Source organism: Aeromicrobium sp. (assembly GCF_049587115.1).
Lineage (GTDB): Bacteria > Actinomycetota > Actinomycetes > Propionibacteriales > Nocardioidaceae > Aeromicrobium.
In genome coordinates, this window is record NZ_JBAVDI010000079.1 from 1 (window position 1) to 56,504 (window position 56,504).

Annotated in this window: 57 protein-coding genes and 3 tRNA genes (1 of these 60 running past the window's edge); 35 read left to right on the plus strand and 25 right to left on the minus strand. The window is 67.0% G+C overall.

Going from position 1 to position 56,504, the window contains the following annotated elements; genetic code table 11:
• The 4 genes from WB461_RS08050 to WB461_RS08065 all read left to right on the plus strand — a co-directional run.
• Positions 1-1,057, plus strand: a 1,057-nt coding sequence (locus WB461_RS08050; protein ID WP_423852214.1) for a lyase family protein, incomplete at its 5' end; no start/stop codon positions are given.
• Between the two features lie 35 nt (positions 1,058-1,092).
• Positions 1,093-1,467 carry a DUF3592 domain-containing protein gene (locus WB461_RS08055; protein WP_423852215.1) on the plus strand — a complete coding sequence of 125 codons (375 nt, stop codon included), beginning with the start codon at positions 1,093-1,095 and terminating at the stop codon, positions 1,465-1,467.
• A gap of 26 nt (positions 1,468-1,493) precedes the next feature.
• A complete protein-coding gene (locus tag WB461_RS08060; RefSeq protein WP_423852216.1) occupies positions 1,494-2,357 on the plus strand; it encodes a phosphoribosylaminoimidazolesuccinocarboxamide synthase in 864 nt (287 codons plus the stop codon).
• A gap of 77 nt (positions 2,358-2,434) precedes the next feature.
• Positions 2,435-3,991, plus strand: a complete 1,557-nt coding sequence (locus WB461_RS08065) for a long-chain-fatty-acid--CoA ligase (RefSeq protein ID WP_423852217.1) — start codon at positions 2,435-2,437, stop codon at positions 3,989-3,991.
• A 27-nt stretch (positions 3,992-4,018) separates the two neighbouring features.
• Here WB461_RS08065 and WB461_RS08070 read toward each other — a convergent pair whose 3' ends face one another.
• Positions 4,019-5,998 carry a heparinase II/III domain-containing protein gene (locus WB461_RS08070; RefSeq protein ID WP_423852218.1) on the minus strand — a complete coding sequence of 660 codons (1,980 nt, stop codon included), beginning with the start codon at positions 5,996-5,998 and terminating at the stop codon, positions 4,019-4,021.
• Between the two features lie 229 nt (positions 5,999-6,227).
• On the opposite strand from WB461_RS08070, the gene purS reads away from it, so the two are divergent.
• From purS to WB461_RS08110, 8 genes are all read left to right on the plus strand, one after another.
• The gene (purS, locus tag WB461_RS08075) at positions 6,228-6,488 is read left to right on the plus strand and encodes a phosphoribosylformylglycinamidine synthase subunit PurS (RefSeq protein WP_423852219.1); all 261 of its coding nucleotides are present in this window, start codon (positions 6,228-6,230) and stop codon (positions 6,486-6,488) included.
• Positions 6,485-7,156, plus strand: a complete 672-nt coding sequence (gene purQ, locus WB461_RS08080) for a phosphoribosylformylglycinamidine synthase subunit PurQ (protein WP_423852220.1) — start codon at positions 6,485-6,487, stop codon at positions 7,154-7,156. Before purS ends, purQ begins: the two co-directional genes overlap by 4 nt.
• A gap of 112 nt (positions 7,157-7,268) precedes the next feature.
• Entirely contained in the window at positions 7,269-7,487 is a 219-nt protein-coding gene (locus WB461_RS08085) for an SCO4848 family membrane protein (RefSeq protein ID WP_423852221.1), read from the plus strand.
• 14 nt (positions 7,488-7,501) lie between these two features.
• On the plus strand, positions 7,502-7,780 hold the full coding sequence (locus WB461_RS08090; protein WP_423852222.1) for a GNAT family N-acetyltransferase: 279 nt from the start codon (positions 7,502-7,504) through the stop codon (positions 7,778-7,780).
• A 178-nt stretch (positions 7,781-7,958) separates the two neighbouring features.
• Positions 7,959-9,329 carry a DEAD/DEAH box helicase gene (locus tag WB461_RS08095; protein WP_423852223.1) on the plus strand — a complete coding sequence of 457 codons (1,371 nt, stop codon included), beginning with the start codon at positions 7,959-7,961 and terminating at the stop codon, positions 9,327-9,329.
• Between the two features lie 177 nt (positions 9,330-9,506).
• A complete protein-coding gene (locus WB461_RS08100; RefSeq protein ID WP_423852280.1) occupies positions 9,507-10,688 on the plus strand; it encodes an Nramp family divalent metal transporter in 1,182 nt (393 codons plus the stop codon).
• 45 nt (positions 10,689-10,733) lie between these two features.
• Positions 10,734-11,798 (plus strand): alpha/beta fold hydrolase, encoded by a 1,065-nt coding sequence (locus tag WB461_RS08105; protein ID WP_423852224.1) that lies wholly within the window; start codon positions 10,734-10,736, stop codon positions 11,796-11,798.
• Positions 11,799-11,801: 3 nt separating this feature from the next.
• Positions 11,802-12,662, plus strand: coding sequence for an Fpg/Nei family DNA glycosylase (locus WB461_RS08110; RefSeq protein WP_423852225.1), 861 nt, complete (start codon positions 11,802-11,804; stop codon positions 12,660-12,662).
• A gap of 10 nt (positions 12,663-12,672) precedes the next feature.
• On the opposite strand, the gene WB461_RS08115 is transcribed toward WB461_RS08110, so the two are convergent.
• Positions 12,673-13,500 (minus strand): EamA family transporter, encoded by an 828-nt coding sequence (locus WB461_RS08115; protein WP_423852226.1) that lies wholly within the window; start codon positions 13,498-13,500, stop codon positions 12,673-12,675.
• A 70-nt stretch (positions 13,501-13,570) separates the two neighbouring features.
• On the opposite strand from WB461_RS08115, the gene WB461_RS08120 reads away from it, so the two are divergent.
• On the plus strand, positions 13,571-14,203 hold the full coding sequence (locus WB461_RS08120) for a hypothetical protein (protein ID WP_423852227.1): 633 nt from the start codon (positions 13,571-13,573) through the stop codon (positions 14,201-14,203).
• Between the two features lie 30 nt (positions 14,204-14,233).
• Here the strand turns inward: WB461_RS08120 and WB461_RS08125 are convergent, their stop codons facing one another.
• Genes WB461_RS08125 through WB461_RS08135 form a run of 3 tightly spaced genes read right to left on the minus strand, consistent with a single transcriptional unit; the run spans position 14,234 to position 16,283 of the window.
• Positions 14,234-14,845: a TetR family transcriptional regulator gene (locus tag WB461_RS08125; RefSeq protein WP_423852228.1), complete on the minus strand. Its 612-nt coding sequence runs from the start codon at positions 14,843-14,845 to the stop codon at positions 14,234-14,236.
• Positions 14,842-15,570, minus strand: coding sequence for an ABC transporter permease (locus tag WB461_RS08130; protein WP_423852229.1), 729 nt, complete (start codon positions 15,568-15,570; stop codon positions 14,842-14,844). The genes WB461_RS08125 and WB461_RS08130 overlap by 4 nt, the downstream gene beginning before the upstream one ends.
• Positions 15,567-16,283 carry an ABC transporter ATP-binding protein gene (locus tag WB461_RS08135; protein ID WP_423852230.1) on the minus strand — a complete coding sequence of 239 codons (717 nt, stop codon included), beginning with the start codon at positions 16,281-16,283 and terminating at the stop codon, positions 15,567-15,569. Before WB461_RS08135 ends, WB461_RS08130 begins: the two co-directional genes overlap by 4 nt.
• Before the next feature lie 115 nt (positions 16,284-16,398).
• Between WB461_RS08135 and WB461_RS08140 the strand changes: the two genes are divergently transcribed.
• From WB461_RS08140 to WB461_RS08150, 3 genes are all read left to right on the plus strand, one after another.
• Positions 16,399-17,115, plus strand: a complete 717-nt coding sequence (locus WB461_RS08140) for a hypothetical protein (protein ID WP_423852231.1) — start codon at positions 16,399-16,401, stop codon at positions 17,113-17,115.
• 75 nt (positions 17,116-17,190) lie between these two features.
• Entirely contained in the window at positions 17,191-19,449 is a 2,259-nt protein-coding gene (gene purL / locus WB461_RS08145; protein ID WP_423852232.1) for a phosphoribosylformylglycinamidine synthase subunit PurL, read from the plus strand.
• Between the two features lie 9 nt (positions 19,450-19,458).
• On the plus strand, positions 19,459-19,812 hold the full coding sequence (locus tag WB461_RS08150) for a sterol carrier family protein (RefSeq protein ID WP_423852233.1): 354 nt from the start codon (positions 19,459-19,461) through the stop codon (positions 19,810-19,812).
• Here WB461_RS08150 and WB461_RS08155 read toward each other — a convergent pair.
• The 4 genes from WB461_RS08155 to WB461_RS08170 all read right to left on the minus strand — a co-directional run bounded on the left by WB461_RS08155 (position 19,809) and on the right by WB461_RS08170 (position 23,268).
• Positions 19,809-20,561, minus strand: a complete 753-nt coding sequence (locus WB461_RS08155) for a glycerophosphodiester phosphodiesterase (protein ID WP_423852234.1) — start codon at positions 20,559-20,561, stop codon at positions 19,809-19,811. The genes WB461_RS08150 and WB461_RS08155 overlap by 4 nt on opposite strands.
• A gap of 3 nt (positions 20,562-20,564) precedes the next feature.
• Entirely contained in the window at positions 20,565-21,890 is a 1,326-nt protein-coding gene (locus WB461_RS08160; protein ID WP_423852235.1) for a glycoside hydrolase domain-containing protein, read from the minus strand.
• 184 nt (positions 21,891-22,074) lie between these two features.
• Positions 22,075-22,524, minus strand: a complete 450-nt coding sequence (locus WB461_RS08165; RefSeq protein ID WP_423852236.1) for an SRPBCC family protein — start codon at positions 22,522-22,524, stop codon at positions 22,075-22,077.
• 48 nt (positions 22,525-22,572) lie between these two features.
• The gene (locus WB461_RS08170; protein ID WP_423852237.1) at positions 22,573-23,268 is read right to left on the minus strand and encodes a ZIP family metal transporter; all 696 of its coding nucleotides are present in this window, start codon (positions 23,266-23,268) and stop codon (positions 22,573-22,575) included.
• Between the two features lie 84 nt (positions 23,269-23,352).
• Here WB461_RS08170 and purF point away from each other — a divergent pair, with 84 nt between their 5' ends.
• From purF to WB461_RS08185, 3 genes are all read left to right on the plus strand, one after another.
• Positions 23,353-24,846 (plus strand): amidophosphoribosyltransferase, encoded by a 1,494-nt coding sequence (gene purF / locus WB461_RS08175; protein ID WP_423852238.1) that lies wholly within the window; start codon positions 23,353-23,355, stop codon positions 24,844-24,846.
• Entirely contained in the window at positions 24,843-25,898 is a 1,056-nt protein-coding gene (purM, locus tag WB461_RS08180; protein ID WP_423852239.1) for a phosphoribosylformylglycinamidine cyclo-ligase, read from the plus strand. Before purF ends, purM begins: the two co-directional genes overlap by 4 nt.
• A gap of 132 nt (positions 25,899-26,030) precedes the next feature.
• Complete coding sequence (locus tag WB461_RS08185; RefSeq protein ID WP_423852240.1) at positions 26,031-26,201, plus strand: DUF3073 domain-containing protein; 171 nt, start codon at positions 26,031-26,033, stop codon at positions 26,199-26,201.
• Positions 26,202-26,338: 137 nt separating this feature from the next.
• On the opposite strand, the gene WB461_RS08190 is transcribed toward WB461_RS08185, so the two are convergent.
• The 4 genes from WB461_RS08190 to WB461_RS08205 all read right to left on the minus strand — a co-directional run bounded on the left by WB461_RS08190 (position 26,339) and on the right by WB461_RS08205 (position 29,546).
• On the minus strand, positions 26,339-27,433 hold the full coding sequence (locus tag WB461_RS08190; RefSeq protein WP_423852241.1) for a Glu/Leu/Phe/Val dehydrogenase dimerization domain-containing protein: 1,095 nt from the start codon (positions 27,431-27,433) through the stop codon (positions 26,339-26,341).
• 132 nt (positions 27,434-27,565) lie between these two features.
• Positions 27,566-28,087, minus strand: a complete 522-nt coding sequence (locus WB461_RS08195; protein ID WP_423852242.1) for a PGPGW domain-containing protein — start codon at positions 28,085-28,087, stop codon at positions 27,566-27,568.
• Positions 28,088-28,128: 41 nt separating this feature from the next.
• Positions 28,129-28,935, minus strand: coding sequence for an SDR family NAD(P)-dependent oxidoreductase (locus WB461_RS08200; protein ID WP_423852243.1), 807 nt, complete (start codon positions 28,933-28,935; stop codon positions 28,129-28,131).
• Positions 28,932-29,546 (minus strand): TetR/AcrR family transcriptional regulator, encoded by a 615-nt coding sequence (locus tag WB461_RS08205; protein ID WP_423852244.1) that lies wholly within the window; start codon positions 29,544-29,546, stop codon positions 28,932-28,934. Before WB461_RS08205 ends, WB461_RS08200 begins: the two co-directional genes overlap by 4 nt.
• A gap of 73 nt (positions 29,547-29,619) precedes the next feature.
• On the opposite strand from WB461_RS08205, the gene WB461_RS08210 reads away from it, so the two are divergent.
• On the plus strand, positions 29,620-30,519 hold the full coding sequence (locus tag WB461_RS08210) for a sterol desaturase family protein (protein WP_423852245.1): 900 nt from the start codon (positions 29,620-29,622) through the stop codon (positions 30,517-30,519).
• 55 nt (positions 30,520-30,574) lie between these two features.
• Here the strand turns inward: WB461_RS08210 and WB461_RS08215 are convergent.
• The 3 genes from WB461_RS08215 to WB461_RS08225 form a co-directional block, all read right to left on the minus strand.
• Positions 30,575-30,648: transfer RNA gene (locus WB461_RS08215), tRNA-Phe, on the minus strand.
• Between the two features lie 117 nt (positions 30,649-30,765).
• Positions 30,766-30,842, minus strand: a tRNA-Asp gene (locus tag WB461_RS08220).
• A gap of 66 nt (positions 30,843-30,908) precedes the next feature.
• Positions 30,909-31,223, minus strand: a complete 315-nt coding sequence (locus WB461_RS08225; RefSeq protein WP_423852246.1) for a hypothetical protein — start codon at positions 31,221-31,223, stop codon at positions 30,909-30,911.
• A 284-nt stretch (positions 31,224-31,507) separates the two neighbouring features.
• Between WB461_RS08225 and WB461_RS08230 the strand changes: the two genes are divergently transcribed.
• Genes WB461_RS08230 through WB461_RS08245 form a run of 4 tightly spaced genes read left to right on the plus strand, consistent with a single transcriptional unit; the run spans position 31,508 to position 34,582 of the window.
• The gene (locus WB461_RS08230; RefSeq protein WP_423852247.1) at positions 31,508-32,320 is read left to right on the plus strand and encodes an ABC transporter ATP-binding protein; all 813 of its coding nucleotides are present in this window, start codon (positions 31,508-31,510) and stop codon (positions 32,318-32,320) included.
• Complete coding sequence (locus tag WB461_RS08235; protein WP_423852248.1) at positions 32,317-32,973, plus strand: ABC transporter permease; 657 nt, start codon at positions 32,317-32,319, stop codon at positions 32,971-32,973. Before WB461_RS08230 ends, WB461_RS08235 begins: the two co-directional genes overlap by 4 nt.
• Positions 32,970-33,647, plus strand: coding sequence for an ABC transporter permease (locus tag WB461_RS08240; RefSeq protein WP_423852249.1), 678 nt, complete (start codon positions 32,970-32,972; stop codon positions 33,645-33,647). Before WB461_RS08235 ends, WB461_RS08240 begins: the two co-directional genes overlap by 4 nt.
• 23 nt (positions 33,648-33,670) lie before the next feature.
• Positions 33,671-34,582, plus strand: a complete 912-nt coding sequence (locus WB461_RS08245) for an ABC transporter substrate-binding protein (RefSeq protein ID WP_423852250.1) — start codon at positions 33,671-33,673, stop codon at positions 34,580-34,582.
• An 82-nt stretch (positions 34,583-34,664) separates the two neighbouring features.
• On the opposite strand, the gene WB461_RS08250 is transcribed toward WB461_RS08245, so the two are convergent.
• Both WB461_RS08250 and WB461_RS08255 read right to left on the minus strand, forming a co-directional pair.
• Positions 34,665-36,806 (minus strand): MMPL family transporter, encoded by a 2,142-nt coding sequence (locus tag WB461_RS08250; RefSeq protein WP_423852251.1) that lies wholly within the window; start codon positions 36,804-36,806, stop codon positions 34,665-34,667.
• A complete protein-coding gene (locus WB461_RS08255) occupies positions 36,806-37,345 on the minus strand; it encodes a TetR/AcrR family transcriptional regulator (RefSeq protein WP_423852252.1) in 540 nt (179 codons plus the stop codon). Before WB461_RS08255 ends, WB461_RS08250 begins: the two co-directional genes overlap by 1 nt.
• Before the next feature lie 100 nt (positions 37,346-37,445).
• Between WB461_RS08255 and WB461_RS08260 the strand changes: the two genes are divergently transcribed.
• Positions 37,446-38,261: an alpha/beta fold hydrolase gene (locus WB461_RS08260; protein ID WP_423852253.1), complete on the plus strand. Its 816-nt coding sequence runs from the start codon at positions 37,446-37,448 to the stop codon at positions 38,259-38,261.
• On the opposite strand, the gene gluQRS is transcribed toward WB461_RS08260, so the two are convergent.
• Positions 38,248-39,129 (minus strand): tRNA glutamyl-Q(34) synthetase GluQRS, encoded by an 882-nt coding sequence (gene gluQRS, locus WB461_RS08265; protein WP_423852254.1) that lies wholly within the window; start codon positions 39,127-39,129, stop codon positions 38,248-38,250. The two genes, WB461_RS08260 and gluQRS, sit on opposite strands and share 14 nt — an antisense overlap.
• Before the next feature lie 328 nt (positions 39,130-39,457).
• Here gluQRS and WB461_RS08270 point away from each other — a divergent pair, with 328 nt between their 5' ends.
• Positions 39,458-40,768: a hypothetical protein gene (locus WB461_RS08270; RefSeq protein WP_423852255.1), complete on the plus strand. Its 1,311-nt coding sequence runs from the start codon at positions 39,458-39,460 to the stop codon at positions 40,766-40,768.
• Between the two features lie 103 nt (positions 40,769-40,871).
• On the opposite strand, the gene WB461_RS08275 is transcribed toward WB461_RS08270, so the two are convergent.
• From WB461_RS08275 to WB461_RS08285, 3 genes are all read right to left on the minus strand, one after another.
• Positions 40,872-41,621: an ABC transporter permease gene (locus WB461_RS08275; protein WP_423852256.1), complete on the minus strand. Its 750-nt coding sequence runs from the start codon at positions 41,619-41,621 to the stop codon at positions 40,872-40,874.
• Positions 41,622-41,643: 22 nt separating this feature from the next.
• On the minus strand, positions 41,644-42,744 hold the full coding sequence (locus WB461_RS08280; RefSeq protein ID WP_423852257.1) for a glycosyltransferase family 4 protein: 1,101 nt from the start codon (positions 42,742-42,744) through the stop codon (positions 41,644-41,646).
• Between the two features lie 118 nt (positions 42,745-42,862).
• Positions 42,863-42,938 (minus strand) — tRNA-Glu (locus tag WB461_RS08285).
• Positions 42,939-43,005: 67 nt separating this feature from the next.
• Between WB461_RS08285 and WB461_RS08290 the strand changes: the two genes are divergently transcribed.
• The 5 genes from WB461_RS08290 to WB461_RS08310 are packed head-to-tail and all read left to right on the plus strand — an operon-like array spanning position 43,006 to position 47,131.
• Positions 43,006-43,356 (plus strand): metallopeptidase family protein, encoded by a 351-nt coding sequence (locus WB461_RS08290; RefSeq protein ID WP_423852258.1) that lies wholly within the window; start codon positions 43,006-43,008, stop codon positions 43,354-43,356.
• Complete coding sequence (locus tag WB461_RS08295; protein ID WP_423852259.1) at positions 43,349-44,008, plus strand: pirin family protein; 660 nt, start codon at positions 43,349-43,351, stop codon at positions 44,006-44,008. Before WB461_RS08290 ends, WB461_RS08295 begins: the two co-directional genes overlap by 8 nt.
• A gap of 4 nt (positions 44,009-44,012) precedes the next feature.
• Positions 44,013-44,438, plus strand: a complete 426-nt coding sequence (gene aroQ, locus WB461_RS08300; protein ID WP_423852260.1) for a type II 3-dehydroquinate dehydratase — start codon at positions 44,013-44,015, stop codon at positions 44,436-44,438.
• Positions 44,439-44,486: 48 nt separating this feature from the next.
• A complete protein-coding gene (locus WB461_RS08305) occupies positions 44,487-45,845 on the plus strand; it encodes an FAD-binding oxidoreductase (RefSeq protein ID WP_423852261.1) in 1,359 nt (452 codons plus the stop codon).
• Positions 45,842-47,131 (plus strand): class I SAM-dependent methyltransferase, encoded by a 1,290-nt coding sequence (locus WB461_RS08310; RefSeq protein ID WP_423852262.1) that lies wholly within the window; start codon positions 45,842-45,844, stop codon positions 47,129-47,131. The genes WB461_RS08305 and WB461_RS08310 overlap by 4 nt, the downstream gene beginning before the upstream one ends.
• A 24-nt stretch (positions 47,132-47,155) precedes the next feature.
• Here the strand turns inward: WB461_RS08310 and WB461_RS08315 are convergent, their stop codons facing one another.
• A complete protein-coding gene (locus tag WB461_RS08315) occupies positions 47,156-48,415 on the minus strand; it encodes a nucleotide sugar dehydrogenase (protein WP_423852263.1) in 1,260 nt (419 codons plus the stop codon).
• Positions 48,416-48,730: 315 nt separating this feature from the next.
• Here WB461_RS08315 and WB461_RS08320 point away from each other — a divergent pair, with 315 nt between their 5' ends.
• On the plus strand, positions 48,731-50,803 hold the full coding sequence (locus WB461_RS08320; RefSeq protein ID WP_423852264.1) for an acyltransferase family protein: 2,073 nt from the start codon (positions 48,731-48,733) through the stop codon (positions 50,801-50,803).
• Positions 50,804-50,834: 31 nt separating this feature from the next.
• A complete protein-coding gene (wecB, locus tag WB461_RS08325; RefSeq protein ID WP_423852265.1) occupies positions 50,835-51,932 on the plus strand; it encodes a non-hydrolyzing UDP-N-acetylglucosamine 2-epimerase in 1,098 nt (365 codons plus the stop codon).
• A gap of 32 nt (positions 51,933-51,964) precedes the next feature.
• Here the strand turns inward: wecB and WB461_RS08330 are convergent, their stop codons facing one another.
• On the minus strand, positions 51,965-54,088 hold the full coding sequence (locus tag WB461_RS08330) for a glycosyltransferase (RefSeq protein WP_423852266.1): 2,124 nt from the start codon (positions 54,086-54,088) through the stop codon (positions 51,965-51,967).
• A gap of 102 nt (positions 54,089-54,190) precedes the next feature.
• Between WB461_RS08330 and WB461_RS08335 the strand changes: the two genes are divergently transcribed.
• Complete coding sequence (locus WB461_RS08335; RefSeq protein WP_423852267.1) at positions 54,191-55,150, plus strand: hypothetical protein; 960 nt, start codon at positions 54,191-54,193, stop codon at positions 55,148-55,150.
• 39 nt (positions 55,151-55,189) lie between these two features.
• Here the strand turns inward: WB461_RS08335 and WB461_RS08340 are convergent, their stop codons facing one another.
• Positions 55,190-55,975: an exodeoxyribonuclease III gene (locus tag WB461_RS08340; protein ID WP_423852268.1), complete on the minus strand. Its 786-nt coding sequence runs from the start codon at positions 55,973-55,975 to the stop codon at positions 55,190-55,192.
• 63 nt (positions 55,976-56,038) lie between these two features.
• Here WB461_RS08340 and WB461_RS08345 point away from each other — a divergent pair, with 63 nt between their 5' ends.
• Positions 56,039-56,504: the 5' portion of a hypothetical protein gene (locus tag WB461_RS08345; protein WP_423852269.1), read on the plus strand. 158 nt of this gene lie beyond the right edge of the window; the window shows 466 of its 624 coding nt (coding positions 1-466); its start codon is at positions 56,039-56,041; its stop codon lies beyond the right edge, outside the window.

Consider the following 56,504-nt stretch of genomic DNA (forward strand, 5'->3'; position numbering starts at 1 on the left):
CGGCGTGGCCACGCTCGCCCGGCTCGGCCGCCTCGCTGCCGAGCATGCCGAGCTGGTGATGGCCGGTCGCAGCCACAACGTCGCGGCCCAGGCCACGACGCTCGGCAAGCGCTTCGCGACGATCGCCGACGAGCTCTTCGTCGCGATGGACCGCCTCGACGACCTGATCGCCCGCTATCCGCTGCGGGGCATCAAGGGTCCGGTCGGCACGGCCCAGGACCAGCTCGACCTGCTCGGCGGTGACGAGGCCAAGCTCGCCGAGCTCGAGCAGCGCGTCGCGCGACATCTCGGATTCGACAAGGTCCTGACCAGTGTTGGTCAGGTCTACCCGCGATCGCTGGACTACGACGTCGTCACGGCGCTGGTCCAGCTGGCCGCCGCGCCATCGAATCTCGCGACCACGATTCGGCTGATGGCCGGCAACGAGATCGTCACCGAAGGCTTCCGTCCCGGTCAGGTGGGCTCCAGCGCGATGCCGCACAAGATGAACACCCGTTCCTGCGAACGGGTCAACGGCCTCGCCGTGATTCTGCGTGGATACGTCTCGATGATCGGCGAGCTGGCGGGCGACCAGTGGAACGAGGGCGATGTCTCGTGCTCGGTGGTCCGACGCGTCGCCCTGCCAGACGCCTTCTATGCCGCCGACGGACTCTTCGAGACCTTCCTGACGGTGCTCGACGAGTTCGGCACGTTTCCCGCGGTGGTCCAACGCGAGCTCGACCGCTATCTCCCGTTCCTCGCGACGACGAAGGTCCTGATGGCCTCGGTGCGTCACGGCGTCGGCCGCGAGACGGCCTACGAAGCGGTCAAGCAGCACGCCGTCGCAGTGGCTCTGGAGATGCGAGAGAAGGGCGCCGCTGACAACGACCTGTTCGCCCGGTTGGCGGCCGACGAGCGCCTCGGCCTGTCCGAGGCCGACCTCGCCACGCTGGTCGCGTCGCCGATCGACTTCACGGGTGCCGCGGTCAGTCAGGTGCGCGCCGTCGTCGCCCGGGTCGAAGAGCTCCTGGCTGCCAATCCGCAGGCAGCGGCATACTCTCCGGGCTCGATCCTGTGACCTGCCTCGTTGGGCCTGCAACCTAGGCTTGGGATGTGTCGCTCACGCTGATCCCGGTCGCCCTCCTCGTCCTCGGGGCCGTCCTGGTCGGCTGGGGGCTGCGGCGCAGAGCCGCGCTCGGACTGCTGCCCGGCGGGTGGTTGCCCGTGACCGGGACCGTCGTCGATGCGATCGATCGCACCCGAATCGAGTACCGCACCCCGGACGGGCGTCGGCTTCGACTGCAGGCGCCGGTCGGTGCGGCGTACACCGCTGGAGCCGAGGTCGAGATCCTGGTCGACCCGCAGGATCCTTCGCGGGCACGACTCGCCGAGGTCGACGACATCGCCAGCCGGCTCGTGGTCGGGCTCGTGGCGCTCGGCACGGTCCTGCTTGTGATCGGCGCTCTCGCGGCAGTGGCGTTCGCCTGATCGTCTGCCGGCACTACGCTGGGCGCGTGCCACTAGACATTCCCGGAGCCCGCCACCTGCACTCGGGGAAGGTGCGTGACCTCTACGAGGTCGAGGGTGGCAACCTCCTGATGATCGCCTCCGACCGCATCTCGGCGTTCGACTTCGTCCTGACCCCCGGCATCCCCGACAAGGGCGAGATCCTCACTCGCATGTCGCTGTGGTGGTTCGATCAGCTCGCCGACATCGTGCCGAACCACGTCGTGTCGACCTCGGTGCCCGAAGGGGTCCGAGGGCGGGCCCTCATCGTGGAGAGGCTCCAGATGTACCCGGTCGAGTGCGTTGCGCGCGGCTATCTGACCGGCTCAGGTCTGATCGACTATGACGCGAGTGGCGAGATTTGCGGGGTGCCGCTGCCGGCCGGGCTGGTGGACGGCTCCCGGCTACCCGAACCGATCTTCACCCCCGCGACCAAGGCCGAGATGGGCGAGCACGACGAGAATGTCTCGTTCGAGCAGGTCACCGAGACGATCGGCGCCGAGAGTGCCGAGACACTGCGCGACCTGACCCTGCGCATCTATGCCCGTGCCGACGAGGTCGCCCGCTCCCGCGGGATCATCCTGGCTGACACCAAGCTCGAGTTCGGTACCAGACCGGACGGAACGGTGGTGCTGGGCGACGAGGTGCTGACCCCGGATTCATCCCGATTCTGGCCGGCCGACGCCTATCAGGTGGGCCGGGCGCAGCCGTCGTACGACAAGCAGTACGTGCGCAACTGGCTGATCTCGCCCGAGAGCGGCTGGGATCGGTCGAGCAACCGGCAGCCGCCGTCGTTGCCCGCAGAGGTCGTCGACCGCACACGCGAGCGCTACGTCCAGGCGTACGAACAGCTGACCGGCGAGAAGTTCTGACCGTCGCCTTGGCGCGGGGCGGTGTCGGGACGCCCCCGGTATGGTGAGAGGCCCGTCACATACTCCGAGGAGACACCGTGGCCAATCTTGCCGCCATGCTCGAGCAGTCCACCGATGCCCATGCCGAGCGGACGGCGATCGTCTTCGGCGACACGCGTCTGTCGTACGCGCAGGTCAACGGCGCCGCCAACCAGGTCGCAAACCTGCTGGTCTCGCGCGGCATCGAGCCGGGCGACAAGGTGGCGCTGTCGTGTCCGAACCTGCCGTACTTCACGATCATCTACTACGGCATCCTCAAGGCCGGCGCGACGGTCGTACCGCTCAACGTCCTGCTCAAGCCACGCGAGGTGGCGTATCACCTGGCCGATTCCGACGCGAAGGCGTACTTCGCTTTCGAGGGCACGCCTGACCTGCCGATCGGTGATGCCGCCTGGGAGGGCTTCCAGGCGACCGACTCGTGCACCGAGTTCTTCCTGATCAAGCTCGACTCGCAGCAGCCCGAGCCGATGGAGCCGCCGGAGTTCTACGGCCCGCTCGTCGCCCAGCAGCCGCCGACGTTCCAGACGGTCGAACGCGACGACGACGACACTGCCGTGATCCTCTACACCTCCGGCACGACGGGTCAGCCGAAGGGTGCCGAGCTGCGGCATCGCAACATGCGCGACAACGCCCTGGCCGGGACCGACCTGTTCGGCGCCGATGCCGAACGTCCCGACACCTATCTGTGTGTCCTCCCGCTGTTCCACTCGTTCGGTCAGACCGTGATCCAGAACGGCGCGATCGCGTTCGGCGGCACCGTCGTGATGCTGCCCCGCTTCGAGGCCACGGCGGCGCTCGGCTTGATGCTGGCCAATGACGTGACGTTCTTCGCTGGAGTGCCGACGATGTACTGGGGTCTGCTCGGCGCACTCGACGACAGCGTCGACGTCAAGAAGCTCGCTGCCAATCTCCGCGTCGCGGCGGCGGGTGGCTCAGCGCTCCCGGTCGACATCCACCGCCAGTTCAAGGACCGTTTTGGCGTGACGATCCTCGAGGGCTACGGGCTGTCCGAGACCTCCCCCGTGGCCTCGTTCTCCCGGTTCGGCGAGGAGCCTCGAGTGGGGTCCATCGGCGTGCCGATCCCCGGTGTCGAGATGAAGCTCATCAATGAGGACTGGACCGACGTGGCCGATGGCCCCGATGCGGTGGGCGAGATCGCCATCAAGGGCCACAACATCATGAAGGGCTACTACGACCGCCCCGAGGCGACCGCCGAGGCGATCCGTGATGACTGGTTCCGCTCCGGCGATCTGGCGAAGAAGGACGAGGACGGCTTCTACTACATCGTCGACCGGTCCAAGGACATGATCATCCGCGGAGGATTCAACGTCTATCCGCGGGAGATCGAGGAGATCCTCATGGAGCACCCGGCCGTGTCGTTGGTTGCTGTGATCGGTGTGCCACACGAGTCGCACGGGGAGGAGATCAAGGCCGTCGTGGTCAGGAACAAGGATCACGACGATGTCAGCGAGGCCGATCTCATGGCGTGGGGCAAGGAGCAGCTTGCGGCCTACAAGTACCCCCGCATCGTCGAATTCATCGACGAGCTGCCGATGACCAGCACCGGCAAGATCCTCAAGCGCGAGCTCAGCTGAGCTGCACGCTCCTTGGCGAGGCCCCGGTCAGAGCTCCCGGACGCTCACGGTCGAGGAGGTGTAAACCAGCCGGAAGCTCTTCGTGCCGATCTTGACGTCCACGCGCCGCGAGCTGCCACTGAGCCTGGTGCTGATCACCCTGACGTCCCTGCTCGAGACGTTGGAGGGACGGGGGATGACGAGCGCCGTCAGACGTACAGCCTTGCCCACGATCGACGCCTGTGCCGTTGGGGTCTTGATGAACGAGTTGACCCGTTCGCTGCGCCAGCCGAGCAAAGGGTTGGTCTGACCCCTGACGACCGAGAGCCGGGGTGTCGTGCCGACCCAGAGGATCACCGGGTTCGATCCGGTTCCGGAGGTCGCCACACGGTTTTTGCTGATCGACGTTTTGCGATCGGCGGCCAGGTGCCAGCGCTGGACGACGGTGCGGGACTTCGACTGCGTCACGTAGTCGTCGACCAGCAGGAAGTTCGCCTTCTTCGCATGGATCACGGTGCGCTTCCACACCGCACCTCGGAGGGCGGTGGTGCGGACGCTGAACAGGTCGGCGTTGGTGCTCGTATTCGCGACCGAGAGGTAGGTGGTGGCGGCGTCGTCATACGTCGTGGCAGGGATGTCGACGACATTGTGCGAGTCATTCCTGACCACGTAGCTGCGGGGCGCGCCGCCACCTCCGCCATACACGCCGGGCTGCCACAAGATCTGCCTGCCGAGCGCAGAGTAGTTGAGGTTGCCGGCATCCTGCTGACCGTGGACGCGGTATTTGCGCCCAATCCCGAAGCGAATGGCGGCCAGCGACTGCTGGCTCGCGGTCTGTGTGTCGAACCAGCCGGTTCGAGAGAACGCGAAGCCGCCGCTGCGGTAGACGCTGTACGTGCCTGGCTTCCGACAGTCGCTCGTGCCGTCGAGGGGGATCGAGCACACGCCGCCAGTGGTGGCGTACTCAGCGACGGTGCCGGGGAGGCTGCTCGCCTTCGTCCGGGCGGACGTGTCGCCAAAGGCGACGAGATTGCCGTCGGGCTGGGTGGCCTGGGCCAGGATGTCGGCCATCTTGTCGACGCGGCCGAAGATCGGGTCGATGCCCACGCCGCACAGCTCTAGCCTGGTCTTGAGCTCGAGGTACCAGCGCCGGTTGAGATCCTGATACAGCATCGAGCCCTCGTCCGACACGCCCTGCGTGTCGACAGACCGCTCGAGGAGGGTGTTGGACCGCTTGACGGCGGTGTCCTGCATCGTCGCCTGCGGGATCTCGTCGTGGCAGGCAAGCGCCAGCAGTCCCATGTTCTGGTGCAGGGCATGGTTGCCGACCACGCGGTACTGCTTCTCGTCCATGAGGGACGTCGCGTGACTGGCCAGTGCGTCCTTCAGCCACGCGTTGGCTGGATCGTTCTCGTCGATCGCGGTCGTGGCGCAGACGAGGCCGATAGATCGGACACCGACGGACATGTCGTACCACGAGTAGACCGACCGGGGCCTGTTGTAGGGGTTGTTCCTGATCCAGTCGTGGACGATGTCCTCGTAGCGCTGGAGCATCTCGGCATTGTCGGTGGCGAGTCCCACCCGACGGAGCACATCGACCCAGCGGAGCGTCTGGAAGTTGAAGACCCAGTTGTTGTTGGCGAAGGGATTCTCGCGCCAGGTGAGATTCGCGAAGTCCTCCGCTGCGTGGTGGGCGTTGTCGACCGGCAACTTCCATTCGCGGAAGGTCGGGATAGCGACGTAGCCCTCCATGAGCCGATTGGCGACGGCCGAATCGGAGCTGGTGCTGGTGAACTTCGGACCCATGCACTGCTCTTCGGTTCTTCCGGGAGTGGTGAAGGTGGACATCGGCGCTTGCGACTCCGAGGTGTCCAGTGGATCCGCCGCGGGTGGCGCATCGGGTCCGGGTGAGGTGTTGGTCGTGTCGTTCGTGGTCGGGGCTGGTGCGGTCTCGTCCGCCTGGGCCGCCGGGACGACCACGGCCAGCGCGGCAACAGTGGCCATGAGGACCAGGAAGAGTCGACGCATGCGGTTCCTCGCAAGATTGGCTTCGGTGATTCAGGCGAGCGCGAGAACCGCGCGCTGGCCTCACGATAATTGGTGGGCGACGGGAATTGGTTGGTATGGAGACAATCGGTCGCTCTACGTTCCCCGTCGGTGAAAGGGATCCGAAGCTGCGGAGGCCGCACCCCCGGCCGCTGCAGTGACACGGACGGCGCCGGTAGGATCGGGGCCTCACGACACTCAAGGAGCGCCAGTGGCCCGCGTCATCGTCGATGTCATGCCGAAGCCGGAGATTCTCGACCCGCAGGGGAAGGCCGTTCACGGCGCCCTGCCGCGGCTGGGTTTCGACGCCGTCACGGACGTCCGGCAGGGCAAGCGGTTCGAGCTCGAGGTCGACGCCGCCGACGAGGAGACCCTCGCCGAGATCCACCAGCTCGCTGGCACGCTGCTGTCCAATCCGGTGATCGAGGACTACGCGGTGCGGGTCGAGGACGCTGCCGGAGCCGGCGCGTGAAGATCGGCGTCGTCACGTTCCCGGGCTCGCTCGACGACCTGGACGCCCAACGGGCTGTACGCATCGCGGGCGGTGAGCCGGTCGCGCTGTGGCACGGTGATCACGAACTCCAGGGCGTCGACGCAGTCATCCTGCCCGGGGGATTCTCCTACGGCGACTATCTGCGCTGCGGCGCCATCGCCCGCTTTGCGCCGGTCATGACCGAGGTCGTCGCGGCTGCGAAGGGTGGCATGCCCGTACTCGGCATCTGCAATGGCTTCCAGATCCTGTGCGAGTCGCACCTGCTTCCCGGCGCACTGATCCGCAACGATCACCGCACCTTCATCTGCCGTGACCAGAAGCTCAAGGTCGAGAACGCCTCGACCGCGTGGACCGGGGACTTGTCAGTCGGTGACGAGATCGTCGTGCCGCTCAAGAATGGCGAGGGTGGCTTCGTCGCCGATCAGGAGACGCTGGACCGGCTCGAGGGCGAGGGTCGGGTCGTGTTCCGCTACCTCGACGTCAACCCGAACGGATCGCTGCGCGACATTGCCGGCATCACGAACGAGCGCGGAAATGTCGTGGGCCTCATGCCGCACCCCGAGCACGCCGTCGAGGACCTGACCGGACCCGGCACGGACGGCCTGGCGTTGTTCACCTCGGCGCTCGGGATCCTCACCTCCGCCTGATCCCACCTGGCGTGAAGCGTGGGTGCGACATGGATCTTGAAAGCGACCGAGTGCCGCGACCACTGGACGACCTGGTGGTTGGCGGCTGATCGCGCTGCGGGACAATCGGGCCATGGATCTTCCCCTTGCCTGGTCGCTCGTGCTGCTCGTCACCGCGATCTGGAACTTCGTCATCTGGCCGCCGTTCCTCAAGCGGGTCCGCAAGGACGAGCGCTCGCACGACGCAGGAGGAGCGCCGACGACCTTCCTGCGGGTGCACACGATCCTCATCGCGATCTCTCTCGCGCTGGCCATCTCGGTTGGTGTGCTAGGAATCTTGACGCTCGCCTGAGCGTTGACCGGACCATGAGCAAACAGGTCGTGCACAACACCGACGAAAAGCGTTACGAGATCAACGTCGACGGGGCCTTGGCTGGATTCACCGATGCCCTCGAGGACGACGGGATCGTCACATTCCCGCACACCGTGGTCTTCGATGGGTACGAGGGCCAGGGTCTGGCCTCCGTGCTGGTGAGCGAGGCGTTGGACGACGTACGTCAGCGCAACAAGAAGATCGTCCCCGAGTGCAGCTACGTGGCGCAGTTTGTGGACGAGCACCCCGACTACGCGGACCTGGTCGCTTGAGAGCGGCGTCACACAATTCGTCGTCAGCGACGGGCGACTGTTAATATGTGAATACGTGAACGCGCCAGTCCGGCGCTGTTCCGGCCCGACGAAGTAGCGCGAATCCGCGTGAAATGGATATCGGGCATTCTTTCCCGAATCGTCTGTGAGTTCTTTGACCAAGCCTGAAGGCAGCTCTGTGCTGCCCACCTTTTCCACCCTCGACCTCCCCGCCTCGCTGGTATCCGCGTTGGCGCGCCAGGAGATCGTCAACCCCAGTCCGGTCCAGCTTGCGGTGATCCCCGACGCGCTCGCGGGACGCAACGTGCTGGGCCGCGCCCGCACCGGCTCAGGCAAGACCCTGGCCTTCGGCCTGCCGGTACTTGTCGGGCTCGCCGGCCGCACGAGCCGTCCCAAGGCCCCCCGCGGCCTGATCCTGCTCCCGACCCGTGAGCTGGCGACCCAGGTGCGGGCGGCCATGGAGCCGCTCGCGCAGAAGATGGGCCTGCGGCTGACCACGGTCTATGGCGGTGTCCCGATCAACAAGCAGATCAGCACGCTGCGCAACGGTGTCGACATCGTCATCGCAACCCCCGGTCGCCTGACCGACCTGCTCGACCGTCGCTGCATGACGCTCGACGACATCGAGATCACCGTGCTCGACGAGGCCGACCACCTGTGTGACCTCGGCTTCTACAAGCCGATCGACGCGATCCTCAACCGGACCCCCGAGTCGAGCCAGCGGCTGCTGCTGTCGGCGACGCTCGACGGAGACGTCAACAAGCTCGTCAAGCGCCACCTGCCGCAGCACGTGCTGCACGAGGTCGACTCCGCGGACAGTCACGTCGACACGATGGAGCACCACGTGCTCGTCAGCGCGCCGACCGAAAAGTCCAAGGCGGCGTTCGACCTGCTCCGCGCCAACCCCCGCAGCATTGTGTTCACTCGGACCCGTCGCGGCGCGATGCGACTGGCTCGTCAGCTGACGCAGAACGGCATCGAAGCCGTCGACATGCACGGCGACCTGTCCCAGCGTCACCGTGAGCGCAACCTCGAGGCGTTCAGCAGTGGCCGGGCGAGCGTCATCGTTGCCACGGACGTCGCCGCTCGCGGCATCCACGTCGACCGCATCGGTCTTGTCGTCCATTACGACGCGCCCGCCGAGCACAAGGCGTACCAGCACCGCTCGGGACGTACGGCCCGCGCTGGCGAGTCCGGATCGGTCGTCACGATGACGACGCCCGAGGCGCTGCGTGATGTCATGCAGCTGCAGAACAAGGCCGGGGTCACGGCGCGTCACCACGATGCCCGCACCGCTCCGTCGCCCATGACTGCCGAGGCGCTCTCCGGTGCCGGCACCGAGGCTCCGCACGCATCCTCCGTGCGCCAGGGCGCTCGGAGCTCGGGCAACGGTGGCGGCCAGAATCGTGGCGGGGGTCGCCCGCAGGGTGGATTCCGCGGCAACGGTGGCGGTCGTCCGCAGGGCGGCGGCAACAACCGCGGCGGTGGCGGCGGACGTCGCCGCAGCGGTGGCGGCTCGGGTGGGTCCACCCGCGTCTACTCCTCGTAACAGCTGGTTGTACGAACACGGCGCCATCCCAGGTACTCCCGGGGGTGGCGCCGTCCGTCTTGTCCTGGCCTGGGCGGTCAGCTCGAGCCTCGCGCGACCTCGCGGAGCACTCCGGTCGCGAGATACGGAATGCTGGTGGCCATGCTCGTGAAGGGAAGGCTGCCGCGCGTCTCCCTGCTGGGGCCTGCCTTCATCGCTGCCGTGGCGTACGTCGATCCGGGCAATGTCGCGACCAATGTCACGGCAGGCTCCCGATTCGGCTACACGCTCGTGTGGGTCGTCGTGATGGCGAACGCCATGGCGGTCCTGGTGCAGTACCTGTCAGCCAAGCTCGGCATGGTCACGGGCCGCTCACTGGCCGGGCACATGGGCCAACGGCTCTCGACCGGCCCGCGCATCGCCTACTGGCTGCAGGCCGAGGCGATCGCGATCGCGACGGATCTGGCCGAGGTGGTCGGCGGGGCGATCGCGCTCAATCTGCTGTTCGACCTGCCCCTGACGGTCGGCGCCGTCATCACAGCGGCCGTGGCGATGGTCGTGCTGCGGATCGGGGACCTGCGGGGCCAAGCAGCGCTCGAGCGGGTCATCGTTGGCTTCCTCGCGCTCATCGCAGTGGGGTTCATGGCCGGGTTGTTCGTCAATCCGCCCGAGGGCGCTGCTCTGGCTGGGGGGCTCGTGCCGATGTTCGAGGGTGCCGACAGCGTGCTGCTGGCTTCCGGCATCATCGGTGCGACGGTCATGCCACACGTCATCTACCTGCACTCCAGCCTCACTGTCACCCGACTCGGACGCCGGGGTGAAGGACTCAGCGTCCGCGAGCTGCTCACGGCGACCCGGACCGACGTCGCGCTGGCGCTGGTCCTCGCCGGTGTGCTGAACCTGTCCCTGCTCGTCGTGGCGGCAGCCAGCCTCGACGGGCTCCCTGGCACCGACACCCTGCAGGGTGTGCATGCCGTGGTGACCTCCGAGCTCGGTGTCGGGGTCGCTCTGCTGTTCGCGGTCGCGCTGCTCGGCTCGGGCCTGGCATCGACCTCGGTCGGCAGCGCGGCAGGGGCTGAGGTGATGCAGGGTCTCCTCGGTGTTCGGTTGCCGTTGCTGGTGCGCCGCGTCGTGACGTTGATCCCTGCGCTGCTCGTGCTGGCACTCGGCGCCGAGCCCAGCCGGGCGCTGGTTCTCTCGCAGGTCGTGCTGTCCATCGGCATCCCGTTCGCGCTGGTCCCACTTGTCGTGCTCACCGCGCGGCGAGACGTGATGGGGGAGCACGTCAATCTGCGCCGAACCACGGCAGCGGCTTGTCTGGTGGCCGCCATCGTCATCGGGCTCAACGTCTCGTTGCTCTGGTTGACCTTCACAGGTTGATCGGCGAGCGGAAGTCCTCCGCTGGGGGTCTGCCACAATCGAGGAGTGGCCTTCTCGATCCGGGTTCCGCGCGATCTAGGCGCCATTCGAACCAATCTCATTCACAAGGTGCAGCGTCGTCCGATCGCCGACCTGCGGTTCATGCCCCGTGACATCGTCGAGCGCCGCGACTCCTTCACGCTGTACCGCTACTCGGCCGCTTCCGGGGTCCCGACGCAGGGCAGGCCGCTGCTCCTCATCCCTCCGCTGGCCGCTCCGGCCATCGCGTTCGATCTGCGGCGGGGCTGCAGCCTGATCGAGTACTTCGTCGAGCAGGGGCGACCGGTCTATCTGGTCGACTACGGTCCGGTGAGCTTCACGCATCGCGGGCTCGGCATCGAGCACTGGGTTGATTCCGTCCTGCCCGCCGTGGTCGAGATCGCGGCCGAGCACTCGGGTGCCGACTCCGTGCACGCGGCCGGGTGGAGTCTGGGCGGCATCTTCACGATGTTCACCGCCGCTGCTCATCCCGAGCTGCCGCTCGCCTCCGCGACGGCGGTGGCGAGTCCGTTCGACCTGCGCGAGGTGCCGCTGCTGGCCCTGGCGCGGCCGATCGACCGGGTCGGTGGTCGACTGATCGCCCCGGCATATCGCGCGATGGGTGGCGTCCCTGCGCCGCTCACCAGGCTGGGCTTCCAGCTCTCCAGCATCGACAAGTACCTCACCAAGCCGATCTCGATGCTGATGCACGCCGACGACCGCGACTTCCTCGCTCAGCTGGAGTCCGTCGACCGATTCATGTCGAACATGTACGCCTATCCGGGCCGCACGTTCGGCCAGCTCTACCACGTCATGATGCGCAGCAACGAGTTCGCGACAGGCACCATGGAGCTTGCCGGTCGGGCCGTGCGGCTGGCGGACATCGACGTCCCGGTGCTCGTCGTCGCCGGCATGAACGACTCCCTGGCTCCTCACGCAGCGGTCGAGCACCTCCTCGACCTGGTCACGTCGTCCCCGGACGCCCAGCTCGCGCAGGCGCCGGGTGGGCATCTGGGTGTGCTCACGGGACGGGCAGCCCGACGAACCACTTGGCCGGCGATGGAAAACTTCTTCGCCAAGCACGATCATTGAGACATGCCTGAGCTTCCCGAGGTCAACGCTCTCGTCGAGTTCCTCGACCGGGAGATCACCGGCGCCGTCGTCGCGGGCATCGAGCTGGCGTCCTTCGCGGTGTTGAAGACATTCGATCCGCCGGTCGCGGCGCTGTCCGGCCTGTCGATCACCGGGGTGAGCCGGCACGGGAAGTTCATCGACATCGATGTCGACGGCATCCATGTCGTGATCCACCTGGCGAAGGCCGGCTGGCTGCGCTGGTCCGACGACCTGCCCGATACTCGGCTCAAGCTCGGAGCGAGCAACATCGCGGCGCGGATCCGACTGGATCGCGGCGACGGGCCGACGATCGGCTTCGACCTCACCGAGGCCGGGACCCGCAAGGGCCTGGCGATGTATGTCGTGCGCGACCCGGCCGAGGTGCAGGGCGTAGCCGCGCTCGGCCCGGATCCGCTCGGGGCGGGCTTCGAGCTGCGACCACTGCTCGCGCGGCGCATGCAGGTCAAGCGCCTGCTGCGCGATCAGAAGATCGTCGCTGGCGTGGGCAACGCGTACAGCGACGAAATCCTGCACGCCGCGAAATTGTCACCGTTCGCGATCGCCGAGACCCTCACGGACGCCGAGATCGTCCGGCTCGAGGCGTCGGTGCAGGACATTCTGCGAGCGGCGGTCCAGGAGGCCCGAAGCAAGCCGGTCGAGGACCTGAAGGATGACAAGCGCACGCGCATGCAGGTGCACGGTCGAGCCGGCGAGGCCTGCCCCGTGTGCGGCGACGCCGTGCTCGAGGTCGTCTATGCTGATTCCTCGTTGCAGTACTGTCCGACCTGTCAGACCGGCGGCAAACCGTTGAAGGATCGGTCGACCAGCAAGTTCCTCAAGTGACCGCGCAGGGTCAGCCGGCAGCGACGAGCGTGACCGCGAGGGCTGCGAAGGCCAGGCCGACGCCCTGCCACCGGTGGATCTTTTCGCGGAGCAGCACCGCGGCGAGCAGAACGGTGCTGGCCGGGTAGAGCGAGGAGATCACCGCGACGATCGACAGCAGACCGTGGTGGGTTGCGTACAGGAACGCACCCTGCGCCGTCGCACCGAGTGGGCCCATCACGACCGCCCGCCACGCCTGTCGGTTTCGCGGCAGCCAGGCTTGGCGCAGCACCGTGGCAGTCACGACCACGGAGAGGATCGAGGTGGCCTGGGACAGGGCCAACGGGTAGAGCCCGGCATCGCTGCCGACCTGGCCAAGGAACGTGAACAGCAGGCCGAAGCCGATTCCGGCCAGGATGCCGTCGATCACTCCGCCCCGGTGCGCAGGATTGTTGTCGACGACCCGCGAGATCAGCGTGATCGCCGGGAAGGCGCACACGACCCCGATCAGCGCCAGGGTCGACGGTCGGTCGCCGGTGATCAGTCCCACGGCCACCGGGATGAGTGCGGTGCCGATGGCCGACAGGGGCGCGACGACACCCATCCGGGCCGTTGACAATCCGCGGTACAGGAAGGCGGCGCCGAACCCTCCGCCGATCCCGGCGACGGCTCCGTACGCCAGGTCGGTCGAGGACGGGCTGCCCGCGACGGAGACGGCAGCCAGCAGGCTGAACAAGCCCGAAGAGGTCTGCCCGACGACCGCGATCTGCCACGGTGACGAGCGTCGGGCGAAGATGCCGCCGAGAAAGTCCGAAATGCCATATGCCAACGCCGACAGGAGGGAGAGTGCGATGGCCACGAGTGCAGCCTAGGACCGCTGGCTGGCGCTGGAAGCCCTGGGCACCTGCCCGGGTCGCTAGGCTGGATGGATGAAGTTTCGCCAGCGTCGCTCCCTCGGGTCCCAGGCCAATGCCACCGTCGGCAACCTCGCTTCGAGGGTCGACGCCCAGACCGGCGAGGCCGCCCGCCGGGCAGCGGGCGTCATCACCGTGGCAGTGCGCGTCTTGCAGGTGCCGACTTCGCTGCTCGCCTGGGCCCCCGTGCCATTCATCCTGGCGACCATGGCGCTCGGCCTGCTCACCGGCGGGGGCGTCGGAGTGGTGTTCGTGGTCGCCGGGCTCGCCATGGCGGTCGTCAACGGCGCATTCTGGGCCCGTCGTCATCGCATCATCCGCGCGGTCGATGACGCGGACAAGCTCGCGACCGAGCTCGGGATCATGATCAGCCTGAGCGACAGGGTCGATGAGACCCGCGGAGCGCTGAGCCAGATCGCCGGCGGCGGCGGCTGGCGCGTGTTCAGCCGGCTCAAGGGTGTCTGGGGTGGGGTCGCGATGACGGGCCGCTGGATCGACGGAATCGGCGACCTGCCCCGGGCCAAGTACTTCGCCCCGCCCAAGATCGGCACGACCGTGACAGTTGCGTTGGCGGCGTTGTGGCTCGTTCCGATCTCGATCGTCGTCGCGCTGTTCGCCCTGATCGGGACCCTCGCCGGTGCGCTCTGATGCCAAGAATGCGTCGAGCACCGTGCACGATCAGGTCAGCGCGGACGGCCCCGCCCCAGTTCGGTCGATGACAGTCTGCAGCGCGGGCGCATAGCTCCGGACGACGTCGTCGACCGACGCAGCGGACATCGGCTCGAGCTTCACGACGTACCGCATCAGCGCCAGGCCGATCAGCTGACTAGCAATCAGCGTCGAGCGCAGTTCACGGTCGTCGCCCTCGAGGACCTCGGACAGGGAGGTGACCAGGATGTTGCGGGCCAGTTGCAGCATCGGCGCCTGGGCGTCGCCGGACCCCAGGGTGGTCCGGACGAGCCCGCTGAAGACTTCGCGGTGAGGGTCCCACGACTCCAGGAATGTGCGTATCAGGCGCTCCGCCATCCCATCGGGGCCGTCGGCGATGACCAGGGCGATCTTTGCGGCCGGGTTCACCGGCAGCTCCATCGTCGCGACGAGCAGGCCTGACTTGTCCCCGAAGTAGTGACTGATCAGGCTGACGTCGACGCCGGCCTCCCGAGCGATGGATCGTAGGGAGGTGCCGACGAACCCTCGCTCGGCGAACTGCGCCCGGGCGTGATCGAGGATCGCCGTGCGGCGATCGATCTTGTCGGTGGAGGCCGGTCGGCCCCTGCTGCGACCGGTCACGGTGTGCGGCGCCGCAGCGTCAGCGAGGCACCGGCGAGGGCCAGTGTGCAGCAGCCGAGCAGCACGAGCAGGTCGATCTGCAGGCTAGACGTGAAGTCGCCGCTGTTGCCGAGGTCGCGGAACGCGTCGGCGGCATAGCTCAGGGGGAGCAGGTCGGAGAGCCAGCGCAGGACGTCCGGCATGCTGGCGCGCGGAGTGAGCAGCCCGCACAGCAGCAGCTGTGGGATGACCACGAGCGGCATGAACTGAACTGCCTGGAACTCCGTGACCGCGAACGCCGACATCAGCAGGCCGAGGGCCGTGCCGAGCACGGCGTCGGTCACCGCGAACAGAACGATGGCCCACGGCGACTTGACGTCCATCTGGAGCAGCCAGATCGCCACCGCCGAGCTGACCAGAGCCTGTCCGAGGGCGGCGAGTCCGAATGCGAGGGCGTAGCCGCCGATGAGCTCGCCGCGCCGGATCGGCGTGGTCAGCAGGCGTTCGAGCGTTCCGGACGTTCGCTCCCGCACCATCGTCACGGAGGTCACCAGGAACATGATGATGAACGGGAAGATGCCGAGCAGCTGCGGTCCGATCCGGTCGAACACCGTCGGATTGCCGTCGTAGACGTACTTGAACAGCAGCAGGAGGAGGGAGGGAAGGACGAGGATCATGGCGATGCTGCGGGGGTCGTGGCTCAGCTGCTGGAGGACCCGACGCGCAGTCGCGAAGGTGCGCCTCATGCCGCTGCCCCCTCGGCCAGTGAGAGGAAGGCTGCTTCGAGATCGTGGTGACCGGTCTGCGCGCGGAGCCCGTCCGGAGTCGCGTCGGCCAGGATTCGGCCTTCCCGCATCAGCAGCACTCGATCGCATCGGCCGGCTTCGTCCATCACGTGGCTGGAGACCAGCAGAGTCTTGCCATCCTCTGCGAGACCGTCGAACAGCTGCCACAGATCTCGCCGCAGGATGGGATCGAGCCCGACGGTCGGCTCGTCGAGCAGATACACGGCCGGATCGGCGAGCAGTGTCGCCGCTAGCGACACCCGGGTCCGCTGACCTCCGGAGAGGTTGCCGACGAGTGCAGAGATCTTGTCGCCGAGACCCACGTCCGACAGCGTCTGACGGATCGCGGAGTCGGGTGCGCCAGCCAGGGACGCGAAGTAACGGAGGTTCTGGATGACTGTCAGGTCGGGGTAGATCGAGCTGGCCTGCGTCACGTATCCGACTCGGCGGCGGGTCTCGGGCGTGCCGGCGGGTCCGCCCAGCACAGTCACGGTGCCGGATGCAGTGGCCTGGATCCCGACGATTGCGCGAATCAGCGTCGACTTTCCGCAGCCGCTGGGACCGAGGAGACCCGTGACGGTGCCTCGCTGCACCGAGATCGTGAGCTGGGGGATGACAACTGTCCCGCCGCGGACCACACGAAGGTCAGCAACCTTGATGTCTATATTCAACATTTGTTGAATATAGACCGAGAGGCTGCGCCACTCAAGGGGCCGGCCAGACCGGCCGCATGGGGAGTACCTGCCCGGATCGTGACGTGCGTGATGCCGGGGGCCTACGCTTCACGGCATGGACATCCGAGGCCTCGCCCTGCTCCCCGTACGCGTCACGGTCGCAGCAACACAGGCCACGCTGGGCCTCGGCCAGCTCGCCTCACCTCAGGGTCCGATCCTGCGCGAGGGTGGGTACGGGGCACGGCTGGCCCAGATCTTCGGGGAGAACGGGCTGCTGGAGCAGCTCGGCCGGATCCTGGACGACGAGCGTGGACCAATCGGCCTGGCCAACACCCTGGCCGACCTGACCGCCAACGACCGACCGATCGGCAAGGCGCTGGCGCGCGACGGGCTGCTTGACCGGATGGCTGACGAGGACGGGCCCTTCATCCGGCTGCTGGAGGCAGGCGGTCCGCTCGATCGTGCGCTCAGCGAGGACGGGCCGCTCTACCGGTTCCTTGCGCCCGATGGTGCGCTGGATCGGTTGCTGGCGGAGGAGGGTGCACTGGATCGCGTGCTCGCCGAGGGCGGCCTTCTGGAGCAGCTGCTCGCCGAGGGCGGCATCCTCGAAAAGCTGTTGGCGCCGGGGGGAACGCTGGACCAGCTGATCGACCTCGGCACGACGTTCGACGCGATCGTGCCTCGGCTCGAGGCGCTGGGCACCGCCATCCCGAGCCTGCACTCCGCCGTCGACATCCTCAGCGGCGCAGTCGGGCCGCTCGGCGCACTCGCGGGCCGGCTGCCGGGCGGCCGTGGTCGCCCGCCGCTGCTGGAGTCGACCGCCGGAGACTGACCCACCTACCCGGCCGACCGAGGTTGGGGATCCCTGGCGAACCCGGGGGTGGGGGCCGACCGATATGATCCGCCTGTGACTGCAGCCCGCCAGCTCGACACCGTTCACCACGCCACCAGCAGCCCGGATCAGCCTCAACCGTGGGCCGAGCTGGGCCTGCGCGAGGACGAATACCTCAGCATCCGGGAGATCCTCGGTCGTCGCCCAACCGGCGCCGAGCTCGCGATGTACTCCGTGATGTGGAGCGAGCACTGCTCGTACAAGTCGTCCAAGGTGCACCTGAAGAAGTTCGGCGACCTGCCGCAGGAGACTCCGCTGGGCAAGACGCTCGCCGGAATCGGGGAGAACGCCGGCGTGATCGACATCGGCCAGGGCTACGCCGTGACCTTCAAGGTCGAGTCGCACAACCACCCGTCGTACGTCGAGCCCTACCAGGGGGCGGCCACGGGTGTCGGTGGCATCGTGCGCGACATCCTCGCCATGGGTGCCCGCCCTGTTGCGGTGATGGACCCGCTGCGGTTCGGTCCGCTGGATGCCGAGGACACCCGACGGGTCATGCCGGGCATCGTCGCCGGGGTCGGCGGCTACGGCAACATGCTCGGCCTGCCCAACATCGGCGGCGAGGTCGTGTTCGACGAGACCTATCTCGGCAACCCTCTGGTCAATGCCCTGTGCGTCGGGGTGCTCCGCCACGAGGATCTGCACCTTGCCTTCGCCAGCGGCGTCGGGAACAAGGTCGTCCTCTACGGTGCACGGACCGGAGGCGACGGCATCGGCGGAGTCTCGGTGCTGGCATCCGAGACCTTCGACGCGGACGGACCTGCCAAGCGACCCAGCGTGCAGGTCGGCGATCCGTTCATGGAGAAGCTCCTGATCGAGTGCACGCTCGAGCTGTTTCGCGCCGAGGTCGTCAACGGCATCCAGGATCTCGGCGGCGCGGGTCTCTCATGTGCGACCAGCGAGCTCGCCTCGGCTGGGGACGGCGGGATGCACGTCGAGCTCGACACGGTCCCGCTGCGCGACTCGACGCTCTCGCCGGAGGAGATCCTCATGAGCGAGTCGCAGGAACGCATGATGGCCGTGGTCGAGCCACGCCACCTGGACGCGTTCATGGCAATCTGCGCGAAGTGGGACGTCGAGGCTGTCGTCGTCGGTGAGGTCACCGATGGCGACCATCTCGTCATCGACTGGCACGGCGAGACCGTCGTCGACGTTCCGCCCCGCTCGGTCGCTCATGACGGTCCCACCTACCAGCGTCCCTTCGGGCGCCCCGACTGGCAGGACGCGTTGCAGGCCGACAATGCTGAGCTGCTGCCCCGGCCGGCTTCGGGCGACGAGCTGCGGGATCAGCTGGTCGCGGTCGTGACCTCGCCCAACATGGCCGACAAGTCGTGGGTCACCGATCAGTACGACCGCTACGTCCAGGGCAACACGGTGCTCGCCCAGCCCGAGGACGCCGGCGTGATTCGCATCGACGCCGAGACCCACCTCGGTGTCGCGGTCTCGACCGACTGCAACGGCCGGTTCGCCAAGCTGGATCCGTACGTCGGCGCGCAGCTCGCGCTTGCCGAGTCGTACCGCAACGTCGCTGTCACCGGCGCGCTGCCGCTGGCGGTCACCGATTGCCTCAACTTCGGTTCGCCGGAGAATCCGGATGTCATGTGGCAGTTCGAGCGGGCCACCCACGGGCTCAAGGACGCGTGTGCGGTGCTCGGCATCCCCGTCACCGGTGGCAACGTCTCGTTCTACAACCAGACCGGCGAGACCCCGATCCTGCCGACACCCGTCGTCGGCGTGCTGGGCGTGATCGACGACGTTCGTCGGCGGGTCACCCAGGGCTTCTGCGCGGAGGGCAGCCACGTCCTGGTGCTGGGCGAGACCACGGTCGAGCTCTCCGGCTCGACCTGGGCCGATGTCGTGCACGGTCATCTCGGTGGTCACCCGCCGATCGTCGACCTGGCTGCCGAGCAGGCTCTGGCCGAGCTGATGGTCGAGGCCGCTGCGACCGGTGTCGTGGAATCGGCGCACGACCTGTCCGACGGTGGCCTGGCGATGGCCCTGGCCGAGGCGTCCTTCCGCCACGGCATCGGCGTCACAGTCGACCTGGAGGATCCGTTCGTCGAGCTGTTCAGCGAGTCGTCGGCGCGTGCCATGGTCGTCGTGGCGGAGGATCGCCACGAGGAGCTGGTCGCCCTCGCCGACAAGCATGGTGTCGAGCTGGCGTCCGTGGGTCGCACGGGCGGCACGACGATCGAGGTCGCCGGGCAGTTCAGTCTGCCGGTGCAGGAGCTCAAGGCCAGCTGGCGGTCCACGATCCCCGCCGCGCTGGCCTGACCGGCCGCCATGGCACGTCGGCCGACACCGCTGACCCACGAGGAGTTCGTGCAGATCTGCGAGCGGCTGGATGCCGGGGATCCGACGCGAGCTGATCTCAAGGCTGCGACGATGCACCTGGTGGCGCTGCTGGTGTCGAAGGCTCCCGGTGCGAGCGTCGAGGTTCGCATCCCTCCGTTCGCGGCGGTGCAGTGCATTGCCGGCGCACGGCACACGCGGGGGACGCCACCTGCAGTCGTGGAGATGGACGCACCGACGTGGATCGCGCTGGCCCGCGGGCGTCTCGCCTGGGCCGACGCCGTCGTGCGCGCCTCGGGCGAACGCTCCGACCTCTCGCCGCTGCTCCCACTGGACGAGGCCTAGGGCCCCGCTGGACCCTCGGTGGACTCATGGCGAGCGGCAAATGCTCGCTCGGGGTGATTGGTGGTCACCATCCACACGTCTGGGTCGTTCATCCAGCGCTCGAGCTCGGCGGGATGATCGACGGTCCACACCAGCAGCGGAAGGCCATGTCGCCGGGCGTAGGCCTTGAGCGTCAGCCGCGCGACGAGCTTGTGGGCCACCACGAGATTGGCTCCGCTGAGCCTGAGTCGCAGTCGCGGGAAGGCGGACTCGAGCTGAACCCGTTTGCGAACGAACCAGTGCGCAGCGCCCGATCGAGGACTGGACGACAGTCCGACGAGCAGGTCCGGCGCGTGCTCGCGGGACCACCGCCGAAGCTGGCGCACCGACGAGTCCTCGGCGGTCGTGATGATGACGTCGTCGGTACCGAGGACCGAGACGATCTGCTCGACGAGAGAGATCTCGCCACCGGGCACCTTGAGGTCGATGTGTGCCCCAATCCGTCCCCGGACAAGATTCAGCACTGTGTCGAGCGTGACCAGCTCGGCATCGGCGATCTCGTCGAGACGATGCAGGGCGATCGAGCGAGCGTCCCCGTCGCCGGTGAGCTCGGCGTCGTGGAAGATGACCGGTCGACCGTCGGCGGTGAGGCGCACGTCGAACTCGACGAAGTGGCAGCCCATCGCGATCGCCGCCTCGAATGCGGCGAGTGTGTTCTCCGCTGCGTGATCGTCACCCGCGCCACCGCGGTGCGCCGACACGAGGGCCATGGATCAGCCTGCGGTCTTCCCGCGCTGCAGCAGCAACCAGACCGTCGCCTCGGTCGTCGAGTACGACGAGAGGCCCCGGGCTGAACGGTAGGCCTTGACCGCCTTGACGGTGGCGGCGTCGTAGACCCCGGTCAGGCGCGGCGTCAGGCCGGCCCCGATGAGGGCACGCTGCAGTCGCCACACGGGCAGACCGACCGAGCCCTGCTTGAGCACTCGAGGCCGGGTCCCTGCCGACAGCAGCGCGGTCCAGGTCGCCGGCGTCGTTCGACTCGTGGGTGCCCAACCCATGCGGGAGCGGAATGCGTCGACTGCCCGGGCGGTCCCGCTGCCGAACGTTCCGTTGACGCTGCGCTTGAGCCCTTGCTCCTTGAGCAGGCACTGCAGGGCCGAGACCTTCGGACCTCGGCTGCCGATCCGCAGCGTCGGGTAGGAGTCGAAGGACATCGCCACGCCGCACGGGAGACGGTCCGTCACTGGCACTGATCCCCGGCCGACGTCGAGGTAGTCGCGATCCAGATTGATGGTGTGTCCGCCGTAGGTCACGTTGACGCCGTTGTGGTACTGGTGGATTCGCTGGTGATTGGCCCAGCCGTCGTCAGCGAGGTAGGGCCCGCCGTCCGTGTTCGCGACCTTGTTGACCCAGGCGATCCACATCTGGTCCGGCTTGGTGAAGTTCCTGCGACCGCTCCTGCGCGCCGCGTCAATGGCCGCGATCGCTGCCGAACCGCTGGAATAGACACCGGACTTGTAGCCCTTGCCGTGGAGGTACTCGGTCCAGGCATCGGCGAACTCCAGCACGATGTTGTCGCATGCCGAGGTCCGGGCGTACCACTCGATGTCGAGGTAGGAGTAGCTGCCGGCCCCGAATCCGTACTTCTGCAGCGCGGCGACTGTTTCGGCGGCGTCCGCGCGGGCCTGTGCGCGGGCCGTGGACACCGTCGTCGACATCAGCTTCTTCTGCACCCGGCTCCGGGGGTTGTTCTTGAAGCACGGAGCCTGCCGACCGACATGGATCGGCAGGAAGCGCCATCCATGGGACGCATTCTTGGCGACCCAGGCCCGGCTGAGATTGGGCTGGTACTGATCGCCGCAGTAGCGGGAGCTCCCGGACACGTAGATGCCGATGGCCGTGAAGGGAGAGCGGGTGTTCCATGCGTCCATCACGGTCTGGCTCGGCGCGACGCAGGCGTCGAAGCCGTATCCGGTGAAGCTTCCCGGGGCAGCCGGACCGGCGGCAGCAGCGGGGGAGGACAGCAGGAATGTCGCGGCCAGACCAGTCAGGACACCGGTGATCGTGAGCCGCGAGGTGGGGGAAGGCACCAAGCGCATACCGTGAACAGTACGTTCACGCTCGAGTTCTGTCAGCCGAAGTGCATGGCACAGGCGTGACGATCAGGTGGCCGACCTCCCGGTGCTCGAAAAGCTCGAGGGGGAAGGCGGTAGGAGCCCGAGACGAGCGTTGTGCTCCGGTTCAGCGGCGAATGGGGTCACATCGGCATGGGGGTGGGCAGGCTCACGCCTCCAGCGTCGAGGCAATCCGCTCCAGGGTCTTGCGCATGCCGATCTTGGCGGCCGGGGCCATCTTGCTGCGCTTGAGCAGGAACTTCTGCTTGTCCTGCGACACGTCCCACGACTCGCGGACCAAGGTGCCGCCCTCGACGGGCTCGAGCTCGTAGCGCCAGATCCGGCCCCCGATCAGGCCATTCATGCCGGTGGTCTTCCACGCGATCTGGCGATCCTGCTCGAACTCGATGACGGTGTTGGAGGTGCGGTAGCCGACTCCCATGTGCATTGCCATGCCGAATGTCGAGCCCAGGCTGAGTGGACGTGACTCCTGCCGGGTGCCGCGGACGGTGCCCGAGCCGTCGATCTCGGCGTGCCGTCCAGCGTCGGAAATCAACGCGAAGACCGCCTCGGGGGTGGCCTTGATGGTGCGCTCGACGGTGATCGTGTCAGAAGTCATGGGGTCCATCTGATCGGTGCGAGGCCCTCGACGCAAACCGGAGCGACCTCATCCGCCGAGAACGAAGGCCACGAAGAAGCCCAGAGCGGTGGTCAGACCGACCCACCACCCACCATCGGTGTAGGCCTCGGGCATCAACGTGTCGGCCAGCACCGCGATCGTCGCACCGCCTGCGAAGGCCTGCACGGTCGCGACACTGGAAGACCCGATCGAGTCGCCCAGCGCGTGAGCGCCGACGGTCACCAGCACGAGGACCGCACCAGTCGCTGCCCACAGGAGCAGGATTCGGCGAGATCCGCCAGTTGGTCCACCGGCGTCACGCATCGTCGCGGCACTGCCGATCGCCTCGGGGGTGTTGCCGATGGCGATCGCGACCAGCAGCACGATTCCTCCTGACCCGGTGAGCGACACACCCAGCGCGGTGTTCTCGGGTATGCCGTCCAGCAGGGAGCCGAGCATCAGCCCCCAGCCGACTGACGCGGTGCCGAGTCGGGTGTCGAGCAGATGGCTGGCGATGGCGTACGTGCCGGCGCCGGCCATCAGTGCGAGTCCGGCGTGCCAAGCTGCAACGGAGCGAAAAGCGGGCTCGAACAGCTCGGAGGAGGCCGCCGCGATCATGGTTCCGGCACCGAATGCCATCAGCGCTGCCAGCAGCGGCCGCGGAATGTGCCAGCGCAGCCCGAGCCAGGCACCGCCGACGAGCGGCAACGCGGTCGCGAGCCCGTACAGAAGTGCCGTGGTCATACCGGCCACGCTAGGGGCATGTGATGTTGCCCGCGCTTTGACCGTCATTGGGTGAGAGCCCACCGCGGCCTTTACACTGGGAGCGTGCCCCGCGGAGATGGACGCCTGACCCACGATCTCGATCCCCAGGATGCCGGACCCCAAGATGCCTGTGGTGTCTTTGGCGTGTGGGCCCCGGGCGAAGAGGTTGCCAAGCTGACCTACTTCGGCCTGTACGCACTACAGCACCGCGGTCAGGAATCGGCCGGCATCGCGGTCAGCAACGGTCGCCAGATCCTGGTGTACAAGGACATGGGGCTGGTGTCCCAGGTCTTCGACGAGGCGACTCTCGAATCGCTCAAGGGGGAGATCGCGATCGGGCACGCGCGCTACTCCACGACCGGCTCAAGCGTGTGGCACAACGCGCAGCCGACCTTCCGTCCCACCGAGTCGGGATCGGTCGCGCTGGGCCACAACGGCAACCTGACCAACACCGCCGACCTCATCGAGCTGCTCCGCGAGCGTGACCTCGAGTCCGGCACGACCTCGGGCAAGGGCGAGACCGCAACCTCCGACACCTCGGTCATGGCGACACTGCTCGCGTCGTATCCGGACCGCTCGGTCGAGGAGGCCGCACTGGAGGTCCTGCCGCTGCTCCGAGGCGCCTTCTCCCTGGTCTTCATGGACGAGAACACGCTGTACGCCGCACGCGATGCCCAAGGCATCCGGCCGCTGGTGCTGGGCCGGCTCGAGCGGGGCTGGGTCGTCGCGAGTGAGACCGCGGCGCTGGACATCGTCGGCGCATCCTTCATCCGCGAGATCCAACCCGGCGAGTTCATTGCCATCGACGAGGCCGGTCTTCGTACCGAGCGGTTCGCGAAGGCTGAGCCCAAGGGCTGCATCTTCGAGTACGTCTATCTGGCCCGGCCCGACACCACGATCTCGGACCAGCGGGTGTTCTCGGTCCGCGCCGAGATCGGTCGGCGGCTGGCCCGGGAGTTTCCGGTCGAGGCCGATCTGGTCATTCCGGTGCCGGAGTCTGGAACGCCGGCGGCGATCGGCTACGCCGAGGAGAGCGGTATTCCGTTCGGACACGGACTGGTCAAGAACTCGTACGTGGGGCGCACCTTCATCCAGCCGTCGCAGACCCTGCGGCAGCTGGGCATCCGGCTCAAGCTCAACCCGCTGCGCGACGTCATCGCCGGAAAGCGACTCGTGGTCGTCGACGATTCGATCGTGCGGGGCAACACGCAGCGCGCGCTGGTCAGGATGCTCCGCGAGTTCGGGGCCGCGGAGGTGCACGTCCGGATCTCGTCCCCCCCGGTCAAGTGGCCGTGCTTCTACGGCATCGACTTCGCCTCGCGTGCCGAGCTCATCGCAAATGGCATCTCGGTCGACGAGATCCGCAAGTCGATCGGCGCCGACTCGTTGGCGTACGTGACGCTCGACCAGCTCGTCGAGGCGACCAACGTGCCCAAGAACGATTTGTGTCGGGCATGCTTCGACGGCATCTATCCGGTGGCGCTTCCCGAGGACGAGCTGATCGGCAAGCATCTGCTCGAGGCTCAGGACACGCTGCCACTCGAGGTCATCTCATGAGCACCTACGCCAGCGCCGGCGTCTCGATTCAGGAGGGTGACCGCGCGGTCGAGCTGATGAAGCAGTGGGTCGACCAGGCCCGCCGTCCTGAGGTCGTGGGCGGAATCGGCGGCTTCGCCGGTCTTTTCGACGCCTCGGCCCTCAAGTCCTACGACAGGCCGTACCTCGCGACGTCTGCCGACGGTGTCGGCACCAAGGTCCAGATCGCGCAGCGCATGGACAAGCACGACACCATCGGGTTCGATCTGGTCGGCATGCTGGTCGATGATCTGGTGGTGTGCGGTGCCGAGCCGCTGTTCATGACCGACTACATCGCCTGTGGGAAGGTCGTTCCCGAGCGCATCGCCGACATCGTCAAGGGCATCGCGCAAGCGTGCGTCGAAAGTGGGACGGCGCTGCTGGGCGGCGAGACCGCCGAGCATCCGGGACTGCTGGGGCCCGACGAGTACGACATCGCCGGTTCGACGACAGGGGTCGTCGAAGCCGACAAGCTGCTGGGGCCGGAGCTCGTGCGGCCCGGCGACGTCGTCATCGCGATGGCCGCCAGCGGTCTGCACTCCAACGGCTTCTCGCTGGTGCGGCACGTCTTCTTCGAGAAGGCAGGATGGCAGCTCGACCGAGAGGTGCCTGAGTTCGGCCGCTCGCTCGGCGAGGAGCTGCTGACTCCGACCCGCCTCTACACGTTGCCCTGCCTCGCTCTGGCTGCCGGCGTCGAGGTGCACGCGATGTCGCACATCACCGGTGGCGGGCTCGCAGCAAACCTGGCGAGAGTGCTACCGGACTCCGTGTCGGTGCGGGTCGACCGCTCGACCTGGTCCCCTCACCCGGTCTTCGGTCTGGTCGGATCGCTCGGTGACGTGGCGCAGGCAGATCTGGATCTGGCCCTCAACATGGGTGTGGGGATGGTGGCCCTCGTGGCCGCAGACGCGGCCGACGCCGCGGTGCGACTGCTGGCCGAGCACGGAGTCGACGCGTGGATCGCGGGTGAGGTCGCCGACGCCGGTGTGCACGGCGCCGGCGGAACCGTGACCCTGACCAGCGCCCACGCCTGACCCTGATCGTTCTGGAGGGATCGGGCTCTTGCTGTCGCCCACCCAGCGGGGGGTCGATGCACGGAATGTGGTGACCTTGGGTAGGGTTGGCGTCACGACATACTGACTACTTTTCTGCGAGGGGGTCGACCCATGGGGCGCGGCCGTGCGAAAGCCAAACAGACCAAAGTTGCGCGCGACTTGAAGTACCGCACACCTGATACGGACTTCAACACTCTGCAGCGCGAGCTCCACGGTGAGTCGGGCGAACCGATTCCTGTCCAGTATCGCGATCTCGATCGGGATGATCCGGCCGCCAGCTGACGCTGGCTCCCGATGTCAGTGACTCGTCACGCTTCTTCGGCGTGACGAGCGCCCTTGGCGATCTCTCAGTCGGTCAGCAAGAGGCTATGACGGGACCCGACCGCCGATTGGCCGGCCTGGTCCTCGTCACGGCGAGGTCAGCCTGCCGGCAGCCAGATCGAACGGAGTCGCCCGACCTCGCGCATGCGCTGCTCGGCCATCCGGTCGGCCGCGATCGACGGCGGCACGCCTTCCGAGCGAGCCCGCTCGAGGACACCCAGCGTGGTGTCGTAGATGGTGGTGGCGCGCATCTTGGCTCGTTCGAAGTCGAAGCCTTCGAGCTCGTCGGCGACTTGGATCACTCCGCCGGCATTGACGCAGTAGTCGGGCGCGTAGGTGATGCCGCGCTCCTCCAGCCGCTTCTCGATGCCTTCGTGGGCCAGCTGGTTGTTGGCGGCACCGCAGACGATGACTGCGGACAGCGCCTCGATCGACTCGTCATTGAGCGAACCACCGAGGGCGCACGGAGCATAGATGTCGAGGGGCTCGCGAATCAGGGCCTCGGTGTCGGCGACCGCCGTCATGGCCGGGTACGTCTCACGCAAGGCAGCGACGGCCGGCGCGTAGGGGTCGGTGACGACGACCTGCGCGTCCTCTTCGACCAGGTGACGGACGAGGTGCCGCCCGACCTTGCCGACCCCGGCGACGCCGACCCGCTTGCCCGCGAGCGAGGTGTCGCCCCACAGGTGCTGGGCTGAGGCGCGCATGCCCTGGTAGACGCCGAGTGCCGTGAGGACCGACGAGTCGCCGGCACCGCCGTGCTCGACGGTCCGGCCGGTCACGAAGTCGCACTCGCGCGCGATCACATCCATGTCGGGGCTGAAGGTGCCGACGTCACAGGCGGTGTAGTAACGACCGCCGAGGGTCTGGACGAATCGGCCGTACGCCCGAAGCAGGGCCTCGGACTTCAGGGTCGCGGGATCGCCGATGATGACGGCCTTGCCGCCGCCGAGATCCAGACCAGCAAGGGCGTTCTTGTAAGCCATGCCCTGCGAGAGGTTGAGGACGTCGGTCAGGGCGGCCTGCTCGGAGCCGTACGGGTAGAAGCGGGTTCCGCCGAGCGCCGGGCCGAGTGCCGTGGAGTAGATCCCGATGATGGCCTTGAGGCCGGAGGCCTCGTCGTGGCAGAACACGACTTGCTCGTGCCGGTTGCCGAAGGCGGACGGGGCGTTGGTGGAGGGTGGAGTGGTCACGGTAGTGCTCTCTGTCGTGGTTGGCGGAGACGCGGTGGTGGGCGCTTCCATCGTCGGATCCACGGGGTGGTGCGGATCACACCAAACTCTACCGCCCAATTGGTGGGCCGGTTGACGAGGCCGTGGCGTGGATCAATCGCCGCGCGCCGCCCGTTCTGCTGCCGCCTCCGGATCGACCACGCCGCGGAACCGACGAAAGCTGTACCCGATGAAGCCCAGTGCGACGACAGCCGACAGGAGCATCGTCGCTCCCGTCCCCCACCCGCCGACCAGCCACCAGCTGTCGCGTACGGGCCACCAATCGGGCGCATCGGGCCCGACACCCCAGTACACACCAACAGCTCCGAGCACCACGGCGCCCGAACAGCTGGCGATGATGCGCGGCCAGGTCTGGACGCCGTCGGCCGCGGACTTGAACGCCTGGATCTTGACCGGCTCGAGCCGACGCTCAGCCCACTCGTACTGCTGGGACAGCACCGCGAGCCCTGCGACGAGAAGGAGCAGGCCGGGTCCCGGCAGGACGAGTGCGGCGATCCCGGCGAGCACGAGTGCCCAGCCGACGATCTCGAGAATCAGCCGCCGGACCACACGGCTGCTCCTGCGTCGCGAGTCGGGGCTCATCGTGTCGCGGTCTGGTGTGGTGGCATGGTCCATGATCGCAACCGCCTGGCGACTCCGCACGTGTAGGCCGTGATTCAGCCCTTCGTCCGCTTCGCCAGGCTCCGGTCCATCCGACGGAACAGTGGCTGAGCGACCTTGGTGATGACTCCGGGGAGGGTCGCCATGCCAACCTCACCCATCGCGCCGGGCAGGCTGGTGACACGTGTCGGTTGGTCGACCACCGCCTTGACCAGCCAGTTGGCTGCCTTGTCCGCACTCAGCATCGGCATGGCCTGGTAGATCGACGTCGCGCCGGACATCTCGGTGCGCACCATCGGGAAGTAGACGACGGTCGACGTGATCCCGCGGTGTCCCAGCTCGGCGGTCAGCGATCGGGTGAACGACTCAAGCGCAGACTTGCTGGCGAGGTACGCCGAGAAGAGGGGGATCGGGACCTGGGTCGACATGCTCGAGGAGATCACGACGTGTCCATGGCCCTGCGCCAGGAAACGGGGGAGCAGCGCGAGGGTCAGTCGGACGGCGCCGAAATAGTTGATCGCCATGGTGCGCTCGTAGTCGTGCACCCGGTCCAGCGAATCCTTGATGGGGCGCCGGATCGAGCGGCCTGCGTTGTTGACGAGGGCATCGATCCGGGGGTGCTCAGCCAGCAGGCGGGCAGCGACCGCGTCGGCTGACTCGGCGTCTGCGAGGTCGACGACATATGCGTGGGCTGCGCCTCCTGCAGCCACGATGTCGGCCCGAACGGCATCAAGCTCGTGCTCACGCCGAGCCAGCAGGCACACGGTCGCTCCCTGCCGCGCTAGCTTGCGCGCCGCCTCGGCGCCGATTCCGCTGGATGCTCCGGTCAGGACGATGGTCCGGCCCTGCAATCGGGTGCTCACTGCTCGACCGCCCCGAACAGCGCCTGAAGGAGCCGCAGGCATCTCTGCATCATCTGCTCGGCCGTCTCGCCGGGGTGATCGACCCACCAGTTCATGAGCGAATCCACGATACCGAGCCAGACCGCGGTCATGGCGGAGATGTCGAGCTGGTCCTCGTTGTCGGCCAGGGACATGAGCTCGGCGACACCCTCCTGTGCGAGCTTGCCGATCCGGTCCGCGTAGAGCGTGGCCGAGTCGGCAATGGGGCCAGTGGTGGGCGCGGTGCCGTCGAAGAACAACCGCCAGAGATAGCGTCGGCGCTCCAAGAGCTCGAAGAGCCCGCCGAGGGTTTGCATACCCCGCTCGATCCCGACCGTGTCTCCGCTCGCGATGCGCTCGATCTCGTCGGCGACCAAGGAGCCACCGCGGTCCAGGCAGGCCTCGTACAAACCTTCCTTGGAGCCGAAGTAGTTGTAGATCAGCGGCTTGGAGATTCCTGCATGGCCGGCAACCGTGGCGACCGACGTCGCTGCATAGCCATGGCTCCCGAATTGCTCCGACGCGATGTCCAGAATCTGGGACTCCCGGTCGAGGCGGGGGACGCCCTTGGTTCCGGCGTTGGGTCTGACCACGAAAACACTCTAGCGCCAGCATGTGTCGCCGTGGTAACTTACCCCAAGGTCATATTAACGAGGAGACAAGCCCATGAGCGAGTTGCTCGACCCGCTGCAGAACCCCACCTTGGTGGCGGCGCCCTTCTTCATCCTGTCGCTGCTGATCGAGATCGCGGCATTCCGCTATCTGGAGACGGATGACCAGATGCGCGGCTACGAGCGCAAGGACGCCCGGACCAGCCTCTGGATGGGTGTCGGCTCGATCGTGTCCAGTGCGGTCCTGAAGTTCGGCACCTTGATCGCCTTCGTCGCCGTCAGCGTCCACCTCGCGCCATGGCACCTGCCGACCGACACCTGGTGGTCGTGGACGCTGCTGATCCTCGGGCTCGACCTGGCGTTCTACCTGCAGCACCGCTTCGTGCACCGAGTTCGAATTGGCTGGGCCGCTCATCAGGCGCACCACTCGAGCGAGTATTTCAACCTGTCGACCGCGCTGCGGCAGAAGTGGAACCCGTGGGCAGAGGCCCTGTTCTGGTTGCCGTTCCCGTTGCTGGGGTTCGCGCCGTGGACCTTGTACGTTGCATTCTCGTTCAACCTGATCTTCCAGTTCTTCGTGCACACCGAGCGGATCGACACCATGTGGCGCCCGATCGAGCTGATCTTCAACACGCCGTCGCACCACCGAGTGCATCACGGCAGCGATCCTGAGTACCTCGACAAGAACTACGCCGGCATGTTCATCGTGTGGGATCGGATGTTCGGCACCTTCCAGAAGGAGCTGTTCCGTCCGACCTACGGTCTGACCGTCCCGGTGGACACCTACAACCTTCTCCGGCTGCAGTACGGCGCCTTCGGCGAGCTCTTCCGCGACGTTCATCAGGCCAAGAACTGGCGGCACAAGCTCGGCTACGTCTTCATGCCGCCGGGATGGCACCCGGGGGAGACCCGCGTCGAGGCCGAGCGGCCGCGCCAGGCGGTGGCTCAAAACTAGGGCCACCCAAGCACTCGCAGGCGACAGGCGGCGTGGTGAACGGTGCAGATGTGGGTGGCCAGGGCCGGGGTCGAACCGGCGACCCTCCGCTTTTCAGGCGGATGCTCGTACCAACTGAGCTACCTGGCCGTGCTCGTCGAACGAGCGACGATCACCTTATCGCACCCCGCGGGACCGATTGAAATCGGCGGTCGGTGCATCAAAAAATCCCACGCACCTGGCAACCGGTGCGTGGGACTTTTCAGCTGGCGACCCCGACCGGACTCGAACCGGCGACCTCCGCCGTGACAGGGCGGCGCGCTAACCAACTGCGCCACGGGGCCTTGCTATGTGTGCGGCTGAACCGCGCCGTAACTGTAACGTACAGCCGCGCCGCGGGACAAAACGGGTCAGGCCTGTGGCGACGATCCGGGGCGCTGAGGATCGTGGTCTGGGGCGTCTCCGTCGGTGTCGTTGACTTCTGGCTCCCACGCGAAGTCCGAGCCGAGATCGGCGACTGCCTCCCTGGACTCGCCGCCAACGGACGGGCCGGTCGCGGTGGTGGGTTCACCCGGCCGCAGCTCGCTGGCCGGAACGGGTCGGACGGAATCCTCCAGGCGGTGAGGATGGTGCGTCGTTGCACGGCTGTGCCGAGCGGTGCGCAGCCAGAGCGCGCCTGCGACGACGGCCACGATGAGGATGAGGATGAGGATGAAGAATTTCATGCGCTGGCCTCCATGTCGGCTCGTCTGCGGTCGGAGCCCCGGGTACGTGCGTCCCACGATAGTCGTCGGCGCCGTCGGCGCATCCGCTCCGATGGCAGCTGAGTGGGCAGATTGCGACGAATTCTGCGGACAGCATCGGTTGGGGCGAGGATGATCGGTTCGGGCGTGCACGACGAACTGAGACAATTCGTTGCTGCGATTGCCCACGGCTCCGGTTCGGGCGAGACTGTCCCTCGTCCGTTGTCCCTGTTCAATGCCTACCTATCGCGAAAGCGGAGGACCGCATGATCGAGTACCGCTCCATCGGCAAGACGTTCCCAGACGGTACCGAGGCGGTCGGCGACTTCAGCCTGGTCATGCCGTCGCGCTCGACGACGGTGCTGGTCGGTTCGTCCGGATGTGGCAAGACGACCCTCCTGCGGATGGTCAACCGGATGGTCGACCCGACCCATGGTCAGGTCCTGATCGACAACGTGGACATCGCGACTCGCAATCCCGTCGATCTGCGGCGCAGCATCGGCTATGTCATGCAGGCCTCCGGCCTGCTCCCGCACCGGACTGTCATCGACAACGTCGGCACGGTGCTTCGCCTCACCGGTGTCGACAAGAAGGAGACGCGAGATCGCTCGTACGCGATGCTCGAGACGGTCGGACTCGACGTCTCGCTTGCCACGAAATATCCCAGCCAGCTGTCGGGAGGCCAGCAACAGCGGGTCGGCGTGGCGCGCGGGCTGGTCACCAACCCCAACATCCTGTTGATGGACGAGCCGTTCGGCGCGGTGGATCCGATCGTGCGCGAGGAGCTCCAGACCGAGCTGCTCCGCCTGCAACGCGATCTGGACAAGACCATCGTGTTCGTGACACACGACATCGACGAAGCCTTCCTGCTCGGGGACCAAGTCGTGATCCTCAGGACGGGCGGCCAAATCGCTCAGGTCGGTTCACCGACCAAGATCCTCGCCGAGCCGGCCGACGAGTTCGTGCGCAGCTTCGTGGGGCTCGATCGCGGCCAGCGCACGCTGCACGTCGAGGTTCGGGACGGTGCGCGGGTCGTGGTCGACGAGACCGGCAAGGCGGCGGGAGTCCTGGCCGAATGACCTGGTTGATCGACAACTTCTCCTACGTGTGGTCGCTCACGGTGCGACACGTGTGGCTGAGTGCCGTCCCGATCGGGGTCGGCTTCGTCGTGGCGCTGCCGATCGGCTGGTACGCCGACCGTCACCCGAGACTGCGCGGCGGCCTGCTCGGCGCCGTCGGAGTGCTCTACACGATCCCGTCGCTGGCGTTGTTCGCCGTCCTTCCGGGTCTGCTCGGCACGGGCTTCCTGAGTCCGCTCAACGTCATCATCGCGTTGAGCATCTACGCCGCAGCGATCATGGTCCGCACGGCGTCCGACGCCTTCGGCTCGGTGTCGCCGGCCGTGCTCGACGCCGCGGCCGCCAATGGGTACTCCCCGGGCCAACGCGCGCTGCGGGTGCAGCTGCCGCTCGCAGGGCCGGTCCTGCTGGCGGGCCTGCGGGTCGTGGCCGTCAGCACCGTCAGTCTGGTCAGCGTGGGAGCCCTGATCGGGGTCAGCAGCCTCGGATCCTTGTTCACCGACGGATATCGGCGCACCTTCAACACTGAGATCGTCATCGGCATCGGCGCTACGGTCCTGGTCGCCTTGGTCTTCGACGTGTTCCTCGTGCTGGTGGGCCGCGTGCTCATGCCCTGGGCGAGCCTGGGCCGACCAGTCAGGAGCGCTGTATGAGCATCTGGTCGGACGCGGTCACCTGGCTCTCGGACTCCACGCACTGGAGCGGCGACGACGGCGTGCCCCACCGTCTGGTGCAGCACCTGGGCTACACCGCGGACACCGTGCTGATCGCAGCGGCCATCGCGATCCCGCTGGGGCTGTGGATCGGCCACACGGGACGGATGCGGACTGCGGCAGTGTCGATCACCGGCGCACTGCGGGCGCTGCCAACTCTGGGGCTGCTGACCTTCATCGTGCTGTTCATCGGGATCGGACTGACCCCACCCCTGATCGCCCTGGTGGTGCTGTCCATTCCCTCCCTCCTCGCCGGTGCCTACTCGGGTCTGGAGTCGGTCGATCGGCAGACCATCGATGCTGCGCGCTCGGTGGGCATGACCGAGTGGCAGATCCTGGTGAAGGTCGAGATACCGCTCGCCCTGCCGATCATCGTTGGCGGCTTCCGGTCCGCGACGCTGCAGGTCGTGGCTACGGCGACAGTCGCTGCCTACGTCTCGCTTGGCGGTCTCGGTCGATACATCATCGACGGACAGGCCACGCGGGACTATCCACAGATGGTCGGCGGATCGGTTCTCGTCGTGGCGCTGGCGCTGGCCCTCGACGGCATCTTCGCTGGGCTGCAGCGCCTTGCGCGCGGATCCCGCCCCTCACTTGTTCCCTCACAAGCATGACCCCCCACCCACCAAGGAGAATCATGACCATCCACCAGCGAACTGCGGCGATTGCCTTCGCAGCCCTGCTCGGCCTGACGCTCGCTGCCTGTGGCAGCAGCGACCCGACCCAGGGCGACAAGGCGCCGAGCGACAGCATCACGGTCGGTTCGGCGGCTTTCCCAGAGAACGAGATCATTGCGGAGATCTACGCCCAGGCTCTCGAGGCCAAGGGAGTCAAGGTCGACAAGAAGCTCAACATCGGCGCCCGCGAGGCGTACATTCCGGCTCTGCAGAATGGTGAGATCGACCTGCTCCCGGAGTATTCGGGCAATCTGCTGCAGTACGTCGACAAGAAGGCGACCGCGACCTCTGCCGAGGATGTCGCCGCCGCACTCGGCGATGCACTGCCGGACAAGCTCGCGGTCCTGGACGTGTCAAAAGCCGAGGACAAGGACTCGCTCAACGTCACGCCCGAGCTCGCGCAGTCCAAGGGGCTCAAGACGATCGGCGATCTCAAGAAGATCGATGGGCTGAAGGTGGGAGCGAATCCCGAGTTCAAGACGCGCCCGTTCGGCCTGCCGGGAATGGAGCGGATCTACGGCATCACGGGAGCGAAGTTCACCGCGATCAGCGATGGTGGCGGACCCGCGACGCTCAAGGCTCTGCTCAAGGGCAAGGTCGACGTCGCCGACATCTACTCCACGACGCCGTCGATCCTGGCCAACAAGCTCGTGACGCTGGAGGACCCCGAGAACATGTTCGCGGCGCAGAACGTCGTGCCGCTGATCAACGCTGACAAGGCCTCGGACACGGTGACCAAGGTGCTGAATGACATCTCGGCGCAGCTGACGACCCAGGATCTCCTGGAGCTCAACACCAAGAACCAGGGCTCGGACAAGGCCGCTCCGGCGGACCTTGCCAAGCAGTGGCTCACCGACAAGGGCCTGCTCTAGGTCCAGGCGACCCCGCTGGGCCCGACCCTTGCACAGACCCGCGCGGCGTGTCAGTGCAAGAAGGTCAAGCCCAGCGGGGCGGTCAGGCGCTGCTGTGCGATCGACTGCGGGCGACGTCGAGCGGATCTGACTCGCTGATGCCATAGCGGTCGTGCAACCTGCGCAGGGGTCGGGGGGCCCACCAGTTGGCTCGACCCAGCAGCGCCATCAAGGAGGGCACCAGCATCGCGCGAACGATGGTGGCATCAATGAGGACTGCGAGTGCGGTGCCGACACCGAGCTCCTTGATGAAGATGATCTGGGAGGTGGCGAACGAGCCCAGTGCTATGGCGAACAGCAGGGCAGCAGCCGTGACGATGCGACCGGTGCGCTGCAGGCCGAGTGCGACGGACTCCCGCTCTCCGGCACCGGCATCGCGCGCCTCCTTGATCCTGGTCAGCAGGAACACGGCGTAGTCGGTCGACAGGCCGAACACCACTGCGAACAGGAACACAGGTTGGGTCGACTCGAGCGCGCCCTGGCTGGAGTAGTCCAGGAGGCCCTCCAACCGGCCGTCCTGGAAGATCAGCACCAACACCCCGAACGTCGCGCTGATCGTCAGCACGTTCATCAGCAGGGCCTTGATCGGCAGCACGACCGATCCGGTCATGAGGAACAGCGTGATGAAGGTCAGTGCGGTGAGAATCGCGAGGGCCAGCGGAATGTTGGCCCCGATCGACGCCACCTGGTCCACCTGCGCGGCGCTCTGACCGCCGACCAGGACCGACCCGGGCGCATCGGTGTCGCGAATCTCAGCCACCAGACCAAGGGTGGTGTCGTCGAGAGTCGATCCCGCTGGCACGACATCGACCTGCCAGGTGTCCGAGCCCAGGAAGCGCGGCTCGGAGACCTGCCCGGCGCCGTCGAGCGAGCGGAGCGACGAGGCGTACGTCTGGATCTCGGCGGCGTCGGTGCGTGGGGCTGTGACGGCCACGATGATCGGCGATGACTCGGCGCCGACGAAGTCGTCGCGCAGGACTGAGTCGACGGTCCTGGCCTGGCTGTCCTCCGGCAGGATCGTCGAGTCGACGCCGGTGAACTTGACCCCGAGGAAGGGTGCTCCCAGTGCGAGCAGCACGGCTGCGCCGGCGATCGCGGTGCCAATCGGGAAGCGCATCACGAACTTCGACAGGCGATACCAGAAACCCTTGACTTCCGATCGGGCTTCGGCGAGCTGCGCTTCGCGCCACCGCTTGGGCGCCAGCGCGTTGACCCGGTGCTGCAGTACCGCGAACAGCGCTGGGAGCACGATCAATGCCACCGCGGCGGCGGAGAGTGCCACCACCGTCACGCCGATGCCCATCGAGTACAAGAAGCGTAGGGGGAAGACCAACAGAGCCAGGCCAGCTCCGGCGACCGTCACCGCTGAGAAGGCGACCGTGCGGCCTGCTGTGGCGATGGTGCGTCGGATTGCCTCGGCGCCCGGCCCGACCCGTTCCAGCTCCTCGCGATACCGCGACACCATGAACAGTGAGTAGTCGATCGCAAGCCCCAGACCCAGGCCGGTGATCAGGTTCAGCGCGAAGATCGAGATGTCGACGAACTCGTTGACGCCGCGGATGACCAGGAGGGAGGTCACGATGGTGAGTCCACCGACCATCAGCGGCAGCAGGGCCGCCACGGCCGACCGGAAGACCAGCAGGGACACGACGAACAGCAGCGGGAACGCAATGAGCTCGGCCTTGATCAGATCGGCCTCGACGCGCTCGTTGACCTCCTGATAGGCGGGGCCGAACCCGCCGACCCGGACACCGGCTATTCCGCCGAGCTCGTCGCGCAGGTGCTCGGTCGTCACGTCGGCGTCGACACCGGACCGGTAGATCGCCGCGAAATACGTCTGCGAGCCGTCCTTCGACACGAACTGCTCACCCATCGCGGGTCCACCGACGACCTGGGCGATGGCCGAGTCCTGCTCGAGCACGGCGGTCGCCTTCGCGATGGCCTGGCGATCGGCACGCTCGACCAGCACGACGATGCTGGGGGCGGCGTCCTCTCCGCTGGCCCGCTCGATCTGCTCGACCGCGCGGGCGCTGGCGGCGCCGGTGTCGGAGAAGGAGTCGTTGTCGTTGTTGAGCAGTCCGGCCACAGGACCGCCGAGAGCCCCGGCGATCACGAAGAACAGGACGGTCGCGCCGAGGACACGGCGTGGATGCGAGTTGGCCAGTCGGCCGAGGATGGCGAACATCAGAACTCCTTCGCGACGGCGAGCGGATCGCCGTACAGGTCGGTCAGGTCGAGAGCCGCGACGACGGTCAACAGCATTCCGTGAGCCATGAACTCGCGGACCTCCGCAGCGGTGGCGCCGCTCAGCTCGGCGATCTCCGCCCAGATCTCGCGGTAGGTGCGCTGAGCGACGTCCTTGATCGCCGGATCCGACGCTGCCGCCCAGGTGTGGAGCTGGCAGCGCAACAGGTTGGTGTCCTGCTCCATGAATCCGAGGTAGGCCATCGCCATCGCTTCGAGCGGTGACGTGTCTGCATCGCGTTGCTCGGCAGCATCCCGGAACGTCCGTCGTAGATGTGCGGTGTGGTGCTCGATCGCCGCGCCGATCAGTCCGGCCTTGGTGCCGAACAGTCGGAACAGGTACGGCTGGGACACCCCGGCCCGCTCGGCGATCACTTCGGTGGAGGTGGCCTGCATGCCGGACCGGCCGTACTCCTCGATGGCCGCCTCAAGGATCAGGAGCTTGCGGTCCTCGGCCTTCATTCTTTTTCCGGTCGCCATGGATTTAAGTTAGTGATGACTCACAAACTTTGTCAAGGGTGAAGTGCTGCGGAGACCGCGATTGCCTGACATGCTTCGAACCGAGACACAGGAGGTCTGCATGGCGCTCGTCGACGTCAACGGAGTCCAGCTCAACATCGAGGACACCGAGGCCCCGGCCGGAAGACCGGATGCTGCAACGGTGGTGTTCGGCCACGGTCTGTTGTTCAGCGGGCGGATGTTCGATGCGCAGGTTGACCGGTTGGCGCCCCGATATCGTTGCGTGACGATTGACTGGCGAGGCCAGGGCCGGTCACCCGCGGCACGCTCGGGGTACGACATGGACACCCTGGCCGACGACGCCGCGGCCGTGATCGCGCAGCTCGGACTGGGCCGGGTCCATTACGTCGGACTGTCCATGGGTGGCTTCGTCGGCATGCGGCTCGCGGCGCGCCGACCCGAGCTGATCCGATCCCTGTGCCTGCTGGACACCAGTGCGGGTCCTGAGGACCCGGACAAGGTCAGCCGTTATCGGTTGCTGGCCAAGATCTATCGGCTCTTCGGGCTGGGGCCGGTGGCGGCGCAGGTCAAGCCGCTGATGTTCGGCCCCCACTACCTCGCCAGCGAACGCTCCGAGCCGCAGATCGAGGCCTGGCTCAACGAGGTCAAGGCAGTCAAGCGCTCGGGCATGAAGCAGGCCATCCACGGTGTCACCGATCGCGAGCCGATCCTCCCCGAGCTGAACCTGATTGTCGCGCCGACGCTGGTAGTGGTGGGTGCAGATGACATCGCCACCCCCGTGGCCAAGGCCGAGGTCGTCGCGGGTGCGATCGCCGGAGCTCGTCTGGAGATCGTGCCGGACGCGGGCCACTCCAGCACCATCGAGCAGCCGACCGCGCTCAGTGATCTCATCGAGGACTTCATCAACGAGCACTAGCCGGCGGGGCGAACACCCACGGTCCGACCGGACGCACCGTCGGGTTGAAGGAGCGAAGCAGCTCGTGCGGAGAGGCGCCGCGCAGCCCCCACGACTCCGCCAACAGCCCGAAGACATCGACGCCGTGGCTCCGCAATTGCTCGAGAGTCACAGCGCCGTCCCGTTTGGCGAGTCGCCGGCCTGCGGCGTTGAGGGCCAGCGGCACGTGGACGTACTGCGGAACTGCCGCGCCGAGCAGGCCGGCGAGGTACGCCTGGCGAGGCGCTGAGGCCAGGAGGTCGTCGCCCCTCACCACCTGGTCGATGCCCTGGTCGGCATCGTCGACGACGACAGCGAGGTTGTAGGACGGCACACCATCCCCGCGGCGAAGGACGAAATCGTCGACCGCCCCCTCGAACTCGCCGTGGATCTCGTCCCGCACCACGAACGTGGCGACGTGTGAACGCAGTCGGAGGGCCGCCGGACGGTGTCGGCGACGCTCGGAGCGCTGGGCGGTCGTGAGCTCGCGGCACGTGCCGGGATATGCGCCGGGAGGAGAGTGTGGCGCAGTGGGGGCCTGCAGGATTTCTCGGCGGGAGCAGAAGCACTCGTACACGCGGCCTGCGCGGACCAGTCCGCTGATCGCCGAGTCGTACAGAGCGTGACGCGCAGACTGCCTGACCGGCTCCTCGTCCCACGTGAGTCCAATGGCGCGGAGGTCGGCGAGCTGCTTTGCTTCGGCGCCGGGACGCACTCGGTCGAGATCTTCGATGCGGAGCAGGAAGCCGCGCTCGGAGTGACGAGCCCAGAGCCAGGCCAGCAGCGCGGTGCGCAGGTTGCCGATGTGCAAGTCGCCCGAGGGAGAGGGGGCAAATCGTCCGGCGCTCACGGTTCCAGTATGTCGCGTACCGGAGCGGCCGAGTCGCACCGGTCGTCGACGATCCAGGCAGCTGACCGGCAAGCCGCTGAATGTTTGAGCAGGTACTCACCAGGGTCGTAGTTCTTTCGGGCTCACGGGGGCATCACAAGGTGCCATCTTTGGGAATCTGCCCGGAATGGGAGCAAATAAAAGGGCTGAGTGCACGTCGCCGGCCGTAACGTTAGCTCCAACCAGACGAGACGCTTCCATCACTCCCGAACGTAGGCCGCGCTCGCTGCCGAGGATCCCCTCGGTGGCTACTGGATTGTTCGTTCGGGGAGTACCGATGGAGTGCATCATGAAGAGACTGGTTCCTGTTCTTGCGATGATCGCCGGAAGCGTGTTCTTTGCGCAGCCGGCGAGCGCTGAGGACGCGCCTGCGGCGACCGTCGACACTGTCGTGGCGGAGGCCCCGGTCGTTCCGGCCGTGTTGGACCCGCCGCCTGCTGCGCCGGTCAGCGAAGAGGTCGTCGAGCCGGAGGCCCCTGCGGCGCTGATCGCTGACCCGCCGCCCGGGGAGAATGCTCCTGCGCAATCCCTGGCGCGCAAGGTGCCTGACAGTGCGCCGGTCGTCGAGGAGATCGTGCTTCCCGACTCGGTCGATGTCCTGGTCTGCCACGCGACCGACAACAACAAGGGCCCGTACATCGTGATTCCGCCGGCGACCGCGGGTGTTGCCAACGGTCACGACAAGGCGGATGGCGGACCTGTGTGGGGCCCGACGCTCAAGGCGAATCACATCAAGTGGGGCGACATCATCGAGCCGTACGTCTATCTGGGCGTCAGCTATCCCGGCCAGAACTGGACGACAGCCGGTCAGGCGATCGCCGATAACGGCTGTGTCGTGCCACTGCCCCGGGTCACCGCCGTCGCACCGTCAGCAACACCGCCCACGTGCTTCGCGGATGGGGCTCTGGTCCTGCCCGTGACGGTCGGTGTGGTCTACCTGTCAGATCCGTCCGGCACCGGACCGGGAAGTTACACGGTCACCGCCGAGGCGGCGGAGGGTTATCAGCTGACCAATCCGAAGTATGAAGTGACCATCGACGTGTTGCCGCAGCTGACCGGGGAGCAGTGTGAGGGTGCCGTGCAGCCGCTGGTCGACGTGACCAAGGCCTGTGACGGTGGCAAGCACCCGACGCCCAGACCAGTGGAGGGCGTCGAGTACGCGTTCACGGTCGGCGACGGCGTCACCGGGCCGTGGGAGATCACCGCTTCGGTGCTGCGGGGACACTTCCTGGCCGACGATGCGCAGACCGTGTTCACCGGCGACGCCGGCGATCCCGACTCGTGCGTCGGACCTGACGGTGAGGAGGGCGGGGTGTCTCCGGCGAACCTCGCCAGTGAGAATGGCCTGCTCCCCGACACGGGCGGGCTGCCCCTGTGGGGACTCCTCCTGTCCGCAACGCTGACCGCAGCGGGCCTCGTGATCCTGATGGGTCAACGGCGCGTGGTGCACGCGTTCTCGAGCGGCGGTGGCCCGGCGTACTCCCTGACGCTGCCGCCAGTCAGGAAAGCTCCTCCCGCCCATGTGGCAGCAGGCGCGCGACGCGGGTTGACCCGAACCATCGTCGCGAAGATCGCCAGCGCCCTGGGCGGAGGTCGCTGACCCGACCGGGCTGAGTGGAGAAGGGGAGCCATCACGGTGGCTCCCCTTTTCGACTGCTCGCACCGGCTGGGGCGGTTGCAAGCATCGGTGCCTCCGCAGGGCCTCAGCCCAGCGGAGCCGGTCGCACCCGAACCGGCGCCAGGACTCGGACGATCAACACGGCGGTGACGGATCCCGCCGCCATGACCGATGCCAGCACGACGATCTGGAATCTGCCGGCCTCGAGCGGGGAGACTCCGCCGAAAATCGCGCCCACGAACGCACCCGGCAGCGTGACCAGTCCCGTGGTCTTCGTCTGGTCGGTCGACGGGATCAGCGCCGAGTACACCGCGGAGCGGGCGAAGGCGATGGTCGATTGCGCCGGAGTTGCTCCCAGCGCCAGCCAGCCCTCCACCTCGTCCCAGTGCTCGTCGATCGACTCGTGCAGCCGCCGTCCAGCCAGCGTCGCGATCGACATCGCGTTGCCGATCACGATCCCCCCGATCGCGAGGGCATAACGAGGCGAAGGGTGTAGAGCATCAGTCGTGAACACGATTGCCAACGTCACGCCGATCCCGGTCGCCATCGCGCCGCCCAGGAGTGCGAGGTGACGCCAGCTCCAGCCGATCCGTCTCGTTGCCGTGGTGGCGGCGACCGAGAACATCACGGTGAGTGCGGCAGCTACCCAGACCGGACTCGCGATGACCTTGCCGAGCACGACGCTGATCACCGCCAGCTGGACCGCGCCGCGCAGGATCGCCCACGACGGTGCCAGCGGATGAGGGACCCGCGTGCTCCACAGGACACCGATCGTCAGGACGACGAGCAGGCCCACGCCAAGTGCCGTGGGCCCCAACGGTTCATGTGCGGGCATGGGTGGAGCGTAGACCGCGTGGTCAGCCTCCGAAGCGTGCGATGCAACGGTGGTACGCCGTGTCGAGCAGTCGGTCCGCGTCGGACTGCCGGAGATGGCTCGCGGCCGCCCGTCGCCCTTCTGCTTGCACCTGCGCATACCGCTGAGGATCGGAGAGCACTGTCAACGCATCCTCGACAACGGGGGTGACCGTGCGCTCCCCGAGTGGAAAGCCGCCGAAATTTCCCCACAGGCCGAGGTCGAGATTGCTGCCCGTCTGCAGGCCGTAGACGCCTTGTGATCCGAAGGCGATGGTGGGTGTGCCGACGGCGAGGCTGGCCATGGCGCCTCGCCCCGAGGCAAGTGACAGCACGGCACCGCGCATCACCTCCGGGACCGTCTCGGAGTCGACCCAGCCCAGCATCTCCAGCTCGACGTGCGCGGCCATCGAGTTGAGCTCCGCCACCAGATCGGCCACCGCGCCTTCCTCGCCGCCGCCACCCACTATCTCGACCTGCCACCGGACATCGTCCACGCGGGCCAGAGCGCCGATCAGAAGCCGCAAGGAGTCGAGCAGAGCCCGCTTGTCAGCGGCGAGACGGGACGCCACGACCACGCGGCCGACCCCGTCGGAAATCTTGTCCGAAAACGAGATGATCGGTTGCTCGAGGAGCTCGTCGCGCACCGCGTTCGGCACGACAAGCATCATGGAGTCGTCGACGGTGGGGAGCTCGTTGATCCATGCTGCGTGAGCGCGGCTGACGGCAACGTATCCGGAAGCTGATGCGTGCCATCGGTAGACCAGATCGCGGTTGTAGCCGTGGAAGGTGTTCAGATACGGGGTGTCGGTCGCCTTGGCGACGGCCAGCCCGAGCTCGCGTGAACGGGCTGTGTGTCCGTGGATGACGTCCCAGGACTCGGCGCTGAGCCGTTCGGCGTCGGACGACCAGTCGTCCCAGTCGTCGATGACGTGGCATCGGATGCCGTCTGCCGCGAGGTTCTCGACGAGCTGCCCGTCACGGCAGGCAACCGTGATGTCCCACCCCAGGTCTCGCAGTCCGCGCGCCGAGTACCAGATGTTCTCGTGCAGACCTCCCCAGGGCGCCTTGTTGAACATGGGCACGAGGGCGCGCAACTTCGACACGACGGCAACGATATCCCCTGGCTTGTTCATGCGTTCGGCTGCTCGGCAGTCCGATCGGTGGGCCTGGGTGGTAGGCCGGGCCAGGATACTGTCCGTCTCTCGCGGAAGCCTTGACCAGTGGTACCCCCAACGGGATTCGAACCCGTGCTACCGCCGTGAAAGGGCGGCGTCCTAGGCCGCTAGACGATGGGGGCCAGAAACCTCCCACAGCATAGTGGTTGAGCCGGACCGCCCTCAAACCGCGTGCGGCAGAATGGCCTCATGGTCCAGATCAGTGACGATCGGTTCGCGGAGCTGGTGGAAGCTGCGCTCGCCGCCGTTCCGCCGGAGCTCGCTGCCTTGCTGGACAATGTCGGCCTGTTCATCGAGGACGACGCTCCGGACGACGATCCGACGCTCCTGGGTTGCTATGACGGAATCCCGCTGACCGAGCGCGACAGCTCCTACGGCGGCGCTATGCCGGACCGCATCGTGGTCTTCCGCAACACCACGCTGGCGATCTGCGAGACCGAGGAGGATGTCGTCGTGGAGGTAGGCATCACCGTCGTGCACGAGATCGCGCACCACTTCGGCATCGAGGACGAGCGTCTGCACGAGCTGGGCTATGCCTGAGATCCGCCGAGCGGGAGACCGATTCCACAGCCGGGGTGACGGCGTCCAGACGTGGCACAGCTTCTCCCACGGTGCGCACTACGACTCCGACAACGTGGCCTTCGGGCCGCTCGTCGCGATCAACACCGAACGAATGGAAGGGGGTCGTGGCTACGACCTGCACCATCACGCCGACGTCGAGATCGTCACGTGGGTGGTCGAGGGCTCCCTGCAGCACGAGGACAGCACAGGACACCGCGGCATCATCGCTCCGGGCACGGCTCAACGGCTCAGTGCTGGAACGGGCGTGCAGCACTCCGAGCAGAATGCCTCTGTCGACGAACCCGTGGCCTTCGTCCAGATGATGCTGGTGTCTGACCGCGTCGGCGAGCCCGAGTACGCCCAGGCCGAGGTCGACCCGCGACGCGGGGTGCTGGCAGCCACAGTCGCGGTGCATGCCCCGGCCGAGCTGCTCATCGTTCGGCTCGACGCGGGGGAGTCGGTCACCGTGCCCGCCGCCCGACGGAGCCTCGTGCACGTCGTCACTGGATCGATCCTGCTGGACGACACCGTGCTGGCGGTGGGCGATGAGGCGCGGCACATCGACTCGGGTGAGTACGATCTGAAGGCGTCCAGCGCCGCGACCGCGCTGATCTGGCAACTGCAGAGGTGACTCGATGACGGTCCTCGTCCTCAACGGCCCCAACCTGGGCCGTCTCGGCGTGCGTGAGCCCGACGTCTACGGCACGGCGACCTATGCGGATCTGGTCACGCTGTGCGAGCGGGTCGGTTCCGAGGTGGGCCTCGAGGTCGACGTCCGCCAGACCGACGCCGAGGCAGAGATGATCGGCTGGCTGCATGAGGCCGCCGACGGCGACACACCGGTGATCCTCAATGCCGGCGCGTGGACTCACACCTCGGTCGCCGTTCGCGATGCCGCGAGTCAGCTCAGCGGCCCCCTGATCGAGGTGCACCTGAGCAATGTGCACGCCCGGGAGCCCTTCCGGCACACGTCATACCTCAGCGACATCGCCGCCGCCGTGGTCGTCGGCATGGGAGTCGAGGGGTACGCCGCAGCGATCAGATTCCTTGCCAGCAGGTAGGGCGACCTGAGAGCCGGGATGACCTTCGCCGGGTCTAGCCTGAAGTCCGTGAAAGGTTGGGACGCACACGAGGACGCCGTCGAGCGGCTGCTGGCCTCCTATGGACGCATCGGCCGAGGGGACCGCATACGCCTGGCGAAGAAGACGTCCAATTTGTTCCGCCCCAGGCAGGGCAGCGACTCTCCAGGACTGGACGTCAGCGGGCTCGATGGCGTCATCACGATCGACGCGGAGGCGCAGACTGCCGACGTGCAGGGCATGTGCACCTACGAGCGGCTCGTGGCCGAAACCCTGCCGCACGGCCTCATCCCCTACGTCGTCCCGCAGCTGCGCACCATCACGCTCGGAGGTGCGGTCACGGGTCTGGGCATTGAGGCGACTTCGTTCCGCAACGGACTCCCGCACGAGTCGGTGCTGGAGATGGACATCCTGACGGGTTCCGGCGAGCTCGTCACGGCAACGACCGTGGGCGAGCACGCCGACCTGTTCGACGCCTTCCCCAACTCCTACGGCAGCCTCGGGTACGCGACCCGGCTCAGGATCAAGCTCGAAAAGGTCCCGCCATTCGTAGCCCTGCGACATGTCGAGGTTGCCGACGCCGCTGCGGCAGTCAAGGCGATCGAGGTCATCTCGGAGACCCGCGAGTGGCAGGGCGAACGGGTCGACGGGCTCGACGGAACAGCCTTCAGTCCCGACGAGATCTATCTGACTCTGGCGCGGTTCACCGACGTCGAGCAGACCACCAGCGACTACACCGGTCAGCAGGTGTTCTATCGATCGATCCAGCTGCGTGAGATCGACTCGCTGACCATGAACGACTACCTCTGGCGCTGGGACACCGACTGGTTCTGGTGCTCGGGCGCATTCGGCGCGCAGAATCGTTGGCTCCGCCGGGTCTGGCCGGCCAGGTATCGCCGCAGCGACGTCTACCACCGGCTCGTCGGCCTCGATGAGAGGCTCGGCATCAGCACGGTGCTCGACCGGATCAAGAAGGTCCCGGGCCGTGAACGCGTGATCCAGGACGTCGAGGTACCGGTCGACCGGCTACCGGAGTTTCTCGAGTGGTTCGACGCCGAGGTCGGCATGCGGCCAGTGTGGCTGTGCCCACTGCGGACCACCCGCCCGTGGCCGGTCTACCCGTTGACGGCCGGCGAGATCTACGTCAACGTCGGATTCTGGGGCACTGTCGAGGTGTCGGCCGGATCGCCGGTCGGCGCGGTCAACCAACAGATCGAAGCTGCCGTCCACGACCTGGGCGGCCACAAATCTCTGTACTCCGAGGCCTTCTACGACCAGAAGACCTTCGAGCAGATCTACGGCGGCGACGTGCTCGCCGGCGTCCGCGGGCGATATGACCCCGAGGGCAGACTCAGCACCTTGTACGAGAAAGCGGTGAGGAATTCATGAGCACGGATGTGGGAGTACGGCTGTCGATCGCCGAGGCGCTCGGACGACTGATGAAGGACGGGCTGCCGTTCCGGTTCGAGGCCTTCGACGGCAGCGTCGCCGGACCCGAGGACGCGCCCTTCACGTTGACCCTGCTCAACGAGCGGGGACTGTCCTACCTGATGACGGCACCGGGCGATCTCGGATTCGCGCGAGCGTACGTCGCAGGCGATCTTGAGCTGGAGGGCGTGCACCCGGGCAATCCTTACGACGCGATGGTGCTGATCATGAGCCAGCTGCGTTTCAAGGTGCCGTCGGCGGCCGAGATGGTGCAGATCGTGCGCAGCCTGGGCTTCGGCAATCTGAAGCCCCCGCCACCCCCGCCGGAGGAGCACCTGCCCAAGTGGCGGCGCGCTATGGAGGGCCTGCGGCACAACAAGAAGCGTGACGCCGAGGCGATCCATCACCACTACGACGTGTCCAACCGGTTCTACGAGCTCGTGCTCGGCCCGTCGATGACGTACACGTGCGCGGTGTATCCCACGCTGGAGTCGACGCTGGAACAGGCACAGTTCGAGAAGTACGACCTGATCGCCCGCAAGCTCGACCTCAAGCCGGGCGATCGTCTGCTGGACATCGGTTGTGGATGGGGCGGCATGGTTCGTCACGCGGCGAAGCACTACGGGGTCAGGGTCATCGGCGTGACGTTGTCGCGTGAGCAGGCCACGTGGGCGCAGGAGGAGATCAACCGGCAGGGCCTCGACGATCTCGCCGAGGTGCGTTTCATGGACTACCGCGACGTCACAGAGACCGGCTTCGACGCGATCAGCTCGATCGGACTGACCGAGCACATCGGCGTGCGCAACTTCGGCTCGTACTTCAGCTTCATGCGGGACCACCTCAAGGTCGGCGGCCGCCTGCTCAACCACTGCATCACCCGGCCCAACAACAAGGCGCTCTCGACCGGCGCGTTCATCGATCGCTACGTCTTCCCCGATGGCGAGCTCACCGGGGTCGGGCGCATCACCACCGCGATCCAGGACAGTGGTCTGGAGGTACGCCACGTCGAGAATCTGCGCGAGCACTACGCGATGACGCTCAAGGGCTGGTCCGAAAATCTCCAGGAGCACTGGGACGATGCACTCGACGAGGTCACCATCGGCCGCGCCAAGGTCTGGGGCATCTACATGGCAGGCTCGCGCCTGGCCTTCGAGCGCAACGAGATCGAGCTGCACCACGTGCTAGCGGTCAAGCCCGGTCCGCATGGCGACGCCAGCTGGCCGCTGCGCCCCACCTGGCTCACCTGACCGCCAGGAGTGGGGCCAGTCAGGTCAGAGGCGGGCGACGCCGGGGCTGTCTGTCGCGCCCTTGGTGTCGAACAAGCACTTGGCGGTCGACGCGATGGCCGGAAGGTCGTACTCCTTGTGATTCTGAAGCAGCACTGACACGTCGGCGGTGCGCAACGCCTCGTCGAGGTCGCCGGCCTCGGTGACGCTCACACCATTGGGAGTCCAGTTGTCGACGTGCGGGTCGTGGAAGACCAAGTTGGCGCCCTTGTCGATCAGCAACTTGGCCAGCGGGGTCGCAGGCGACTCGCGCTGGTCGGCGATGTTGGGCTTGTAGGTCACCCCGAGCAGCAGGATCGTGGCTCCGCGCAGCGCCTTCCCCTCGTCGTTGAGCAGGTCCGCGATCCGCTCCACGACGTAGGCCGGCATCTGCAGGTTGATCGACTGGGCCAGCTCGACGAACTGGAAGGGGCGGCCGAGCGTCGCCCGGACCTTGTACGACAGGTAGTTCGGGTCGATGGGGATGCAGTGTCCGCCGACCCCGGGCCCGGGGAAGAACGCTTGGAAGCCGAACGGCTTGGTCGCCGCGTTGCGGATGACCTCCCACAGGTCGATGTCCATCTCGTGGCAGAACTGAGCCATCTCGTTGACGAGTGCAATGTTGATGTGCCGGTAGGTGTTCTCCAGCAGCTTGGTCATCTCGGCCTCGCGGGTGCCCTTCGACGGCACCACCGTGTCGATGAACCGGTTGTAAAATGCCGTGGCCACCTCGGTCGATTCGGGTGTGTGACCGCCGACCACCTTGGGGGTGTTGGCGATGCCGTAGGTCGGGTTGCCCGGATCGACCCGCTCGGGGCTGAAGGCGAGATGGAAGTCGCTGCCAGCGTCCAGACCGGTCTGCTCCAGGATCGGGCGCACGACCTCGTCCGTCGTGCCGGGGTAGGTGGTCGACTCGAGCACGACCAGGTGCTCCTTGCGAAGCTGGCGCGAGATCGTCGTCGTCGCTGCGATGACCGCGCCGAGGTCCGGCTCACCGTCGACGGAGAGCGGGGTCGGGACACAGATCACGATCGCGTCGGCTTCAGCCAGGATGGCCTCATCGGTCGTCGCGCTGAATCCGAGCGACAGCATCTCCGCGATGTCGGCATCGGTCAGGTCGTCGATGTGGCTCGTGCCGCTGTTCAACGAGTCGACCATCGCGCCGTTCACGTCGAAGCCAGCGACTCGTAGTCCTGACCTGGCCGCCTGCTGGGCCAGGGGCAGGCCAACGTAACCGAGGCCGATGATTGCCATGTCGATGGACAACAGAGATTCCTTTGGCTTGAGGAGCTGGACAGCGTCCCGAGATTACCGCAGATGCAGGCCCGGCCACGAAATGAGTGTCGCCTCGCTCACCCCGGCCTGCTTCCACCCGGGGGAGCGCCGACTGCGCGAGGCGGCGAGCTGGGGCCGTCACGCCCATTCGGGTAATCTGACCGCGCACCGTTGAAGCGGGCTGAGCCGCGGACCGGCACGTCCGATCGGGGCCTTGGCCCCCGACGCCCGAGATTGGATCGAATGCGCATGTCGACTGCCGTGCGCCGCGCCCGCGGCGGCGACCGCTTGGGGTCGGATCTCACGATGTCCGATCACGGACGCACCTTGCGCCTCGACATCGAGGGGATGCGGACGATCGCCGTCGGGTCGGTCCTGGCCGCTCATGCGGGTATCCCGTTCCTGGCCGGAGGCTTCGTCGGTGTCGACGTCTTCTTCGTGCTCTCAGGCTTCCTGATCACCGGGCTGCTGACGCGTGAGGTCGCGAGTTCCGGCCGGGTCGATCTGGCAAACTTCTGGGCACGGCGGGTCAGGCGGTTGTTGCCGGCCAGCGCCACGGTCCTGGTGTTCTCGACGATCGTCACCTTCATCTACCTTCCGATCACGCAGCGGCAGGCCTTTGGCGGCGACATCGTGTCGGCTGCCCTGTACGTCGTGAACTGGCGGCTCGCGGACCGCGGCGTCGACTATCTGGCCGAGGACATAGGTCAGTCCCCCGTGCAGCACTACTGGTCTCTCGCCGTGGAGGAGCAGTTCTACTTCCTGTGGCCGCCCCTGATTCTCGCGATCGGCGTGCTCGCGGCTCGACGCTGGAAGCACGTCGCCTTCGGCGTGCTCGGCCTGATCACGGCAGCGTCATTCGTCTACGCGGTGATGCAGACGGCAAGCAGCCCGCAGACGGCATATTTCGTCTCGACGACTCGCATCTGGGAGCTCGGGATCGGCGCCCTGCTCGCCCTGTCCGTCACCGCAGTGGTTCGCCTTCCGAGAGTGGCGCGAGCCGTGGGTGGGTGGGTCGGCATCGCCATGATCGCCTACGCCGTTCTGTTCTTCGACACGTCGACGGCCTGGCCGGGAGCCAGCGCTCTGGTCCCGACCGTGGGTGCCGGACTGCTGATCGCGAGTGGGCTGGCCGCCACGCCGGGATCGCCTCAGCGGCTGCTGAGTCTGGCGCCGATGGTGTGGATCGGTGGGCTGTCGTACTCGATCTACCTGTGGCACTGGCCGATGCTGGTGGCCGCTCAGGCGACGTACCCGGATCTGCGGCTGCGCTGGACCGTCCTGCTGATGATGGTGTCCATCGTGCCGGCCTGGCTCAGTCATCGCCTGATCGAGAATCCGATCCGGTTCGGCTCGACGTTCAAGGGGAGCAGACGAGCGCTCGGGATGGGTGCCGCATTGACTGCGATAGGTGTCGGTGTCGGCTTCGGTTTGAACGCGCCGCTCGCCCAGGGTGACACCATTCGGGAAGCCTCCAAGGCGCAGGGGGTGGGCGCCGTGGCTCTGGCCGACCCGAGCAAGGACGGTGTCGACTGGAGCGTCCTCACGTCGGTCGCCGCCATGCGCCCACTGCCAGCCGACGCGCCCGCCGACCGGCCGTCGTTCTACGACGACGGGTCCGGGTGCCAGACCCGGCCCGGCGACTCAAAACCGAAGCCCTGCGTGTCTGGTGACACGACCGCGGCTCGTACCCTGCTCATCGTCGGCGACTCCAAGATCGGACAGTGGCAGACCGTGCTCGACCGGTTGGGCAGGGCCCAGGGGTGGCGATTGGTGCAGCTCACGAAGTCTGCCTGCCCTTTCGCCGACGCGACCATCACCAGGCTTGATGCCCCGGTCACGGATTGCCGCGAGTGGGGTCGTGCTGCGCTTGCCGACATCGCGAAGATCAAGCCGGATCTCGTCCTCACGTCGCAGGGCTCGCTGACCGCTCTGCCTGGCGACGAGGGCGGGGATGCCGACAAGACCCGCGCGGCAATGGTTGACGGCCTGGTCTCCTTCTGGACCACGCTGGAAAATGCCGGCATCCCGGTCGCGGCCTTGCTCGACAACCCTGCGCCGGACAATGCGCCGGTCTACGAATGTGTGGCACAGCACCCGAAATCGCTCAACACGTGCGCGTTCGACCAGGCCGCTGCGATCGACCGGTCCGCGGCACCGGTCCAGCGCGCGGCAGCCGCGAAGGTCCCGGGGGTCGGCGTCATCGATCTCACGAGCTCGATCTGTCCGGACGATGGAAGGTGTGCTCCGGTGATTGGCAACGTGCTGGTCTACCGGCAGGGTTCGCACCTGACCCGCACCTACATCAACAGCATGGAACAACAGGTCTCCCGGGCTTTGTTCCGCGTCAGCGACGGCCAGTTCGGGGCCAAACGCTAACCTTGCCGGGCGACGAACCTAGGAGAACGCCATGACTGAGCCATCCGTGCCGCACGTCGTGCACATCACCGGCGCGCGCCCCAATTTTCCGAAGGCAGCCCCGGTCATCAGGGCGTTGGATGCCCGTGGCATCCGCCAGCTGCTGGTGCATACCGGCCAGCACTACGACCCGATCATGTCGGAGGTGTTCTTCGAGCAGCTCGGTCTGCCCAAGCCAGACGTCAACCTGGGGGTCGGTTCAGGCACGCACGCTCATCAGACCGCGAAGGTGATGACGGCGCTCGAGGACATGTTCCAGGAGTCTCGTCCGGCTCTGGTCATCGTCTACGGCGATGTGAACTCCACCGTGGCAGCGTCACTCGTGTGCGCGAAGCTGGGCATCCGCGTTGCGCACGTGGAGGCCGGTCTGCGCAGCTTCGACCGCACCATGCCCGAGGAGGTCAACCGGGTGGTGACCGATGCACTGGCGGACTTGCACTTCACGACCAGCGCCGACGCCAATGTGCACCTGGGCGCCGAGGGCATCGACGAGCACCGCATTCACTTCGTTGGCAACCCGATGATCGACACGCTGTTGGCCAATCTGCCGCTCTTCGACTCGGACGCCGCCCGGGCGCGGCTCGACCTCGAGGGCCCTTATGTCGTGGCCACCCTCCATCGTCCGAGCAATGTCGACGACCCGGTGCAAGCGGCGGCCATCGTGAAGGCGCTTCACGCCGCTGCGGAACGGGTGGCTGTCGTCATCCCGCTCCACCCGCGCGGCCGGGCGGCCCTCCAGGAAGCGGGCCTCTTTGACCACGAGCGGGTGACGGTCACCGATCCGCTCGGATACGTCGAGTTCATCGGACTCGTCCGCGGCAGCGCGGCCGTGGTGACCGACTCGGGAGGCGTGCAGGAGGAGACCACCATGCTCGGTGTCCCCTGTCTGACGTTGCGTCCCAACACCGAGCGCCCGGTGACGATCAGTCACGGCACGAACCGGCTCGTCGATCACGAGTCGCTCGTCGGGGCGTTGCAGGAAGTGCTGGATGCCGATCCTGAAGACAGTCCGGTGACTCCTCCGTTGTGGGACGGCAAGGCGGGCGAGCGCATCGCCAAGATCATCGCCGGCGTGCTGGCCGTCAACTGACGCCGGGACACCAACGCTGATTGGCTGCCGGGTCAGCCCGCCGGCTGCTCGATTGAGCTGGCCCGGGCCACTGCAGAGAGCACCTCGATCGCGCCAGCGACGTCGCCGAGGGCCGTGCGGTACTCGGTGTCCAGCTTGCTCATGGTGCTGCCCTCCTCGACGATTGCCCAGATCGGGCGTCCTGACCCGCGGTAGTCGCTGATCTTCGACGGCAGGTAAGGGTTGACGGCGTGATGGTCAGCCGTCCGTGCATCGTTGACGACGAGGCAGTCGAAGAGCGTCGTGAGACGCAGGAAGTCGAGGTAGGGCACGTATTCGTTGGCCACCACGACATCGTCGAGGTGGGCTTCCTTCAGCTCGCGGCGCAAGTCAGCCGGGTCTTTGGTGAACACGTGCAGCTGTACTCGGTGGCGCACATCGCGGGGGAGCGCGTGCAGCGCGTCGGTCACCTCGGTGAGGCCCCGCGTGGCGTAGAACGCACCGAAGTACGCCAGATGAGACCGGTTCGGGTCGAGGCCATAGGTGACGTCACTGCGTTCGTAGAACGACTTCGGCAGCGTCGGATGGGGAGACACCACGGCCTTGTCGCGTACCCGTTGTAGGAGTTGGGTGTTGCTGACCTGCTCGAGCATCGTGGTCATCTGGTGGTCGTTGGTGAAAACGATCTCATCCGCGAGGGCGTAGGCGAGATGCTCGATCCAAGGCATCAGCATTCCTCCGTCCTCCGGCGGAAAGCCCATCGCGGTGACAGCGGCGTCGAGCTCGGCGGACAGGGCGTCGGTGCCCCGCTTGCCCTTGCGGGGGTTCCCCTTCATGTTGATCGACAGCGGGTCGGAGAATTCCGCGATCCACTTCGCGGCAGGGTTGCGTGCCTTGTGCAGCGCCGCCAGCACGTGGGACGCCGGCCACATCGCTCGGCTGTAGACCGACCGGTAGGGACCTCGTGTCTCCTCCCACGATTCGATCGCGGCGACCCCCTCGTGGCAGAACTCGGCGATACCGGCCCACTGGGCGAACTTGGGCGGACCCTTGACGGTCAACCGGCTTCCGACGTACGGCGCGGCGATCTGTGCTGCGGCAGCGTCCTTCTCGAAGGTGCCGGTCATGTCGTGGCTGATGACGTCGACGCACACGCCCCGCTCGCGCACGCGTCGGGCCGCGACCAGGGCGCTGGTGTTGTTGCTCGGCACGAAGCAGTAGCACGTGATGAGGTCGCGCGCCCGCCCGCGATTGAGCACGCGGACAGTGAACTCAGGCAGCTCTCGAGCTGATACCGACGCGAGCACCCGCTCGTGCTCGTCCGGGCATTCGCGCAGGTAGCGTCCGATCGCCCGGGTGTTTGCGACGAAGGAATGGCGCGCGACCTCGGCGACGTAGTTGGCGGGGTCGAGAACCAGCGGTGTCAGCGCCTCCATCGTGTCGAGGCGGGCCTCGACGGCCAGGTCGTGGCCAAGCTCCGAAGGTCTGGAGTGCGAGTCGGCTCGCAACGATCGGTAGTAGACGGCGTGGGCCTCGCTCGGAAGCAGGCGGATCGGGAGCGCGAAAGTGTTGACCAGCTCGTGCCAGTACAGGACGTCCGTGCCGAAGCGCAGGTTCTCGCGCGCCCGGACCGCTCGCGCGTACGGGGTCCACACGGACTTGGCCACGTTGAACATCAGGGAGGCCGAGGCAGCCGACGGGTGGGTCGTGTGGCCCATGGCCGGGCCGAGCGAACGATTGACGTACGTGTCGAAGTCAGCCGGTCCGGTGCCGTCAGGGCCGACGTTCGCGAGGTATCCGTGGGCGATGAGTCCCGGCTCCGAGTAGGCCAGCAGCTGCTCGAGGAACGCAGCGGATATCTGGTCGTCGTCGTCGACGACGGTGAAGAACTCCCGACGGGCAGCGGCGAGTCCGACGTTCATGCTGACCCCGATGCCTGCGGCGGGGGAGCGCACGATCCGCAGATCGAGCTCGGGGTGTCCGGCACTGAACCTGCGGACCAGGTTGATCGTTCCGTCGTCGGGACCGTTGGGGACGACGAGGATCTCGAAATGGGCGGGATCAAGTGATTGCGCGGCCAGGGAGGTCAGTGCTCGCTCGACCCGATCCACTCCGCTGTGGGTGCGGACCAGAGCGGTGATGCCCGGACGAAGATCGTCGGGCAGTGGGTCGACCATAATTGCTCCCAGTTTCGCAGGCGTACCGGTGTCAGAGTCTAGACGGACGTGGCGGGTATCCTGAGCGAGCCCTTGACCGCCGACAGAACAGGATCTCGTTCCGTGCCCGATCTGCCCGAGACCCCGAGCTCCGCATCAGCAAACCGGAGTCTTGTCCTCGCCGAGACCGCCGAGGCGGCCTACCGTTACGCCGCCGTGGACGCACGCGAGACGGACATCCTGCTGGTGGCGGACGACGGCACGTTCAGCGGCATTGAACCGCCATACGCCTCGGTCGTCGTGGCCGGCTTCGGATCCGACCCCGGAGCGCTCGGCCGTCTGGTCGACGCGGCGTTCAGCTACGCGGAGATCGTCTCGGTCGGTGCAGCCGGCTCCGCCATCGCGGGATCGACGAACGAGTGGCGTTCGGCGTTCGAGACCTTTCGGGTCGTTGACGTCACCACGGGTGCCTTCCCCGCCGTGGACCTGGCGCGCGAAGGCTCGCCCGACAGCGGCACCGGCGACTTCGTTCGAGGAGCGCTGTCGGTGCTGGCGCACTGGGAGCCGCGCCCGGATCTGCGCGCCCGGCCAGCCCCGACGACGGAGATCCTGGCTCGAGAGACTCCGCGCAAGACGCCGCCTTCGGCACCCGCGCCCCGGCTCCGCAAGCGGGTCGAGCAGGTGGTGGCCAACCACCGCCGCCTGGTACGACTTGCCGCGATCGGAGCGCTGGGCGTGCTTCTCGTGACATTGGGCCTCGTGGCACTCATCAATCAGTACGCGCTGGCCCTGCTCAGTCTGGCGCTGATGTTCCTGATCGGTGCGGTCGCGTTGCGGCAGGAGCAGCGTGCACGCCGTCTGCAGTCGACGGTCGACCGGATCGACGCCATGAGTCGCACCTTGCAGGACATGAGCCCACCCATCCGGCCCGCGACGTTGACCGAGCGGGTGCACGCCCAGGGCAAGGCGATCCATGCGCTGCAGAGGTCTGTGGCGGTGGTCGAGCTGGCCAGCGTTGACTCAGCCAGGATGCTCGAGCGGATCGACTCAGCGCTGCACAACGATTCAGAGAACAGGGCCTGAGTCGAGTCATCCCACCTCAGGTGCTTGGCTGCGTCGAAGTCAGCTGACGTCGATGACGACCGGCGCGTGGTCGCTGGCGCCCTTGCCCTTGCGCTCCTCGCGGTCGATCCAGGCTCCATCGATCCGGGCTGCGAGCGCTTCGGACGCGAGGATGAAGTCGATGCGCAGTCCGCGCTTCTTCGGGAACGCCAGCTGCTGGTAATCCCAGTAGGTGAACTCGCCGGGGGTGAACGGCCGTACGACGTCGGCGTAGCCGGCGTCGAGGATCGCCTGGAACGCGGCGCGCTCCGGCACCGACACGTGGGTGTGGCCTTCGAAGACGGACATGTCCCACACGTCTTCGTCCTGCGGTGCGACGTTCCAGTCGCCAGCCAGCGCGATCTGTCCGGAAGGATTCTCGGCGAGCCACGCCGTCGCCGCCTGCCGCAACCGCTCGAGCCACGCGAGCTTGTAGGTGTAGTGCGGGTGGGCGAGCTCACGGCCGTTCGGGACGTAGAGGCTCCACACGCGGACGCCGCCACAGGTGGCTCCGATCGAACGGGCTTCGACGACCTCGGGATCGCCGAACATCGGCTGGTCGTCTGCGAAGGACGTCGCGACGTCGTCGAGCCCGACGCGGGAGATCAGGGCGACGCCGTTCCACTGGTTCAGGCCTACGTGGGCGTAGTCGTAGCCCATCGCAGCGAGCTCGAGACCGGGGAACTGGTCCTCGCGGCACTTGGTCTCCTGGATCGCCAGGACGTCGACGTCGTTGCGCTCGAGCCACCCCGTGACGCGATCGATGCGGCTGCGGATGGAGTTGACGTTCCAGGTCGCGATGCGCACACCCCGAACCTATCGCGTGCTGCGCGAACACCACGGGGGCGGTTCCGATGCCATGATGGCCTCATGAGTGAGGACGAGTCTGCGGCAACGAACGGGTTCCGCGAGGACGAGGGCGCGGATCGCAGGACCGGGGGCCAGTCCGGAGTCGCGCCGGGCCGGTGGGTCACCCGCGCTGTCATGGTGGTCGCTGTGGTGGCCGCCTCGTACATCGCGTTCCGCATCTCCCTGGCGTTCTTCCCCCGCTGGTGGGCCCACCGCATCGGTGACCAGGTCAACGGTGGCGTCACCAACGGTTCCCTGTGGGGGTTGTTCTACGGTTTCACCTTCACGTTCCTGCCGCTGCTGATCCTCGTCCAGATCCGTCGGCGGTTCTTCAGCTGGACCTGGCGCATCGTCGTCGCGGTCGTCGCCGTCGTGCTCGCAGCGCCCAACTGGCTGACCCTGTCGGTCGTGGCCGGCAACAGCAAGGCCGCGCACGCCGGCGAACGGATCTTCGATGTCGAGGCCCCGGGCTTCCGCGCCGGTACGT

Coding starts and splice junctions, on each gene's coding strand:
- WB461_RS08070 (WP_423852218.1), bottom strand. CDS start 5,998: ATGCGTCGACTCTTCCTGGTCCTCATGGCCACTGTTGCCGCGCTGGCC.
- WB461_RS08085 (WP_423852221.1), top strand. CDS start 7,269: ATGGATCTTCCCCTTGCCTGGTCGCTCGTGCTGCTCGTCACCGCGATC.
- WB461_RS08090 (WP_423852222.1), top strand. CDS start 7,502: ATGAGCAAACAGGTCGTGCACAACACCGACGAAAAGCGTTACGAGATC.
- WB461_RS08110 (WP_423852225.1), top strand. CDS start 11,802: ATGCCTGAGCTTCCCGAGGTCAACGCTCTCGTCGAGTTCCTCGACCGG.
- WB461_RS08120 (WP_423852227.1), top strand. CDS start 13,571: ATGAAGTTTCGCCAGCGTCGCTCCCTCGGGTCCCAGGCCAATGCCACC.
- WB461_RS08130 (WP_423852229.1), bottom strand. CDS start 15,570: ATGAGGCGCACCTTCGCGACTGCGCGTCGGGTCCTCCAGCAGCTGAGC.
- WB461_RS08135 (WP_423852230.1), bottom strand. CDS start 16,283: ATGTTGAATATAGACATCAAGGTTGCTGACCTTCGTGTGGTCCGCGGC.
- WB461_RS08140 (WP_423852231.1), top strand. CDS start 16,399: ATGGACATCCGAGGCCTCGCCCTGCTCCCCGTACGCGTCACGGTCGCA.
- WB461_RS08150 (WP_423852233.1), top strand. CDS start 19,459: ATGGCACGTCGGCCGACACCGCTGACCCACGAGGAGTTCGTGCAGATC.
- WB461_RS08155 (WP_423852234.1), bottom strand. CDS start 20,561: ATGGCCCTCGTGTCGGCGCACCGCGGTGGCGCGGGTGACGATCACGCA.
- WB461_RS08160 (WP_423852235.1), bottom strand. CDS start 21,890: ATGCGCTTGGTGCCTTCCCCCACCTCGCGGCTCACGATCACCGGTGTC.
- WB461_RS08165 (WP_423852236.1), bottom strand. CDS start 22,524: ATGACTTCTGACACGATCACCGTCGAGCGCACCATCAAGGCCACCCCC.
- WB461_RS08170 (WP_423852237.1), bottom strand. CDS start 23,268: ATGACCACGGCACTTCTGTACGGGCTCGCGACCGCGTTGCCGCTCGTC.
- purM (WP_423852239.1), top strand. CDS start 24,843: ATGAGCACCTACGCCAGCGCCGGCGTCTCGATTCAGGAGGGTGACCGC.
- WB461_RS08185 (WP_423852240.1), top strand. CDS start 26,031: ATGGGGCGCGGCCGTGCGAAAGCCAAACAGACCAAAGTTGCGCGCGAC.
- WB461_RS08195 (WP_423852242.1), bottom strand. CDS start 28,087: ATGGACCATGCCACCACACCAGACCGCGACACGATGAGCCCCGACTCG.
- WB461_RS08210 (WP_423852245.1), top strand. CDS start 29,620: ATGAGCGAGTTGCTCGACCCGCTGCAGAACCCCACCTTGGTGGCGGCG.
- WB461_RS08225 (WP_423852246.1), bottom strand. CDS start 31,223: ATGAAATTCTTCATCCTCATCCTCATCCTCATCGTGGCCGTCGTCGCA.
- WB461_RS08230 (WP_423852247.1), top strand. CDS start 31,508: ATGATCGAGTACCGCTCCATCGGCAAGACGTTCCCAGACGGTACCGAG.
- WB461_RS08235 (WP_423852248.1), top strand. CDS start 32,317: ATGACCTGGTTGATCGACAACTTCTCCTACGTGTGGTCGCTCACGGTG.
- WB461_RS08240 (WP_423852249.1), top strand. CDS start 32,970: ATGAGCATCTGGTCGGACGCGGTCACCTGGCTCTCGGACTCCACGCAC.
- WB461_RS08245 (WP_423852250.1), top strand. CDS start 33,671: ATGACCATCCACCAGCGAACTGCGGCGATTGCCTTCGCAGCCCTGCTC.
- WB461_RS08250 (WP_423852251.1), bottom strand. CDS start 36,806: ATGTTCGCCATCCTCGGCCGACTGGCCAACTCGCATCCACGCCGTGTC.
- WB461_RS08255 (WP_423852252.1), bottom strand. CDS start 37,345: ATGGCGACCGGAAAAAGAATGAAGGCCGAGGACCGCAAGCTCCTGATC.
- WB461_RS08260 (WP_423852253.1), top strand. CDS start 37,446: ATGGCGCTCGTCGACGTCAACGGAGTCCAGCTCAACATCGAGGACACC.
- WB461_RS08270 (WP_423852255.1), top strand. CDS start 39,458: ATGAAGAGACTGGTTCCTGTTCTTGCGATGATCGCCGGAAGCGTGTTC.
- WB461_RS08275 (WP_423852256.1), bottom strand. CDS start 41,621: ATGCCCGCACATGAACCGTTGGGGCCCACGGCACTTGGCGTGGGCCTG.
- WB461_RS08290 (WP_423852258.1), top strand. CDS start 43,006: ATGGTCCAGATCAGTGACGATCGGTTCGCGGAGCTGGTGGAAGCTGCG.
- WB461_RS08295 (WP_423852259.1), top strand. CDS start 43,349: ATGCCTGAGATCCGCCGAGCGGGAGACCGATTCCACAGCCGGGGTGAC.
- aroQ (WP_423852260.1), top strand. CDS start 44,013: ATGACGGTCCTCGTCCTCAACGGCCCCAACCTGGGCCGTCTCGGCGTG.
- WB461_RS08310 (WP_423852262.1), top strand. CDS start 45,842: ATGAGCACGGATGTGGGAGTACGGCTGTCGATCGCCGAGGCGCTCGGA.
- WB461_RS08320 (WP_423852264.1), top strand. CDS start 48,731: ATGTCCGATCACGGACGCACCTTGCGCCTCGACATCGAGGGGATGCGG.
- wecB (WP_423852265.1), top strand. CDS start 50,835: ATGACTGAGCCATCCGTGCCGCACGTCGTGCACATCACCGGCGCGCGC.
- WB461_RS08330 (WP_423852266.1), bottom strand. CDS start 54,088: ATGGTCGACCCACTGCCCGACGATCTTCGTCCGGGCATCACCGCTCTG.